Here is a 57,671-nt window from a genome sequence, read left to right as displayed (position 1 = left end):
CCAGGATGGGGTGCTGCCAGCGGATCAGCGCTTCGACCCCGATGCAGGCACCATCCTGTAACCTGACCTTGGGCTGGTAATACAGGCTCAGTTCGCCCGGTGTGTTGAAAGCCACCGGCAAAGCCGACAGTACCCAGAAGGCATAGCGCTGGTTTTCTGCATGAGCCGGCTCGAAGATGCGCGGCGAGACGCCTTCCTCGCGACTCACGTCGATCACCGTCAGCAATGCACGCACCACGTCGCCGCCATCAAGTTCATCGACCTGTGGCAGTATGCCGACGGCGATGTCGAGCTGGTGCGGAATGCCATGGATCTCCAGCGCATGGGCAAAATGACGCTGCAGCGACGCCTGCCGCTGTTGGCGCTGCTGCGCATCACCATCATCCAGGTAGACGAAGGTGGTGGTCGCCACCCGGTACACCTGGGTGGTTCCCAATGCGCGCTGCAGCGTGCGACAGACCTCGACCAGAAAAGCCTCGGCATAATCCCAGCCGAGTGCCTTGACCATGTCGAACAAATATTCACGTGGACAGATATCCACCGCCAGCGCTGCACACGAGCGGCTCACCGGGCCGCTCTCCTGTGCACGCGAACGCAGCACTTCCATGAGCCTGGCGCGATTGGGCAAACCCGTCACATGATCGGTGTAGCCGCTGTTGCGTAACTGCTCCAGGCGCTCCATGACGATGGCCGCCAGTTGCTCCAGTTGCGCCTGTTCGGCCTGGCTGAAATGACTGCGCGCCTGTGAATCGATGATGCACAGCGTTCCCAGCGGCTGTCCCTGGGGCGTGACCAGCGGCACGCCGGCGTAGAAGCGAATGAATGGCGCACCGGTCACCAGCACGTTGTCGGCGAAACGCTCATCTTGCCGGGCATCCAGCACCACCATGCTGCCGCTGGAGTAGATGGCGTGCGCGCAGAAGGAATCCGCACGCGGCATCTCACGCACCTCCAGTCCGATGCGCGACTTGAACCACTGGCGATGTTCATCGATCAAGGACACCAGCGCGATCTCCACCCCGAACATCGACCTGGCCAGTTGCGTGACCTGGTCGCACAGCATGTCGGGCAAGGTATCGAGCACACAGTAGGACTGCAACTCGGCCAGCCGGGCGTCTTCACACGGCACCGTGAGCGGATACTCTGCTGTTTGCAAACTCTGCACCAGCGCCCCCCTATCCCGGCACGGCCGCCGTCGGCGCGACCTTGAAGGTGGATACCAGGCGCGCCAGCGACCCTGCCTGCGAAGTCAGCGCCTGGGCAGCAGCAGCGGCCTGTTCCACCAGTGCCGAATTCTGCTGGGTAGCTTCATCCATGTGGGTGATGGCGTCATTGACCTGCTCGATGCCCGCGCTCTGCTCACGGCTGGAAACGGTGATGTCGGCGATCACGCCAGTCACCTTGCGCACGCTGGCCACGATCTCTTCCATGGTCACGCCTGCACCCTTGACCAGACTGCTACCGGCCTCGACCTTGGTCACCGAAGCGCTGATCAATTCTTTGATCTCCTTGGCCGCGGCGGCGCTGCGCTGGGCCAGCGTGCGCACCTCGCTCGCCACCACAGCAAAGCCACGTCCGCCCTCGCCCGCCCGTGCTGCTTCGACTGCCGCGTTCAGGGCCAGGATATTGGTCTGGAAGGCGATGCCATCGATCACGCTGATGATATCCACCACCTTGATGGACGACTGGTTGATATCATCCATCGTCGCCACCACCTCGCCCATCAACTGACCGCCCTTGACCGCGATGACCGAGGCCGATTCGGCCAGTTCGCTGGCCTGGGCCGCATTCTCTGCATTGTGGCGCACCGCCGAGGTAATCTCTTCCATGGCGCTGGCGGTTTCCTCCAGAGAACTGGCCTGGCGTTCAGTGCGTGCCGACAGGTCGACGTTGCCGCTGGCGATCTCGGTGGAAGCACGCTCGATCGAATCGGTCCCCTGCCGCACCTGGCCGACGATGGCCGCCAGGCTGTCGCGCATCATCCTGATGGCGTACAGCAGGCTGCTGCGATCATCGGCGCGCATACTCACCTCCACGGCCAGGTCGCCATGCGCGATCTGCTGGGCGATGGCCATCGCATAGGCAGGCTCGCCGCCGAGCTGGCGCAGCAGGCCGCGAGTGATGATAAAAGCCACTGTCACCGCCAGCAGGGTCACCACCACGGCCAGCAAGGAAATCAGGTGCAAGGCATCCTTGGCCGCACTCTCGCTGGCAGCGCCGGCAGCCTTGCTCTGGCCGGCGATCTCGGCGATGAGCTGGTTGATGTCCTCGACGATCTTGCGCCGCAAGGGGCTGCATCGATTGACCAGGAAATCGCGATAGGCCTCCATCGCCCCGCTTTGGCGATATTGGCGCGGGAGCCGGAGCTCATCGGCCATCTGCAGCAGGCCGCCGCGCACGGCGCTGAAATTGGGATTGTCAGCCAGCAAGGGCTCCAACTTCTGCAGCTCGGCCAAGTAGATCGCCTTTTGTTCGTCGACGATCTTCAATTCCTTCCGGGCGTCGACATCCTCCAGGAACACGTAGGCATTGCGCGCCGCGATCCCGGTCTGGTCCAGGGCTTCGCGCGCCGCATAGAGCGGCTCCAGCTTTTCATTTTGCACATCATTGGCGCGCTCGATAGAGCTACGCAGGGAATTGATCCCCAGGATCGCCACCGCCACCAGCGCCAGCGTCATCAACAACAGGCTGGCAAAGCCCAGACTCAACTTCATGCCAATTCTCATTTCCGCCCAACCCTTCATCTGCTTTCCCCGTGAATACGAACCGCATAAAAATAAGAAATATGCAGAAAGTGCACGGCCGTACTGGTCGTTCATTCACATTTTTTACATATCGACAGGTATTTACGCACACAAAGGTCTTACCAGCAAAGGAATCTTGGCATATTGTCGTTTATGCATCACATCACAATCGCATTCATTTTCTGGTCACAATTCCGCATTGCCTAAAACCATGCAAAAGCCACCTCGAAAGGTGGCTTGGCACGCCCAACGGGCAGGCAAAAAGCGACTCAGGCGACGTCCTGTTTCTGTCACGCCGTCAGGACCACCTTACGACACTCCTCCTGCTTTTCATTGAAGATGCGATACCCCCGTGCCGCCTCTTCCAGCGGCAAGCGGTGGGTAATGATGGCTTCCGGGCGTAGCCAGCCATCCTCGATGCTGGCCAGCAGTTCGGGCATGTAATGTTGCACGTGGGTCTGGCCGGTCTTGACGGTGAGCCCCTTCTCGAAGATGTCACCGAACAGGAAGCCGTGGATGAAACCGGCATACACCCCCGGCACGCTCAGGGTACCGCCGCGCCGCACCGAGGCGATGCAGTGACGCAGCGCCTGACCGCTGCTGCCTTCGAGCTTGAGGTTGGTCATCGCCGTCTCCAGCGCGCTGCCCTTGGCTTCGAAACCGACCGCATCGATCACCGCATCCACTCCGCGGCCGGCGGTATTGGCGATGATGTATTCGGCCGGATCGACCTGATCGAAGTTCACCGGCAGCACGTCATACTGCTCCACCGCGAAGCGCAGCCGGTAATCATGGTGGTCCACCATGAAGATTTTTTCCGCCCCCAGCATCCGCGCGCAAGCAGCCGCCATCTGGCCCACCGGCCCGGCGCCGTAGATGGCCACGCTGCTGCCTTCGCCCACGCCGGCATTCTTCACCGCCTGGTAACCGGTGGGCAGGATATCGCTCAGGAATAGCACCTGCTCATCGGCCAGCGCCGAGTCGATGCGGATCGGTCCCACGTCGGCCTTGGGCACCCGCACGTACTGCGCCTGACCGCCCGGCATTCCGCCATACAGATGGCTGTAGCCGAACATGGCTGCGCCGGAACGGATACCCTTGCCATTGATGATGGCGCCACGGTCGGGATTGGTGGTTTCGCAGGCCGCGTAAAGATGTTGGTCGCAGAAGAAGCACTGGCCGCAGGCGATGACGAAGGGGACCACCACCCGGTCGCCTTTCTTGAGGCGCTTGACGGCCGGCCCGGCTTCCACCACGCCCCCCATGAATTCATGCCCGAGGATGTCACCGGCCTGGGTGGCGGGGATCTTGCCGCGATACAAGTGCAGGTCGGAACCGCAGATGGCGGTGGCGCTGACCTTGAGGATGATGTCGTCGGCTTCCTGAATGATGGGGTCGGGGACGGATTCGACCCGCACGTCGTGGGCCGAATGATAGAGCAGTGCACGCATGGTATCTCCTGGCCCCCTGGCGACAGTGATCAGTACGGCTCGCGCAACAAGCCGCAAGGCGACAATTATTCCGATCAGGACATGCGGGAAAACAGTCCGCAGCTCTAGCGCTGATTCCTGAGCGACCACTCCATCTCTGCAGCAGATCGATCGCACACGATTGATCTGCTTTAGAGCTCACTCCTCCCGGCCGAATTCAGCCAATATCATTTCCACCTGCAGGCACTGCAATTTCAATTCCTTGATTGCCCGTCGATAACGACGAAAGTCGCGGCGCTCGGGCAGGTTGCTGCCGCCTTTGCTGACCCGCACCACGTCGTGCACGATGGCTTGCAGGATGCCGGCGGCCTGTTCATGCGAGGCCTTGAGCCGGTTCACGGATTCAATCAGCGCTTCTTTCTTCTTCATTATGCTGTCCCTGTTGTGCTCGCTAGCTATGCCGGTCACGCTGGCGTGACGGTGAACAAGCCATTGAGTGCCTGGCCGCCGATTCGTTCCGTCGCGCTCAGGCTCTTCTTCACGGATGCTGGCATCGCTGACAGCACGTCTCACCTCCTCGTTGAGCGCTACGCTGATATCGCTAACATGCGGCCCTCCCTAAGATGAGGACTCGTAGGGCAGATCAAGCCCTGCGCAATTGTTCACCTTCAAAAGGAGATACACCATGGCAAACCAGAACCAAGGCTCGACCAGCAACCGCGGCTTCGCTTCGATGGATGAAAACAAGCAGCGCGAAATCGCCAGCCAGGGCGGCAAGGCCGCTCACGAAAAGGGCACGGCCCACGAGTTCACGTCCGAAGAAGCCCGTGAAGCCGGCCGCAAGGGCGGGCAGAACAGCCATGGCGGCAACCAGGGCAATAGCGGCAACAACCGCTAATACCTGGCACCCCGTGTGTTGGCAGAGGGCCCTGCGGGGCCCTTTTTGATTGCCTGCCGCCGCAACCTTCGCCACTGCCTAGAACTCATTTCATTTCCAGGAGATCAGCATGACCGTCAAGACCTTGAAAGACCTCTTCATCCATAGCCTCTCCGACGTCTACAGCGCCGAAAAGCAGCTCACCCGCGCCCTGCCGCGACTGGCCCGCGCGGCTCCCATCGGACTAACACTGAATCTCTACCCTGTCGTCGTCCGACGGTCACGGCCATTGCGCACAGTGCACGCCTTGTCGCGCTAAGGATGTCCGACACGCTTGAGCGTCACCGATCACCGCGCAATTTCCGCTGCTGCCGATGGTATGGCAGAGCACTTCCCTCCTAGCATGAAACTTCAGTTGATCGCACCAAGCCCACGTGGCGCAGCTCGTGCGCCGGGCATGGCTTGCCTTTTCCTTCACTTCACCCGCCCCCACAAGGAGACCGATATGTTTGCCCACAACAAACGCCTGCAATACACGGTACGCGTCGCCGGCCCCAATCCCGGGCTGGCCAACCTGATGCTGGAACAGTTCGGCGGCCCGCAAGGCGAACTGGCCGCCGCTTGTCGCTACTTCACCCAAGCCATTGCCGAGGATGATCCCGGGCGCAAGGACATGCTCTTCGATATCGCCACCGAAGAATTGAGCCACCTGGAAGTGATCGGCAATATCGTGGTCATGCTCAACAAGGGCGCCAAGGGCAAGCTGGCCGAAGGCGTGGAAGAAGAAGGCCTGCTCTACAAGGAAATCACCGGTGCCGGCAACGACAGCCACGTCACGCAAGTGCTCTACGGCGCCGGCGCACCGCTGGTCAATTCGGCCGGCGTTCCCTGGAGCGCAGCCTACGTCGACACCATCGGCGAACCCACCGCCGACCTGCGCTCCAACATCGCCGCCGAAGCCCGCGCCAAGATCGTCTATGAACGCCTCATCAACCTCACCGACGACCCCGGGGTGAAGGAAGCGCTGGGCTTCCTGATGACGCGCGAGATCGCGCACCAGAAGTCGTTCGAGAAGGCGCTCTATGCGATCCGCCCCAATTTCCCGCCGGGAAAGCTGCCTGGCGATCCGCACTTCTCCAAGGTCTACGTCAATCTCTCGCAAGGCGTGGGCGAACAGACCGGCCCCTGGAATGACGGCCAGCAATGGGAACGCCTGGATGGCGCCGATGCCCTCACTCCGGTCGATGGCGGCGATGGCCAGGCCAGCGTGGAACTGAGCGCCGATGAGCAGGCCGTGCTGGACCAGATGGCCGCCCGCACCGCCTCGGCCCAAGATGGCGAACCGCTGACCGGGGCCGAGATCGGCTCGGCCGATCCCGAGATGAACCTCAAGGCCAAGCAACCCTGAGGTCGACCCTGCCTTCCCTGGCCCCGCGTAGCCCTACGTGACGGGCCAGGCCTCTACCAGAATCACAAGGAGAATCGCATGACTACCGACGTCAACGAAAACCTGCTGGCCTGGCTCAAGGATGCCCATGCCATGGAACAGCAAGCCGAACAGATGCTCAAGGCGCAAGCCAACCGCATCGATCACTATCCCGAACTGAAAGCGCGCCTGGAATCGCACCTGCAGGAGACCCTGGGCCAGCAGCAACAGGTGGAAGCCTGCATCAAGCGTTTGAATGGCAGCGCCTCCCTGCTCAAGGACATGGCGGCGCGCATGACGGCCTTTGCCCAGGCTGCGGGCGGCATGACCCAGCACGATGAAGTGGTCAAGGGTGCCATCGCCGGCTATGTGTTCGAGAACCTGGAGATCGCCTGCTACACCTCGCTCATCGCCGCCGCTCGAGAAGCCGGCGACAGCGAAACCGAACGCATCTGCAGCGCCATCCTGGAACAGGAAAAAGCCATGAGCAGCTGGATGCTCAACCACCTGCCCACCGTCACGCGCGACTTCCTGGTGCGCTCGGCTACGCCCGGTCAAGCGGCCAAGGTGTGATGATGAATGGGATGAATGGGACCAATGGGACAAAAAGTGGAATGGAAAATACGCCGCAGCCGGCGGTAGCGGCCTACCCCTTCCCCACCCTGGTGGCCGCCCAGCAAGCCTACGATGCCCTGCGCGAGCGGGGCCTGGCAGCCGAGCAACTGGAGTTGCGGGTGATGGATGATGAGGCCGGCCCCTCCAGCGGCATGGACTTCAATGCCGCGCGCCATGGGCGCAAGGCCTAGGCAGTAAGGCCCATACAGCCGCACTGACCCTGGCGCTCCAGCCAGGACTGGACCTGCTCGGCGGCCAGCGGCACCGAGAACAGATAGCCCTGACCGTAGACCGCCCCCAGTTCGCGCAGGCTTTGCAGATGCTGGGGCGTTTCCACCCCTTCCACCACACAGGCCAGTTGCATGTCATGGCTCAGGGCCAGCAGGGACTTGATGATCTTGTGGCTCACGGCATCATGTTCGATGTCGGCCACGAAGCTCTTGTCGATCTTGATGCGGGTCAGCGGCAGCGCGTGCAGATGGCTCAAGCTGGCATAGCCGGTGCCGAAGTCGTCGAGCGTGATGCCACAGCCGAGCTGGCGCAGGGAGGTGACCAACTGGCGTGATTTTTCCAGATCCTGCAGCACCGCCGTTTCGGTGATTTCCAGATCCAGGCGCGAAGCACAGAAACCCGAGCCGGTGATGACCTTGACGATCTCGCTCATGCCTTCACTGGTGTTGATGTCATTGGCCGAAAGATTGAAGGATAGGCGCATGTCGGGGGGCCAGGCGGCTGCGGCCTGCAGCGCCTTCTTCAACAGCGTCACGCTCAACTGGTTGATGATGCCCATGCGTTCGGCAGCCGGGATGAATTCCATCGGCGCCACCACGCCCTTGGTGGCACTGTGCCAGCGCGCCAAGGCTTCGAAGGCGACCGGCTGGCAGTCGTCCAGACGCACGATGGGCTGGAAGACCACCGATAATTCACGCTCGAAGTCAGCCCGTCGCAAGGCTTGTTCGACGTTGGCATTACGCTGGATCTGGGCCTTGTCCTGCGCGGAAAAGAGCGTGACGGTACCGCGCCGTTCGCGCTTGCCCTGGTACAGCGCATAGTCGGCGTGCTCATAGAGCGAACTGGCATCGACGGCCATGTCGGGAAAGGTGGCCACCCCCACCGAGGCCGCAATCTGCACCGTCGCCTTGTACAGCACGAAGGGCCGACGCAGGGCATCGCAGATGCGTGCGCCAAACTGCTGCAAGACATCGTCGCTCTGGCCGGCGTCGATGATGATGGCAAATTCATCGCCCCCCAGGCGCGCCAGGTGCAGGTACTCTTCGCCGCATAGCGCCGAGAGTCGCTGCCCCACTTCGACCAGCAACTGGTCGCCATGGGTATGCCCATAGAGATCGTTGACGGCCTTGAAGCCATCCAGGTCCAGGATGGCGACCGCAAAGCGCTGGCCGTTGGCGGTGGCGCGGCTGCAGATCTGGTCGAGCTGGGCGAAGAATTTGCGGCGGTTGGGAATCTGCGTCAGCGAATCCAGGTTGGCCAATCGCAGGTTCTCATTACCCAGGAGCGTGGTCTTGACCTGGGCATCGATGAGACGCCTGAAGTCGTTGTAATGACTATTGACGATGGCCAACATCCCCAGGGTCACCAACACCACGTTCATAGCCGCGGCCACGAAAGTTGGAATGTGGGTGGCCAGGAAAAACAGGGTAAAGATGCCATTGACGATCAGCGCCACCGACAAGGCCGCCGAGCGCAGGTACATCAGGCAGAAGATGCAGCAGATGACGGTGATGCCCATGTAGAACGCCACGTGGGCCTGGGCATAACTATCGCCGTAGGGAAACAGCAGTACCGACCATAGCGAGAAACTCAAGGCAATCGGTGGCGCCAACAGATTGGTGCGCTTCAAGGCGGCGGCGGCCATGCCGGGGGTAGGATCGACGTGGCGACCGCGCCACCAGAAACTGATGCGGATCACGCATAGCACCGTGAGCAGCACCGGGAAATACAGCCCCAGCCAGAGTGGGACCAGACCCAGGTAGGTATAGGCCAGACCCCAGGTATTGATGAGCAGGATCAGGTACATCATGGGCATCTTGCCGGCAAATGCCCGGTACTGCGCGATCAGCAATTCAGGCTGGTCGACGTTCACGCGCCAATAGCGGCGCACCATGCTCATCAATGCGGAAGGAGCCATCCTGTGCCCTGTACTTGTTCGGGAGTGCGCCATGCCAGCTCGGTCTTGCTGGGGTGGTGAGCCGCCATGGTGTGCTGGTAACCCGGCCTCATTATAGCGGTGCAGGAGCCTGGTCAAAGTCAGGAAAAGCCTGATGGAATGCCGCTTTCCGGCGCAAAACGATGCCGCCTGGCAAGGCTTGATGCGGGTCGCGGAAAACGCGGCAGACTTTTGATGCGTTTTGCGGGCCAACGCAGCAAGTCGGCTGCTTGTCCTACAGCCGCAGAGAAAAGGCTCATCTACAATCTGGCGTAACCAGCAATCAAGGTGCGCCATGTCCAAGCTTTCTCCCAGCGCCCCGCCCATGCGACCATTCGCCGGGCCGGGTAGCGCCGTCGCCTTGCCGGCGGCTTTCCTCGCTCTCGATGCGCAATGGCGCCTGCTCTACCTGGATGAGGTAGCCCAGGTGCTGCTACAGGCCAGCCACGCAGCAGCGGGCCAATCCGTGTGGCAAGCGTGCCCGGCGCTGGCCGGCAGCGCGCTGGAAGAATCCATGCGCGCCACCCTGGCCGATGGTCAAAGCCGGCAATGCCGCTACCTGCCCCCCGGTCAGCCCTACGCCTACGAGGTGATCTGCTATGCCAGCACCCAGGGGCTGTCGGTGAGCCTGCGGGCCGAGGTGGCGGGTCTCACGCGCGCCTCCGAGCAGCGCCGCCGCTTCTACGAAACCTTCCTCTCCACCACGCCCGACCTGGCCTACGCCTGGGATCTGCAACACCGCTTCACCTATGCCAACCGGGTGCTGCTGCAGATGTGGGGCAAGACCTGGGACGAAGCCATCGGCAAGACGTGCCTGGAGCTGGGCTACGAGCCCTGGCACGCCGAGATGCACAGTCGCGAGATCGAACAGGTGCGCGCCACCAAGCGGCCGGTGCGGGGCGACGTGCCCTTCAACGGCACCTTCGGCCGGCGCATCTATGACTACATCATCTTCCCGGTGCTCGGCCCCGATGGCGAAGTCGAGGCGGTCGCCGGCACCACCCGCGACGTGACCGAACGCAAGAACAGCGAAGCGCGACAGCACGCCCTGTTCCGCCTGGCCGAGGCGGTCCGTGCCGCTGAATCGCTGGAGGCCATCGCCACTGCGGCAGCCCACGTCATCGGCGAGGCCCTCACGGCGCGCTGGGTCAGCTACAAGACGCTGGGGCCGCAGCAACAGGTGGAGCAACTGGGACAGTGGAGCTTCCACGGCAGCCTCGATGCCGTAGCGGCTTACACCCCGCTGGACCTGCACGACCAACGGCGCCTGGCGCAGGCCGTGCGCAGCGGCAGCGTGGTGCTGGTGGGTGATGTGGCCAGCGACGCCCGCACGGCAGCGTTGCGGCAGCAACACCTGGCGCTGGGCGTGGCCTCCTTCATGGACGTGCCGCTCATCGACGAGGGAGAACTGGTTGGCATCGTCCACGTCAGCAGCAATGTGCCGCGCACCTGGACCGACAATGAACTGGCCATCGTGCGCGAAGTCAGCCAGCAAACCCGCGCGGCCTTCGAACGCATCCGCAACCAGCAGGCGCTGGCAGCCAGCGAAGCGCGGCTGCGCCAGATCAATGAATCGCTGGAAGCCGAAGTCAGCGCCCGCACCCGCGAATTGATGGCCACCGAAGAGGCGCTGCGCCATTCGCAGAAGATCGAAGCCATCGGTCAGTTGACCGGGGGCCTGGCGCATGACTTCAACAACCTGCTGGGCGGCATTTCCGGCAGCCTGGACCTGATGCGGGTGCGCCTGGTGCAGGGGCGGGCCGAGGAACTGTTGCGCTACATCGACCTGGCCGCACGCAGCACGCAACGCGCCGCTGCGCTCACGCAACGCTTGCTGGCCTTTGCGCGCCGGCAGACGCTGGCGCCGCGCCCGACCAACGTCAATACGCTCATCGGCGGCATGGAAGAGTTGATCCGTCGCACCATCGGCCCGGCCATCACGCTGGAAGTGATCAGTGCGGTCGGCCTGTGGCCGACCTTCGTGGATGGACCGCAACTGGAAAGCGCCCTCTTGAACCTGTGCATCAATGCCCGCGACGCCATGCCCGATGGCGGACGCCTGACCATCGAGACCACCAACAAGTGGCTGGACGACAAATGGGCCCAGGAACGCGACCTGCCGGTGGGCCAGTATGTCTGCATCGCCGTCACCGACAATGGCACCGGCATGACGCCCGAGGTCATGGCCCGCGCCTTCGATCCTTTCTTCACCACCAAGCCCATCGGCGAAGGTACCGGGCTGGGACTATCGATGGTCTATGGCTTTGCGCGCCAGTCGGGGGGACAGGTGCGGCTGTATTCGGAACTCGGCCAGGGCAGCACGGTATCGCTCTACCTGCCGCGCCATCAGCACGCTGCCCAGGCTGAAGAATGCGAACCCGCCCACCTGCCCTCCGCAGCCGGTCGCGGTGAAGTGGTGCTGGTGGTGGACGACGAAGCGTCCATCCGCCTGTTGCTGGTCGAAGTACTGAGCGAAGCCGGCTACACCACGCTGCAGGCCGAGGATGGGCCGGCGGCGCTACGCATCCTGCAATCGGCCACGCAGATCGACTTGCTCATCACCGATGTGGGCTTGCCGGGCGGGCTCAACGGTCGCCAGGTGGCCGATGCCGCCCGCACGGCGCGGCCCGAGCTGCAGGTCTTGTTCATTACCGGCTATGCGGAAAACGCGGCACTCGGCAATGGCCATCTGCAGCCCGGTATGCAGGTATTGACCAAGCCCTTCAAGATGGACACCCTGAGCCAGCGTGTACAGGCGATCCTGGACAGCCGTGGCAAGCGGGCTTGAGAGCGCTATGACGGATTATTCCGGGATGCCCGAGCCGGTGTCATCGAAAGCCCCCAGCCGCCACGACACCGTATGCGCTGCCGCGCGCAGCAATTGCGCCACGTCCCCCTCGTACCGAGGATCGTAACTGCCGCTGCTGCCCATGACCGCCATCACCAAGGCCAGTTGACCGGTGTGATTGAACACCGGCGCGGCCAACGTGTTGATGCCGGGCACCGGACGGCCCAGCGCCTGGTCCAGCCGTTGGGTGCGGACCTGCTCCAGCCGTTGCGCATAGTCGTGGCGCAGGCTGCCATCGGGATGACTGACGCTGTCGGGCTGCGCACCTTCCATGCGGATCGCATCCATGGCCAGGGCGCCGGCCAGCATGTCCGCGGGCAGGTAGGCGGCGCATACGCGACCGATGGCGGTGTGCACCATCGAGAGCACGGTGCCGATGCGCAGGCTCACGTGCTGCGGCCGCGAGGATTCTTCCAAGCGCACCACGGTCGGTCCCAGCGGACCGAACACCGCCAGCGCCACCGACAAGCCGGTGGCCTGGGCCAGCGTGGCCACCTCGGCCTCGGCTTCGCGCAGGGGCGACAGGCGCTGCAAGGCCGCCAGCCCCAGCTCCAGACTGAGCGGGCCGGGGAAGAAGTTGCCCTGGGCATCGCGTGCGAGCAGGCCGATCTTCTGCAGACTCACCAGATGCGGAAAGGCCTTGGCCGCCGGCATCCCGGCCAGCCGGGCCAGGTCGCCCAGCGGCAAGGGGCACGCCGCTTCCAGCAGGGCATCGAGCAAGGCGCCGCTGCTGTCGAGCGACTGGATGCCGCGCTGGCTGCGCGCGCCTTCTGGGTCCGCTGCCTCCGGCAGCGGCAGATCCTTGCAGGCTTTCATGTGCGGCACTCCTCGCGCTTAGTCGCCAGGGTGGTAGCGATGGCCTCGATGCACTCGCGCAACTGCCGCGCCAGCGACCCGCGCCAAGCCGGATCGATCACGCCGCTCGAACCGATCACCGTCACCAGCAGCAGCAATTGCTGCGTCTCTTCCAGCAGTGGCATACAGAGGCTGGTCACGCCCGGGCTGGGCAAGTCCACGGCGCGCTCCATGCCACGCTTGCGAATGGTCTCCAGTTCTTCATGGAAGGCTTTCAGGCGCGCCCTGGACTGGCCGGGATGCTGGGCTTCCCACAAGCCCTGCCAGGCGGCGGGGTCGGTATAGGCGCAATAGGTGCGTCCGGTGGCCGTCTCCGAGAGGGCCATCACCGTGCCCACGTGCAGGTTCACATGCAAGGGCTTGCCGGCATGGGCGTAATGCACGATGGTCGGGCCTTCCGGCGTGGGCAGCGTGAGCGCCACGCTCAAGCCCGTCTCCTGACTCAGTTGCTGCACCTGTGGCAGCGCCAGCCGATAGGCCGGCTCCTGGGCCAGGCGCGCCATGCCCAGGCGCAAGGCCAGCGGCCCGGCTTCGTAGCGGCCATCGCCGGGGGTGCGCTTGATCAGGCCCAGCCGCAGCAGGCTCACCAGATAGGTATGGGCCTGGGCCGAGGACAGCTCGGCGGCAGCCGCCAGCTCCACCAGCGGCAAGGGCTGGCGCGCCTGCGCCAGCGCCTGCAACAGGCGGCCAGCCACTTCCACGCTCTGGATTCCTCGTTGGGTCTTGGCAGGGGAGGCAGTCATCCTAGGGGTCCGTTGCTGATGCAAAACAATGCGATGCAATGATGTGCCACGCGGCACGAGAGCCTGGATTCTAATGCATGTGGCCTTCTTTCCGCCTCAAAACACACCATGGTGCAGAAAACGTCAATTAATGCATAACAAGCAGATTTGATATTGACTAATAAAAAGACGATGACTATGATGCCTTCACCCTGCTCATCCCAGGCAAGAACAAAACCAGTTGACCCGCATTGATCCATGACGGGTTGGACGGAGACATCCCCCCGATGGCGCAAGCCATGTCCAGCCACGTCCCACCCACTTCAACCAAGCAACGAGGAAGACATGGCCAAGGCTTTTGCATCCCAGGCGGATCTCGACGCCAAGAAAATCACCTTTGAACGCATCTCGGAAAACGCCTACGCGTACACCGCCGAGGGCGATCCCAATTCCGGCGTCATCATCGGCGACGATGGCGTGATGGTCATCGACACCACGGCCACCCCGGCCATGGCGCAAGACCTGATTGACCGCATCCGCAGCGTCACCGACCTGCCCATCAAGTACGTGGTACTGACCCACTACCACGCCGTGCGCGTGCTGGGCGCCTCGGCCTACTTCAAGGAAGGCGGCGAGCAGGTCATCGCCAGCCGTGGCACCTACGAGATGATCGTCGAGCGCGGCGAGGCCGACATGAAGTCCGAGATCGAACGCTTCCCGCGTCTGTTTGCGGGCGTGGAAACGGTACCCGGCCTGACCTGGCCGACCATGGTGTTCGAAAAAGAAATGACGATCTTCATGGGCAAGCTGGAAGTGAAGATCGCCCATCTGGGCGCCGGCCATACCAAGGGCGACACCGTGGTCTGGCTGCCCGGCCAGAAGGTCTTGTTCTCGGGCGACCTGGTCGAATACGACGCCGCCTGCTACTGCGGCGACGCCCAACTGGAGCAATGGCCGGGCACGCTGGACGCGCTCTCGGCGCTGCAACCCGAGGCCCTGGTGCCCGGTCGCGGCCCGGCCCTGCGCGGACCGCAAGAGGTCGCGCAGGGTATCGCCTATACCAAGGATTTCGTCTCCACCCTGCTGCGCGCCGGGCGCGAAGCGGTGGCCGCCAAGATGGGCCTGAAGGAAGCCATGGCGCATACCCGCCAATTGATGGACCCCAAGTTCGGCCAGGTCTTCATCTACGAACACTGCCTGCCCTTCGACGTCACCCGCGCTTATGACGAAGCCTCCGGCATCGTGCATCCACGCATCTGGACGGCCGAGCGCGACAAGGAAATGTGGGCGGCGCTGCAAGCCTGATCCACAGAAGAGCAAGGACAGCGAGGAGACAAGACATGAAGAGCATCCCAGCCATCGATTACCAGCAGCAGCGCTTTGGCTACCAACCCTGCGCCGAACAGACCCGGCCCGACCAGGCAGCGGTACATCCGGTGGTGGTCATCGGCGCCGGCCCGGTGGGGCTGGTCACCGCCATCGACCTGGCCCGCCAGGGCATTGCCGTGGTACTGGTGGACGACGACGATACGCTGTCGACCGGTTCGCGGGCGATCTGCTTTGCCAAGCGCACGCTGGATATCTTCGACCGCATCGGCTGCGGCCAGCGCATGGTCGACAAGGGCGTGGGCTGGAGTCGCGGCAAGGTATTCCTGCGCCAAGAAGCCGTCTACGAATTCGACCTGCTGCCCGAAAGCGGCCATGCCCGGCCCGCCTTCATCAACCTGCAGCAGTACTACGTCGAAGGCTATCTGCTGGAACAGGCCCGCCAGTTCGAGCACATCGAACTGCGCTGGAAGAGCAAGGTCAGCGCCATCACCCATCATGCCGACCATGAAGCACTGACGGTGGACACGCCCCAAGGCAGCTACACCTTGAAGGCGCAGTACGTGGTGGCCGCCGATGGATCGCGCAGTGCGCTGCGCAAGATGATGGGTCTGGAAAGCCTGGGCCACACCTTCCGCGACCGCTTCCTGATCGCCGACGTCAAGATGGATGCACCCTTCCCGGCCGAGCGCTGGTTCTGGTTCGATCCGCCCTTCCATCCCAACCAGTCGGTGCTGCTGCATCGCCAGCCTGACGATGTCTGGCGCATCGATTTCCAGCTCGGCTGGGAGGCCGACCCGGTGCTGGAAAAGAGCCCCGAACGGGTGATCCCACGGGTGCAGGCGCTGCTGGGCAAGGAGGTGCAATTTTCGCTGGAATGGGTCAGCGTCTATACCTTCTCCTGCGTGCGCATGGACCGCTTCCGCCATGGCCGGGTGCTGTTCGTGGGCGATGCCGCGCACTGCGTCTCGCCCTTCGGCGCCCGTGGCGCCAACAGCGGCGTGCAGGATGCCGAAAACCTGGCCTGGAAACTGGCCTACGTGCTGCAGGGCAAGGCGCCTGACAGCCTGCTGGACAGCTATGCCAGCGAGCGCGAATACGCGGCCGACGAAAACCTGCTCAACTCCACCCGCTCGACCGACTTCATCACGCCCAAGAGCCCGGTCAGCCGACGCTTGCGCGATGCGGTGCTGGGCCTGGCGCGGGACCATGCCTTCGCGCGGCGCCTGGTCAACAGCGGCCGCCTGTCGCTGCCGGCCACGCTGCACGGCTCGGTCTTGAACACCGAAGACAGCGCGCCCTTCCAGGGCGCCATGCAAGCCGGCGCACCCTGCACCGATGCCCCGGTGGTCAGCGACACCGGGGCCGACTGGCTGCTGCGGCAACTGGGCGAGCGCTTCGTGGCCATGATCTTTGCCGCCCCCGCCGCGCTGCCGGCGCAGCAGGTGCAGGCGCTGGCGCAATTGACGCAGGGCGCGCTGCCATTGCAGTTGCTGTTCGTCGGCCAGGCCGCCGCCACGCCCGAAGACCGTCACGTGCTGGCCCATCTGGGCCAGGCTGCGCGCTACGTGCAGGACATCGAAGCGCTGGCCGCGCAGCGCTACGACGCCGCGCACGCCAGCAGCCAGACCTGCTACCTGATCCGCCCCGACCAACACGTCTGTGCGCGCTGGCGCCGCGTCGATGCGCCAGCCATCGGCGCGGCGCTCTTGCGCGCCAGCGGCAACATCAGCAGCTCTACCAGCCAGGCCGCCACGCCCGTATTGGACGCGGCCTGAACCCCTGCCACCATCGACGACCGACGCCAACCAACATCAACAAGCTATCAAGGAGACCACCATGCAACTCAATACCGCGCCCAACCTGACACGCCCGGACGATTTCTACGAAGCCCTGATCGACATGCATCGCGGCCTGGACGATGCCACCAGCCAGGACGTCAATGCCCGCCTGATCCTGCTGCTGTGCAATCACATCGGCGGCCACGAAGTGCTGCTCGAGGCCATGCAGCGGGCACGCGCCGGGGTCGAACCGGCACTGGCCGCGGCGGCTTGACGCGTCCGTCGTCGCCGACACTGCCTGCTCGGAATCTTTCTTCACCCCTATCCACAAGAGCGCCGCCACAGGCGCCGTACCCAACGGAGACCTTCATATGATGACCCCATCCCCGGGCGCCACGACGCTGGCCGCCCCTCCCCACCTGGACCTGAGCGTGGCCGCCGAAGACGCGATCTATCGCAAGGTCTGGCTGCGTATCATCCCCTTCCTCTTCCTCTGCTACGTGGTCTCGTTCCTGGACCGCATCAACATCGGCTTTGCGCAATTGCAGATGAAGCAGGACCTGGGCTTCAGCGATGCCATGTACGGCCTGGGCGCGGCCGTGTTCTATGTCGGCTACGTGCTGTGCGAAGTGCCCAGCAACATGCTGCTGGCGCGCTTTGGCGCACGCCGCACCTTCTCGCGCATCATGGTGCTGTGGGGCCTGGCTTCGGTGGGCATGATGACCGTCACCGACGCCACCCACTTCTATGTCTTGCGTTTCCTGCTGGGCGTATTCGAGGCCGGCTTCTTCCCCGGCATCGTGCTGTACCTGAGCTACTGGTTCCCGGCGCGGCGGCGCGCGGCGGTGATGGCGATCTTCTTTGCCGGCGTGGCGGTGGCGGGTGTGCTGGGTGGTCTGGTCTCGGGCTGGATCATGCGCGACATGGCCGGCGTGATGGGCATGTATGGCTGGCAGTGGATGTTTGCCATCGAAGGCGCACCGGCCGTGGTGCTGGGCGTGCTGGTCATCTTCCTGCTGGCCGATGGCCCGGCCCAGGCCAGCTGGTTGAGCCAGCAGGAGCGCAGCTTCCTGCTGGCCCGGCACACCCAGGAAACGCAGCGCAGCCAGCATGTCAAAGCCCACTCGCTGACGGCACTGCGCCATGCCCTGAGCCACCGGCCCACTTACCTGTTCGCCTTCATCTACTTCGCCCTGACCTGCGGCTCGCTGACGCTGAACTTCTGGATGCCGCTGATGATCCGCGACTTCGGCATCAAGGACGTGGTGCAGGTTTCGCTCTATACGGTGATCCCCAACGCCATCGGCGCCATCGGCCTGATCCTGATCGCCCGCCGCTCCGACCGTCGCAACGAGCGCCACGGCCACTTCCTGTTCTGTACCACCGGTGGCGCGCTGGCCCTGGCGGCGCTGACGCTGCACCCGTCCAGCTTGGCGGTCTCGCTGGGGCTGCTGTCGCTGGCGGCAGTACTGATCTTCGCCGCCCTGCCCATCTTCTGGTCGCTGCCCCCGGGCCTGCTGCCGGCCCAGACGATTGCCCCCGGCATCGCCTTCATCTCCAGCGTGGGCATCACCAGCGGCATCGTCAGCCCCTGGCTGATCGGGCTGATCAAGACGCGCACCGGCAATATCGATATCGCCCTGTATATCCTGGCGGGGTTGTTGTTGCTCAGTGGGTTGACGATGTGGGGATTGATTCCGAGAAAAACGTCCGCTACCCACACTACCCAGGGAGCAGGCTGATCCTGGCTGACCGCGCGAACTGAGGAATTTGACTGCCACCGGCGCCGGGCTTGATTGCCCCGGCGCCGGTTGTCATTTGTGCAACATCCAGCAAGCTGGTCAACAAACTGTCAGAATTCCTTGATACAGTTGCGCCGCCAGTCTTTTGGGGACGCAAGATCGAAGTTGATCCTGCACGACCGGCATCCGCGCACCTGACCACTCCTTGCAGAGCTTTCCCGCCTCACCGACATGAAAATGAAGACCACCTCGCCGCAACTGACGGCCTATGAAGAAGTCAAGCCTGGCTTCGGCTGGATCGATGCGCTGGTGCTGGCGGTGCTGTTCGGGCTGTTATGGAGTGCCCTGCACTTCGGCAAGGGGATGCTGGTGCATTTCGATCCCTCCGACCAGCTGGAGGTCGATAGCTCGCCGGCCATGATCCCCTATTACGCCGGGCGCACGCTGTTGCGCATGTGGATTGCCTTCGCCTTCTCGTTATTCTTCGCCATCGGCACCGGCTATCTGGCTGCCAAGAACCGCCGCGCGCGCGCCCTGATCCTGCCGGCGCTGGATATCCTGCAGTCGGTGCCGGTGCTGGGCTTCCTCTCGGCTACCGTGACCGGCTTCATGGCCCTGTTCCCGGGTAGCCTGATGGGCGTGGAATGCGCAGCCATCTTCGCCATCTTCACCGGCCAGGTGTGGAACATGGCCTTCGGCTTCTATCACTCCATGGTCACCATCCCGACCGACATGCAGGAAGCCGCCACCACCTATCGCCTGACCGCCTGGCAGCGCTTCCGTACCGTGGAATTGCCGGCCTCGGCCCACAGCCTGATCTGGAACTCCATGATGTCCTTCGGTGGCGGCTGGTTCTTCGTGGCGCAAAGCGAAGCCATCAGCGTCATGAACAAGGATCTGAAGCTGCCCGGCCTGGGTTCCTACATGGCACAGGCCATCGACAAGGGCGACCATACGGCAGCGCTGTGGGCCGTCATCGCCATGCTGGCGCTGATCCTCATCAGCGATCAACTGGTCTGGCGGCCACTCCTGGCCTGGGCCGACAAGTTCAAGATCGAACTGACCGAATCGACCTCGCCGCCGACCTCCTGGGTCTATGACCTGCTGCGCGGCTCCTACGTCTTTACCTGGCTCGATGAAAAACTGTGGACCCCGCTGGGCAACTGGCTGGCGCGTCATCGCCCGGCCACCGCCGGCAACCTGACTCCGGCGCGGGTGGCGCGCCGGCGCTGGACCAATCGCCTGATCTCGGGCCTCATCTTCGGCCTGCTGATCTTCGAATCCCTGCGCGGCCTGGTGGCGGCCATCGATGCGCTGCACGGGGCCATGAGCTGGAGCCTGTTCGGCCACATCGTCTGGCTGGGCTTCCTGACTCTGCTGCGGGTGCTGGCCATGACGGTGATCGCTACCCTGATCTGGACTCCGGTGGGTGTATGGATCGGCTCCAAGCCGCATATCGCTCGCTTCGCCCAGCCGCTGGCGCAGATCGGTGCGTCCTTCCCGGTCAACATGACCTTCCCGCTGGTGGTGGGCTGGTTCGTGGCCGGCAACGTCAGCATGAACTGGGGCAGCATCCTGTTGATCGCCATGGGCACGCAGTGGTACATCCTCTTCAACGTCATCGCCGGCGCCATGGCCATCCCCAATGACTTGAAGGAAGCCGCCCGCATGTATGGCCTGTCGCGCTGGAACCTGTGGAAGACCCTGATCCTGCCGGCCATCTTCCCGTTCTGGGTGACCGGCGCCTGTACCGCTGCCGGCGGCGCCTGGAATGCCTCCATCGTGGCCGAACTGGCCAACTGGGGCGATGTGTCGCTCAAGGCCGATGGCCTGGGTGCCTATATTTCGGCCGTCACCAAGTCCGGTGATACGCCACTCATCATCGCCAGCATCGGCGTGATGTCGATGTTCGTCGTGATGATGAACAAGTTTGTCTGGCGTCGCCTGTATGCCTTCGCCGAACGCCGTTTCCGCCTCGATTGATCTTGAGCCCAGCCATGACTACCTCTCAACAACGCCCTGCCGTCGCCGAACTGTGCGCGGTCAGCAAATCCTATAACACTGCCGGCGGCCACGAGCTCAAGGTGCTGGACAACATCGACCTGGCCGTGCACGAAGGCGAACTGCTGGCGCTGCTGGGCCAATCCGGCTCGGGCAAATCCACCATCCTGCGCTGCCTGACCGGACTGGTCGAACCCAGTTCGGGCCACACCATGGCGGCCGGCAAGCAGCTCTATGGCGTCAACCGCGATGCCTCGGTGGTGTTCCAGACCTTCGCGCTCTATCCGTGGCTGACGGTGGAACAGAACGTGGCCGTGGGCCTGATGTCGCACAACCCGACCCGCGAAGAACGCGATGCGGCGGTAGACCGCGCCATCGAACTGATCGGCCTGGGCAACTACCACAGCGCCTATCCGCGTGAGCTCTCCGGCGGGATGCGCCAGCGTGTGGGCATTGCGCGCGCGCTGGTGTCCAAGCCCAAGCTGCTGTGCCTGGACGAAGCCTTCAGCGCCCTGGACGTGCTGACCGCAGAAAACCTGCGCCAGGAATTGATCAGCCTGTGGCGCGCCCCGGACAGTGGCCTGACCTCGATTTTCATGGTGACCCACAACATCGAGGAAGCGGTGGAAATGGCCACCCGCATCGTCGTGGTGTTCCCGCGTCCGGGCCGCCTGGGCCTGGTGCTGGACAATCCGCTGCCCTATCCGCGCGACTCCAAGAGCCCGGAATTCCAGCGCCTGGTCAACATCATCCACGAAGCCATTACCACCCTCTCGCTGCCCGACCTGCCGCCTGAAGCGCATGTGCCGGGCGAACCGATCTCGCGCGGTCGCAAGCGCATGGAGTCGATCCCGCTGATCCCGGTGGGCCAGATCCTGGGCTTGATGAGCCTGTTGCATGATGAGCCGGAACTGAACAACATCTACGACATTTCGGATGAAATCGGCAAGGAATTCGGTGAGACCATCGCCACCGTGAAGGCCGCGGAAATCCTGGAATTGGTGGATACCCCCAAGCAGGAGGTCTACCTGACCGACCTCGGGCGCCGCTTCGTGGCCGCCGACCGCAAGGGTCAGCGCGCCATCTTCGCCGAGCAGGTCTACAAGCTGCGCATCTTCCACATCATCCTGGCGGTGCTGGGCGAGGCCGAGGAAATCGAGGCCGAGCGCGTCTTGAAGGACATCGGCAGCGCCCTGCCCTACGACAACCCGGAAAAGACCTTCGAAACCATGATCGCCTGGGGCCGCTATGCCGGCCTGATGGATTACAACGCCAAGACCGGCATGGTGTTCGTGCCCAAGGACGAAGACGACGAAGACGGCGCCCAGGGCTGAGCGCCGGCGGTCATTTCACTGCAGGGCCGGCATCGGCGCGCCTTGCAATGCGCCAACATTGGCGTTGTTGCTGGCCGCAGCCATGGTGGAGGCATCGGTGCGGATCTTGAAGACCGATACCACCTTCAGCAAGCCGCTGGCCTGCTGCGACAAGGACTGCGCCGCCGCGCTGGCTTCTTCCACCAGTGCCGCATTCTGCTGGGTCACCTGATCCATCTGCACGATGGCGGTATTGATCTGTTCGATGCCGCTGCCTTGTTCCTGAGTAGCGGTGGCGATATTGTTCATGATCTCGCCGAAACGCTGCACCGAGGCCACGATCTCGCTCATCTGATGACCGGCATTGGCCACCAGTTCCGAACCCGCGCTCACGTGCGACATCGATTCACCGATCAAGTCCTTGATCTCCTTGGAGGCCACCGCACTGCGCTGGGCCAGCGAGCGCACTTCCGAGGCCACCACCGCAAAGCCGCGTCCCTGCTCGCCGGCGCGCGCCGCTTCCACCGCCGCATTCAAGGCCAGGATATTGGTCTGGAAGGCGATGCCTTCGATCACGCTGATGATATCGGCCATCTTGCCCGAGCTAGCCGAGATCTTGTCCATGGTCGAGACCACCCGATCGAAGGCTGCGCTCCCGCTGGTGGCGGTCTGCGCGGCCCCGCCCGAGAGGCGCAGCGCTTCGGCGGCGTGCTCGGTGTTCTGGCGCACGGTGGTGGTCAGCTCCTCCATGCTGGCAGCGGTTTCTTCCAGCGAGGCGGCTTGTTCCTCGGTGCGCTGGGAGAGATCGAAGTTGCCTTGCGCGATCTGGCCACTGGCCACCGAGATGGTTTCGGCGGCTGACTTGATGCCATAGGCGATCACGTTCAACTGGTAACGCATCTGCTCGATGGACGCCATCAGGCTGGAACCATCACCGGCACGCACGCGCACCGTGGCGGTCAGGTCGCCGCTGGCGATCTCGCGTGCAATGGACTGCGCCTCGGAGGGTTCGGCGCCCAGTTGGCGCAGGATGCTGCGCGCAATCGTCACCGCAGCCACGATGCCCACCAACAATGCCAGTGCGATGGAAGTCAGCATCAGGGTACGCAGCCATTCGTAGGTGCTGCGCGCGCTGACAGCGGCTTCGTCATTGAGCTGGTCTTCGAATTCGGAGAGTTCGGTGAGTGACGTGATCCAGGCCTGTTGCTTGGGGCGCACTTCGCTGATGAGCACCTTCACGGCCTCGGCCGGCTTGTTCTCCAACCCCAATTGCAAGGCCTTGGCCATGAGCGGGACGGTGGCGTTTTCATCGGCCTTGACCTGCGCCAACAGCTTGTGTTCACGCTCGGTGGTGCCGGCTTCGGTGGCAAACATCTTCTCCAGGGCGGTGTAGGCGTCGGCGTAGAGTTTTTCCTGGCGCGCCAGGGTCTGCGCTTCGACCTGCATGGAGGCCTCATCTTCCAGCAAGGCAATATTGCGAATGGCGATGGCGCGCTGGCTCAAGGCATTGCGCAAGGCACTGGCCAGCTTGATTTCGGCATTATTGACGCGAGTGATATCGGTGAGCGCATCATTGACGCGCGACATACCGTAGAAGCCCAATGCAGAGATACCCAGCAAAAACACCAGGATCAGGCCAAAGCCCAATGCCAGCCTGGTTACGACTTTCAACTTACCCATGATGATTTGACCCCCTATGTAATATCCCCTGACCGGTCTAGTAGCTGGCTGAGGGAAAGTTTGAAGGAGCTTGCGCGAAGATGAACTGCCGAGCCTGTCTGCTTGAATCGGGCGGACGGGGGATGGTCGCTATTATGGTTGTGATGAACATCCGTGGCAGTCGGCGCACCGGCAAGCAAAGGCCAGTCTAAGCGCTCACGGGAAAGCGCAAAGCGTGGATCAACGAGGATTTAACCGGTCTCTAAAAAAGTTACCTCACTACGTACATTTCAGTGTTGACCATCGCTGCAGAGCAGCGTGACGTTTTCTGCACCGTGGCCCGTAAAAGCTCATCAGGCGGGCGATTGCGCCTGGCGCCGCAGACGGCTGGCACTCACTGCGGTGGCCAGCGCGGTGGCTGCCGTGGCGACCCACAAGGCGACACGAATCGCCTCGCCATCCTCAAGCGCACTCATCTGCAAGCTACCTTGCTCCACGGCATGAGCAGTGTAGATCGCCAGGATCATGCCCAGCAGTGCCGCGCCCAGGCACTGGCCGAAAGTACGCATGATGGCCAACACGCCCGAAGCATTACCGCTGCGCTCGCGCGAGACATTGCCGAGCATCTCGCGATTGTTGGGACTCTGGAAGAAACCAAAACCCATGCCGCACACCAACGCACGCCAGCCGATGTCCCAGGCCTGGGCGTGCGCGGGCAGTAGCGCCAGTAAGGCCAGCCCGACCGTAAAGAGCGCCAGGCCCAGGCTGGACAGCAGCGCCGGCGAATGGCGGTCGGCCAGGCGGCCGGCATGGGGCGCTACCAGGACAATGCCCAGCGGCCACGGAGTAAACAATGCAGCCGATTCAAAGGCGCTGTAGCCATAGCCATTCTGGAACAGGAAGGGCAAGGCCACGAAGGCGATGCCCTGGCCCACGAAGGACACCAGCGAGGTCAGCGCAGCCAGCGAGAAGCGTGCATTGGCAAAGATGTCCAGCGGCAACAGGGGCTCGGGGGCGCGACGCTGCCCCCGCACGAAGGCCAGCGCGGCCAGTAGCGCCACCAAGGCATAGGCAGCGGCCTGCAGTGTCGCCTGGGTACCCTGGCCGGGTTCGGCCAGGCGCGCACAGGTATCGGCGGCCATGATGAGCGCTCCCATGGCCAGCGCCGACCAACAGGCGCCAGCGATGTCGAAGCGCGCACGGGCAGGCTTGCGAGTCTCGGGAATGGCACTCCACGCCAGCAGCACGCCCACCATACCCAAGGGCAGGTTGATCAGAAAGATCCACTCCCAGCTCAATGCGGCCAGCAAGGTGCCGCCCAGCACCGGCCCCACCGCCGTGCCGGCCGCCACCAGCACCGCGTTCAGGCCGAGGATGCGGCCCAGCAGGCGATTGGGAAAGACCGTGCGGTGGATGGCCGGGGCAATGCTGAGCATGGCCGCGCCACCCAGTCCCTGCAATACGCGCATGGCGATGAGCCACTCGACCGAGCGCGACAGTGCGCAACCCAGCGAGGCCAGCGTGAACACCGCCAGTCCGGCCGTGAATTGGGTACGAAAACCCAGCCGCGACGACAGTGCGGCAAACACCGCCAGCGTCATGGCGGTGGCCAACAGGTAGGCATTGGCCACCCACACCGAGGCGGCGGCCGAGGTATGCAGCGCCAAGCTGATCTGTGGCAGGGCGACGTTGATGATGGTGCCGTCAAACACCGCCATAGTGGTGGCCGTCATCACGGCCAGCATGGCGCGGCGACGCTGTTGGCCCGGCAAGCCTTCATCGCCGGGCAGGTCGGAAAAGAGTTCCATGGTGAGTGCAGAAGATGGGATCAGGACTTCACTATAGCCAGCCACAAGACAAGGCGGAAGACGCATGGCTTGCATTGGATCATTGCATACGACGCCATGTCTGACGACCCATGCTAGGATGCCGTCATGATCCCCACCGACCTCAACCTGCTTATCGCACTGGATGCCCTCATCGCCCAAGCCAGCGTGGCCGGTGCCGCGCGCCGCCTGGGCTTGAGTGCCTCGGCCATGAGCCGCACGCTGACCCGCTTGCGCCAGGCTACCGGCGACCCATTGCTGGTGCGGGCAGGCCGGCAGATGGTGCTCACACCCTGTGCCGAAGCGCTGCGCGAGCGAGTGCGCAATGTGGTGCATGAAGCCCGCTCGGTCTTGCGCCCGTCGGTTCCCGAACTGGACCTGGCACGACTGGAACGTGACTTCACTCTGCGCGCCAATGAAGGTTTCATCGAAGCCTGCGGTGCCGCCCTCATTGACGCCGTGACCACCGAAGCGCCGCTGGTGCGGCTGCGCTTCGCGCCCAAGGTGGAACGCAGCCCGCTGCCGTTGCGCGAAGGCAGTGCCGATCTGGAAATCGGCATGGCCAACGAGATGGGGCCCGAGGTGCGCTTGCAAACCCTGTTTCGCGACCGCTTCGTCGGCGCGGTGCGCATCGGTCATCCGCTGGCGTCGCTACGGCGCGTGACTGCCGAGCGCTACTGCGCCTGCCAACACGTCAGCGCCTCGCCGCGCGGCGACACCAGCAGCCCGCTCGATGCGGCGCTGGCCGAACGCGGCCTCACGCGCAAGGTGGTGGCGGTGGTGCCCAGCTATCCCGGCGCACTGGCCATCGTGCGCGCCTCCGATCTGGTGACCATCGTGCCTTCTTCCTTCCTGACCACGGCTGGCGCACCGCGCACCGATGGCAGTGCCTCCGGCATCCACCGGTTCGAACTGCCGGTGGTGACCGAACCCATCATCGTGTCGCTGATGTGGCACCCACGGGTCGAACTGGACCCGGCCCATCGCTGGCTGCGCGACAAGGTGCGCGCAGTCTGCGCCACCCTGGCGCGGCGCGGGGCCAAGGGCTGATCCACATGGCAATTCTCTGAAAGTCTCCCATGCAACTGCAAGGCACTCACCACGTCGCCATCATCTGTTCCGACTATGCCATCTCCAAGGCCTTCTACGTGGACCTGCTGGGCCTGCGCGTGATCGCCGAGCATTACCGTCAGGCGCGCGACTCCTGGAAGCTGGACCTGGGCTTGCCCGATGGCACCCAGATCGAACTGTTCTCCTTCCCCAACCCACCGGCTCGCCCCTCGCGCCCGGAAGCCTGCGGCCTGCGCCACCTGTCCTTCGCGGTGGCCGATGTGGCGGTCAGCAAGGCCGAACTGGAAGCGCAAGGCGTGGCCGTGGAAGAAATCCGCATCGATGAATACACCGGTCGGCGTTTCACCTTCTTTGCCGACCCGGATGGGCTTCCGCTGGAGTTATATGAAGTAATCCACTGAACCTGCCCGTGCACAAGCCGCGCCAGGCCTGCCCGACATTGCCATGGTGAAGAAAACCTCCAAGCAGGGCGAGCGCACTGCAGAGCCAACGGCTATACTCGCGCTGCATTCCCGCCGCTGCTGTCGTCTCTCCCATCCACACCATGCAAAACCTCAAGACTTCCGCTTTCTCGCGCCTGAGCTCCGCCACCTTGCTAGGGGCTGCCGTGGTGCTGGGCATGTTGTACTTCGGCCGCGAGATCCTGGCGCCGCTGGCGGTGGCTGGCATTGCCAGCCTGATCATCCTGCCCCTGGTCAGGAAACTCGATGCCCTGGGCTTGAACCGTGCCGCCGCGGCCATGGTCTCGGTGCTGTTGGTGGGCGGTTGCCTGGTGGCGCTGGCGGTGGTACTGACCTTCCAACTGGTCAGTGTGACCAGCGACCTGCCGCAATACCGCGATGCCATCCAGGAAAAAGTCGAGAGCGTGCGCGCCATGACCGAGCGTCCCTTCGCCCGGCTGGAAGCCCAACTGACGGCGGTGATCCCGCAGCCGATGGCGGAGCCCACGCGCAACGGCAAGAAAAATAGTCGTGCCGCCAGCGCTGCCGCACCCGCTGCGGCCACCCCGGAAGCAGATACCCGCATGTCGGTGCGCGGCGCCCTGCGACGCCTGTTCGCCCTGGCCTGGGGGCCGATCGGCCAAGCCGGCATCGTGCTGGTGCTGCTGGTGTTCATCCTGCTGGAACAGGAATCCCTGCGCGAACGGCTGATCCGGCTGGCGGGCTTGACCGAGATGAGCCGCACCATGCAGGCGCTGGGCGATGCCGCCGAAGGGGTATCGCGTTTCTTCTTTTCGCAGTTCGTGGTCAACCTGGTGTTCGGCCTGACCATGGGTATCGTGCTGGCTGCAGGCGGGGTGCCGCACGCGGTGCTGTGGGGGACGCTGGCCGGGGTGTTGCGCTTCGTACCCTACCTCGGCGCGCTGGCCTCGGGCTTGATGATTTCGGTGTTCATCGCCGCCATCGATCCGGGCTGGTGGCTGGCGCTATCCTTCCTGGCCTTCTATGTGGGGCTGGAAGTGATCGTCTCCAACTTCGTCGAGCCGCGCATCTATGGTCACAGCTCCGGCCTCTCGCCGCTGGCGGTGATCGTCTCGGCGCTGTTCTGGGGCAGCCTGTGGGGCCCGATCGGCCTGTTGCTGTCGACCCCGCTCACTCTGTGCCTGGTGGTGGCCGGACGTCACGTGGCGGCCTTGGAGCCGATTACCATCCTGCTGGGTGAAGCCCCCGACATGAGCCACGCCGAACGCTTCTACCAGCGCGCGCTGGCCGGCGAATCGGATGCCATCATTCGCCACGCCCGCGCCCACCTGCAAAAGCAGAGCTTCGCCAAGTATTGCGACCAGATTCTGCTGCCCGGCCTGGCCCTGGCCGCGCTGGACCTGCGCCATGGCCGCATTGAAGGGGCCCAACAGGAACGCTTGCTACGCTCGATCTCACAACTGACCGAAGTGCTCACGCAAAGCCCAGGCACGCCGCGCAGTCTGCGTCGCCGGCGCGAGGTGCCCTTGCTCAACAGCAGTATCGGCGCCCACCTGCGCCAGTTGCGCCTGGCCCGCCTGGGCCGCTGGCAAGGCTCGCTGGACGTGCCACAGGGCTCAGTGGTGCTGTGCGCCGGCTTAAGCGATGAGCGCGATGACCTGCTCTCGGAATTGCTGGTCCATTCCCTGCGCGTGAGCGGCATCGATGCGCGCGGCATCACGCTGGACCAGCCGGAAGCGGAGCAGCCCGACAACAGCAAGGCTGAACTGGTATCCATCGTGTTCCTGGTCTATCCGGTGCGCGAGCATCTGGTGACCTGGCTGGAGGGCGTCCGGCTGTTGCGCGAGAACCTGCCACAGGCTTTGCTGGTGACGATCCGACCATCGTTCTTCAATGAAGAGGTGGAAGCTGCTACCGTCAAGGAGCAGGTGGACATGGTGCTGTCGTCCTTCGAGGAAGGATTGGCGTTTGCTTCAACGCATATGCAGCCGGCGATCAAGGCCTGAGGATCAGATCTCGGCCATGAAAAACCGCCAGGCTTGCACCTGGCGGTTTTTTCTTTTACCGCACGAACGAGGATGATCAGCGCTTCAGTTGCGACAGATCACGCACCGCGCCCCGATCAGCCGAAGTGGTCAACGCCGCATAACCCTGCAATGCCTGCGACACCACGCGGGTGCGGTTGGCCGGCTTCCAGGCGGCATCGCCCAGGGCTTCCATGGCGGCGCGGCGCTGGGCCAGTTCTTCGGCCGTCACGCGCAGGTTGATGCTGCGGTTGGGGATGTCGATGTCGATCAGGTCACCTTCCTGCACCAGGCCGATGGCGCCACCTTCGGCGGCTTCCGGCGAGGCGTGGCCGATCACCAGGCCAGAGGAGCCACCGGAGAAGCGGCCATCGGTAAACAGCGCGCACGCCTTGCCCAGGCCCTTGGACTTGATGTAGGAGGTGGGATACAGCATTTCCTGCATACCGGGGCCGCCCTTGGGGCCTTCGTAGCGCACGATGACCACGTCGCCAGCCTTGACCTGGTCACCCAGGATACCTTCCACGGCGGCGTCCTGGCTTTCGAACACGCGCGCAGTACCGGAGAATTTCAGGATGCTTTCATCCACGCCCGCGGTCTTGACGATGCAACCCTTCTCGGCGATGTTGCCGTACAGGACGGCCAGGCCGCCATCTTGCGAGTAGGCGTGTTCGCGATCGCGGATGCAACCGTTGGCGCGGTCCAGGTCGCTGTCGGCAAAACGCTCCTGCTGGGAGAAGGCTACCTGGGTGGGCACGCCACCGGGGGCAGCGCGGAACAACTTGTGTACCTCGGCATCGCTGGTGACGCGGATGTCGTATTTCTCGATGGCTTCGCCCAGAGTCTTGCTGTGCACGGTGGGACGCGAAGTGTCGAGCAGACCGGCGCGCGCCAGTTCACCCAGGATGGCGATGATGCCGCCGGCGCGGTGCACGTCTTCGATGTGGTACTTGTTGGTCATCGGTGCGACCTTGCACAGGCAAGGTACCTTGCGCGAGATGCGGTCGATGTCGGCCATGGTGAATTCCACCTTGGCTTCGTGGGCTGCCGCCAGCAGGTGCAGCACGGTATTGGTGGAGCCGCCCATGGAGACGTCCAGGGTCATGGCGTTTTCCCAGGTTTCCTTGGTGGCGATGTTACGCGGCAGGATCGTGTAGTCATCCTCTTCGTAATGACGCTTGGCCAGTTCGACGATCAGGCGACCGGCGCGCAGGAACAGTTCCTTGCGGTCGGCGTGGGTGGCGACGATAGTGCCATTGCCCGGCAGCGACAGGCCCAGCACTTCGGTCAGGCAGTTCATCGAGTTGGCGGTAAACATGCCCGAGCAGGAACCGCAGGTGGGACAGGCCGAGCGCTCCACTTCGGCCACATCGGCGTCCGAGATATTCTGGTCACCGGCCTGGATCATGGCGTCCACCAGGTCCAGCTTGATGATCTTCTTGTCGGTGTTGACGGTCTTGATGACCTTGCCGGCTTCCATCGGACCACCGGAGACGAAGATGACGGGGATGTTCAGGCGCATGGCGGCCATCAACATGCCCGGGGTGATCTTGTCGCAGTTGGAGATGCACACCATGGCGTCGGCACAGTGGGCATTGACCATGTATTCCACCGAGTCGGCGATCAGGTCGCGCGAGGGCAGCGAGTACAACATGCCGTCGTGGCCCATGGCGATGCCATCGTCCACGGCGATGGTGTTGAATTCCTTGGCCACGCCACCGGCGGCCTCGATCTCGCGTGCCACCAGTTGGCCCAGGTCCTTCAGGTGGACGTGGCCGGGCACGAACTGGGTGAAGGAATTGACCACCGCAATGATGGGCTTGTTGAAGTCGCCATCCTTCATGCCAGTGGCGCGCCACAGTGCGCGTGCGCCGGCCATGTTGCGGCCCTGGGTGGTGGTGTGGGAACGATAGGTCGGCATGATGGGTGTCTCCTCAGGGCTGCTTAGGGAAAAAGGGAGCACAAGAGTGCCTTCGGGCGGACTGTTTGTCCAATATATAATTCGATACTTATTAATATCTAGAAGATATTAATAAAATCTGGCAGGCAAGCTCAGCCTGAGGCGCCACACTGGCGCGCCAGGCTGGGGTGGAACTTCGCAGATCAACCGCCGACGCGGGTCAGGTGTTCATACAGGATCGCCGCGCCCACGCCAATCAACACCACGCCACCGATGATCTCGGCACGCTTGCCGATGAGGTGGCCCAACACGCGTCCGACCATCACGCCAATGGTCACCATGGTGGTGGTGGCCAGACCGATCAACAGCGACGCTTCCAGGATATTCACGTCGATGAAGGCCAGGCCCACGCCCACGGCCATGGCATCGATGCTGGTGGCAACAGCCGTCAAGGCCAGCATCACCACCGATTGCTTGGGGGCGCCGGCTTCGGCGTCTTCTTCATCGTCGTCGCTGCAACCTTCATGGATCATGCGCGCACCCAGCACCAGCAACAGGGTGAAGGCGATCCAGTGATCCCATTGGGCGACCCACTTGGAGGCCACGGAACCGGCGAACCAGCCGATCAGAGGAGTAATGGCTTCGATCACGCCGAACAGCAGACCGATGCGCAAGGCTTGCAGCAAGCGCGGCTTCTGCATGGCAGCGCCCTTGCCGATGGCTGCCGCAAAGGCGTCAGTGGACATCGCAAGCGCGAGGAGAACGAGAGCGGGGAAATTCATGAACGGGGTTCCTTGGCCGGGCGAAGTCCATGGACGTGCCTGCACGCCCAGCCTGGCTGCAGGATACGTCTATGGTCTCGCCTACCTGGATGGCTACCCGCGCCACGGCAGATGCTGCCGAGAATGTTGACACGGGCTCTTCCGGATGACCCGGAAGCTGGCTACTCCCCAAAGAGAAGCCCGGATTTTAAACGAAGACGGTTGGGCTAGACAAGGTGTCGCACCAGCTTCGTCGGAATGACGATACACAACACTGTAGTTGCCCCCGCAATTCAGGACACTCAGACATCGTTAAGTTAGTGATGCTGCAGCCCGTCTGAACTCGCGAGGCGAGCGGTATTTCAGGGCCTTGTGCGGATGGTGCTCATTGTATTGCTCGAAGGCAGAGGCCAGATGTGTGAGCGCCGTGGGCACATCGGGCTTGTCCATGAAGGCGATGTAATCATGTTTCATCGTTTTTACGAACCGCTCCGCCATGCCGTTACTCTGTGGCGAGCGCACGGGCGTGGTCAAGGGCTCCAGTCCCAGCTCGCGCGCGAAGCTGCGTGTGCGATGGTCGATGTAGGCAGAGCCGTTGTCGCTGAGCCATTCAATCACCTCTGGAGTCTGCGTGCTCCCAAACCGCTGCTCTACGGCAGCCAGCATCACGTCGCGCACGACATCCCCGCTATGCCCACCGGTAGTGGCCGCCCAGCTGATGGCCTCACGGTCACAACAATCCAGCGCAAACGTCACTCGCAATGCAGACCCGTCATCGCAACGGAATTCGAAGCCGTCCGAACACCAGCGCGCATTACTTTGCTTGACCGCTACGCGACCATCGTGGCGTCGATTGTCACGTCTCACACCAGGGCGGCGCAGCAGCAACTCGTGCTCTCGCATGACGCGATAGACCCGCTTATGGTTCACGCACGCCTGGCCCAGAGATTCCCGGCTACGTCGCAGCAAAGCCCAGATGCGGCGATAGCCATAGCTCGGCAAGCTCGCAACATGCAGTTCAATCTCTTCGAGCAAGCCGCTGTCGTCGACTTTGCGAACACTGCGGCCATCTCGCCATTCCGGGCTCCGGGCTCGTTTTACTGCCACTGCAGAGCGCGCCACACCGAGAACGTCACAAACCACTTTCATTGGTCGTCCTCCGGCAGCAAGGGCGAGCGCGCAATCAGGTTTTTTGACCGGCCCCATTCGACGGCCTCGCGCAGAATCTCGTTCTCCATGCTCTTCTTGCCCAACAGCCGCTGCAGTTCTTTGATTTCCTTGATGGCCGCGGCCAGCTCCGAGGCCGGCACTACCGTCTCGCCAGCCTTGACGGCGGTCAGACTGCCTTCCTGGTACTGCTTGCGCCAACCAAACACCTGGTTCGCGTTCACCCCGTGTCGCCTGGCAACGGCTGATACGGAAGCTCCAGGAGCCAAGGTCTCCTGGACGATGGCTATTTTCTCTTGGGGCGTGCGTCTTCTGCGACGCTCCGGCTCGGTCAGAATCTCGATATGGTCCACGGTTTGCCTAGTCGTAAAACTGGTCATAAGACTGTCCTCTATTTTAAGAGAGTCTTCGTGTCCTGAGATTCAAGGGGCTATTCCAAACACAACGTCTTGCCATACAAACATAGTGCCGAAATACACAACACCGTGCTCACGGAAAAGCGCGGACCACCAACCCATGGAGGCATCAGTCCAACAGCGGAATGCGTGCGCGAAGCCAGTCAAAGCGGGAAGGCGGAATCTGGATGCGGATATCCTCTCCGAACGCATTGACGGCCATGACCGCATCCTTTTCGTATTGCAGGGGCTCATGGAAAGAGATACCAGCTTGCCAGTTGACCGAATAGTGGCGCCTCGCCAGCATTTCCCCATGCTCGTCCAGCACAGTAAGTTCCAGCCGATCGTTATCGCCATCTTGGGGACGCGGCGCAGAACCGCAGACCCGGATTTCGTAGACAACACCGTTGAAGTCCTTGCGACCAGCATTGAGGGTAGTGGGAGAGTTATAGAACTCGCAGCGGCCATATTGCGGGCCGAACAAGTTGGTGCCTGCGAGAATGAAGCCGCAACAGAGCAATAGCGTGTAAATCACCGTCACGCTCAGATAGCGGCGACGCTCACTTCCATATCCGACGCCGACGTGTCCCTTCATCATCCATATGAAGAAACCAAGCAGAGTGACCATCAAGATGACACTCTGAACGACAGCCATCAAATGCGATCCTGCATCTTCACTGATACGCCACATGAAAACAGGATTCGGATTGATGATTGAGGACGAAAAAAGCAAGAGCAAGATCAGCATCAACGGCGGCGCCAGCACCATCACGACGATCACGAGAAGCGTACCAACCAACAATTTTTTTACATAGGTTCGGGCGTTCGACATAAGGTATCCAGCTTAATTTTGATCGGTTGCTTCAGCTTCAGATATTTCGGTTTCGAATAGATCATGAAATCCCCCCCTGCTGGTGCTGCTCACGCCATTCGTTATACGTTCTATTAAAAACGGGAAAATAAATATCGCTTTCACGTTGTTTGCGAATCCATCCCTTTCTTGTATCAACCAATAACTCGAGTCCTTGATCCGTCAGGTAGGGTGTATGCAAGAGGCTCCGATCCTCGCTGACATTTCCCAGGTCCGTGTGCAAGTCCACTCCAAAAGTCGGTTTTACCGAGGCCATACCCGTCAGATAGCGTCCGTCAAGACGATCACTGAGAATGCCGCCCAAAGTGGCTATCACACCCGTCTTATTCCAATGGCCAAGATACTGGGATTTACCTTTCGCATCAGCATCAATGAAGGAATAGTTATCTTTGATATAGACGAACACATGGGTGATTTCCACAATGGGATCAATGCAATATGTCTTGGTCCTCGCCTTGTTGTCATAGCGATGGTATCTGTCTCCGTACACAGAGACCTGACCGACAGCGGCAAAGATATTGAAGTTCGCTAATGCACCAGTCAAATCCGACATCGCATTTCCGTTAGCCGTATCCCTGGTTGACACAGCGCAGAATTGGAATTGCCAGTCATTGGAAAATTGCCTCAGGTCGCTTGTCTGATTGCTCGTATTGAAGCTCAATCCGCCGGCATTATTCCCCTTAAAAAGCTTGCTGAGATGGCCACCGATCTTTTTACGGAGTACCTTCAGGCTATTGTCGTTATAGATTCCACTGGAAAGTAATTCGTCATAGCGTTGCTTAACTCTTCCGAACTGCAGTACCCAGTCCAAGGTGATCGTCGTATCGTCAATTGGCTGAACCGAAGCACTGTCATTGTTGTAGACGTGTTTTTCCCTGCTGAACCAGCTTCTCGCCAATGTCGCTGCCACAGGCCATCCTATTTTCTCCATGACGCTTGGGATGTCCTGCAAGTCAAACACTGGCGGATTCTCACATGTCTCAAGCATCGGCTCTTCTGACGCTGATAGCTCAGGCCGCTTCAGGGAGCGCTCTTCCTTTGTTTGGCGCTCATCCTTTTTAGCGCGGACCGCCTTAGTCTCTTCTGCTCCTGAGCCTTTTGGCTGGACGTCGTGAGAAGACGAAACCGAACGCGATTTCTCGCGACCTGGCGCAGGACGGTCCAAGCTGACACGAGAGGGGGACTCAAGCGGCACGCATCCACGCTCAGCCCGACGAAAACGCAACACGCTTCCTTTATAAGGACGCGAAGATCTCTCCAGCTGGTAGTAGGGTAGCTTTCTTGAAACCATGAAAATTCCTGGAAAAAGAGAATTTTCGATGGCATTTCTTGATAGATTGCCAATACAAGGTGGTTGAACGTCTTCAGAAGTGAACGTTTTGGCAGGGTATAAGCTGCCCGGAAGGGGGGAAACTCAAGGCAAGCAGCGCCTCAATGGCTGGGACGCGCAGAAAAAGGCAGTGATGAGGCCGCTGCCAACTCCCGATTAATGAGCCTCCACCGGATCCACATGCGTCATCACATCCAACACATGATGCGCATCCAGCACCCGTCTGCGGGCATCGGTGGCAATGGCGTGGCCTTGGGTGACGGTGATGGCGCCGTCGATTTCCAGATGCACGTCCACCAGCGTGAGGTCACCCATACGACGGGTGCGCAGATCATGCAGTCCATGCACGCCAGGGGTGGCCAGGATGGTGGCGCGGATGGCCTGGGCTTCTTCAGCCGAGACGGCACGATCCATCAGGTCGTGCAGGGCGCTCCAGAAAAAGCCCCAACCGGTGCGCACCACCATCAGGCCCACCACCGCCGCAGCCACCGGGTCGAGCAAGGTGAAACCGGCCAGGCTGCCGACGATGCCCAGCGCCACTACCAGTGAAGAAGCGGCATCCGAACGTGCGTGCCAGGCATTGGCGATCAACATGCTCGAGCGCACCCGTTGGGCGATGCGCAGCATGTAGCGAAACAGCAGCTCCTTGGCCAGCAAGGCCACCAGCGCCACCCACAGGGCCGCCACATGGACCGGCGGCGTGTGACCGTAATGCTGGATCTTTTGCGCAGCCGTCACCAACATGCCCAGGCCCACGGCCAACAGCAATGCACCCAGCGCCAGCGAGGCGGCGTTTTCGTAACGCTGGTGACCATATTGGTGATCGTCGTCGGCCTGCTTGCGGCTGTGATGGCCGGCCAGCAGCACCACGAAGTCCGAGATCAGATCAGACAGCGAATGGATGCCATCGGCAATCAGGGCCTGCGAGCCCGAGAGCACGCCGGCCGTGACCTGCAGCAGCACCAGGCCGATGTTGACCACGATGCTGACCAGGGTACTGACGCGCCCGGCACGATGTCGGGCATCGCTGAGGGCGTCATTGCGGGTGTCGTCGCCCTTGAAGTCTTCTATTTGGGTACTTAACATAAAACCAACGATAAGAGCCTAATCTAGAGCCAAAGTTGGCAAAACTTGTGCTATCCATCAAATTACAGGATCATCTTGCCACATTACAATGTCAGCAGTATTGCGCCAGAGAGGGGCAGCCGCATTTTTTGTCGGCGCGATGTACAGTGCGCAGATCCCGGCGCGCCCCGCCGCATCACACAATATCAAAGCGTTCCTGGCGTACTGCGCAGCCCTCTGCAGCAACCGCACGCAAAGGATCGTGACAGACCCGGTACCGCCTTTCATCGAGGAACAGCATGAACCAAGCAAACCCGCAACCGCTGTCGTTCGCGTTCGACAGGGCCAGCGGCGAACTGAGCGCAACGTTTGTCCCCATGCAGGGCTTTCCGCCGTTGACGCTGGCCTTCCTGAAACAGGCCATGAGCGATCACGGCCTGACCAAACTGTTTTTCCAAGACTCGGTCCTGAACGCGTTCGTGCGCAAGGCCGAGGATGCCAAGGACGCGGTCACGCAAGTCATTGCCGAGCGCCGTGACGGCGAGTTTTCGCTGGAGGTGGCCGATGACCTGATGACGGCTTCGCTGACCCTGGTGCCGCCCTATGGCGGACGCGCCAAGAGCGTGGAAGTGGTCAATGCCATCCGCGCCGCCGGTATCACCTACGGCATCCTGCACGAGCAATTGCGCGGCGCGCTGTCGGCCGGTTTCTGCAACAAGCTGGTGGTGGCCCAGGGCTTGATGCCTACTCCTGCCGAGCCGGCCCGTTTCGAGAGCCTGCTGGAAGAAAAGGAAGAAGAGCTGGCCGACATCGATGAAGATGCGGTGGTGTCCTATGCCGACATGGGTCACATCCTGCTGGTCAAGGTGGGCGACCCGCTGATGCGACGCATCCCGCCGATACCCGGCAAGGATGGCATCGATATTCGTGGCGGCAAGGTGCCGGCACGGCCGATTGCCGATACGCCCTTTGCCAAGGAATGCCTCGGGGCCGAGCCAAGCGAGGAAGATCCCAACCTGCTGGTGGCCATCGTGCCGGGCCAACCGACGGTGATCAAGAATGGTGTGAAGGTCAATCCGGTGCTGGACGTGGAAAACGTCGACCTGTCCACCGGCAACCTGACTTTCGAGGGTACGGTGCGCGTCTCCGGTGACGTGCTCACCGGCATGAAGCTGCACGTGGGCGGCGACGTGGTGGTCAACGGCACGGTGGAAGCGGCCGAGATCGTGGCCGGTGGCAACGTCACCGTCAAGGGTGGCGTGATCGGCCATAGCGAAGGCGTGACCGCCCAGGCCGGAACCACCGCGATTGCCTCGCGCATCAGCTCGCAAAAGTCGGTGCAGGTGATGTTTGCCGAAAGCGCCCACATCGAAGCGACCGAAGACATCCTGGTGCTGGGCAATGCGCGCCACTGCGAGCTGCTGGCCGGCAACGAGATCACGGTGGGCAAGGGCAATCCGCGCACCGGCCACATCATCGGCGGGCGGGTGGAAGCGACCAACATCATCCGCGCCAACGTGATCGGGGCTCCCACCACCACGCATACCCGCGTGCAGGTTGGGCTGGACCCTTATCTGGAAGAGAAGATCGCCATCAAGGAACAGGAATACACGCGCAAGGTGGCCGAGCTCGATCGCACCATCAAGCAACAGGGCTACTACAAGCTCAACCCCGAAAAGGCCACGCCGGAACTGCTGCATGAGACCAGCGACAAGCGCAAGGCGCTGGCCTACGAGGTCAAGGTGTTGCTGGAAGAAGTGGGCGAGATGAAGGCTGGCATGGTGGCGGCCGAAGATGCCCGCATCATCGTGGCCAAGGCGGTACATGAAGGCACCGAGCTGCGCATCGGGCACGAAGTGTGGCCGGTGCAATCCGATCTCGGCGGGGGGACGGCGCAACTGTTCGAGGGCGATATCCGCTACAACCCGAAGAAGTAGGCAGGGCATTCATTTTGCCCCACGGCCTGTGGATAAATTATTTATATTGTTATCCATTCCATCCATTTGAATTTATCCACAGGCTGGCAACCACCCTCTCCCATGCAAGATCTGCTGCCCTATCCTGACCTGGTGCAATTGCGCACCCTGGCCGTCCAGAGTGCCGCCATCACCCAAGTCTGCAATTGCCGCACGGCCGATAGCAGCGGCTGGATCAGCCTGCCGCTGTCGTTGCCGGAAACCCAGTTGGTCGACATCGCTACCTTGATCGTCGATCCCTACACCGAACCCACCTTCACCGAATACCATCCCGCCGGCACCCGCTACGCTTCCCCCGAGGCGCCCATCGCCCCCGCCTGGTATCCCTACAACCGCTGCAACATCGCGCGTTGCACGCAATGTGGACGTCACTACCTGCGCTACATGGAGGCCGGCGGCTACTTCGTGGATCGCCGCATCCGTTCGCTCGACCAGGCTGCACTGGTGGTGGAAACCGCCTGAATCGACCCGCGCCTGTTCAGCCACGACTGAGTCGGCTGGCCATCAGGATCTGGTACAGCGTATCGGCCGGGCGCGACAGGCGTCGTGCGGTCAGGGCCACATATTCCACATCGGGCAGACGCGGCAGGGCCGCGTGATTGAGCGGCACCACCAGGTCGCGTGAAGCCAGGTGCTGCGGTAATGCCGCCAGGCCCAGGCCGCCGCGTGCAGCGGCCATGCAACCGGCGTGGCTGCCGCTGGTACAGACGATGCGCCAGTGATGACCGGACTTGCCCAGCGCCTGCAAGGTCGCCGCGCGGGTGATGCTGGGTTCGGGCAAGAGGATCAGCGGCAGTGGCTCACTTAGGTCCACCAGCGTGTCCGGGCGGGTCAGCCACTGCATGGGGGTGGAAAACATGCTGTGTCCGCGCGACTCGCCGGCGCGGCGCTTGCCTACCAGCAAGTCCAGCTTGCCCTGCTCCAGTGCGGCATACAGATCGCTGGTGAGACCGATGGTGATTTCCAGTTCGACTTCCGGGTGCTGGCTGCGAAAGGCCGCCAGCATGTCCGGTAATGGCCCCATGGCGAGGTCGTCAGAGGTGCCGAACCGCACCCGGCCGCGCAGGCGCGGAGCACTGAATTGCGCCTCGGCGCGGGCGTGCGCCTGCAGGATCAGGCGGGCGTGCACCAGCAGGCTCTCGCCATCGGCGGTCAGGGCCAGGGAATGCGTGTCGCGCACGAAGAGGCGTCGCCCCAGGCTGTCTTCCAGGCGACGGATGTGGTCGCTGACGGTGGACTGGGTCAGGCCGAGTTGGCGCCCGGCCTCGGTAAAGCTGCTGGCGCTGGCGGCGGTGGCGAAGGTCTGGAGCCATACGGGATTGAGCATGAGGGCATTATCATCGGATTATCCGATGACAGTCAACGTGATCAGAGGGGTTCCCGATAGCCGAAGCTTTTCCTATCATGGGGGCAAACCCACTCTCCTCTCCTTACCCTTACGCGAGCGCGCCATGAACCGCTTTCTCCCCGATCGCTTCACCCAGTTGCTGATCAGCACCGTGCTCTTGGCCACGTTCTTCCCGGCCACCGGCAGCTTCGAGCATTTCATGCACATCGCCAGCAATGCCGCCATCTCGCTGCTGTTCTTCCTGCACGGCGCCAAGCTCTCGCGCGAGGCAGCGCTGTCGGGCCTGAAGCAGCCGCGCCTGCACCTGTTGACCCTGGGCTCGACCTTCCTCCTGTTCCCGCTGCTGGGCCTGGCCTTGAAGAGCATCGTGCCGGACCTGCTGACACCGCAGCTGTGGATGGGCGTGCTGTTTGTCTGCACCCTCTCTTCCACCGTGCAATCTTCGATCGGCTTTACCTCGATTGCCCGCGGCAACGTTCCGGCCGCCATCTGCGGCGCCACGGCCTCCAACCTGCTGGGCATCGTGATCACGCCGCTGCTGGTGACGCTACTGCTGCATCGTCATCACCAAGCCGATGGCTTCTCGCAGGTATTGAGCATCCTGCTGCAACTGCTGCTGCCCTTCGTGCTGGGCAACCTGCTGCGGCCCTGGATCGGCGACTGGATCAACCGCCACAAGGTGATCGTCAACGTGGTCGACCGCGGCGGCATCCTGCTTTCCGTCTACGCCGCCTTCAGCGTGGCGGTGGCGCAAGGCGTCTGGCACCTGTTCCCGCCTGGGCAACTGGCCTTGCTGGTGCTGGTCAATGCCGTGCTGCTGGGGACCGTGCTGCTGGTGACCACCTATGGCGCGCGCGCCCTGAAGATGCCGCGTGGCGATGAAATCGTGCTGGTCTTCTGCGGCTCCAAGAAGTCGCTGGCCTCGGGCATTCCCATCGCCGCGGTGCTATTTGCCGGCAGTGGTGCGGCCGTGGTGCTGTTGCCCATCATGCTGTTCCACCAGATGCAGTTGATGCTGTGTGCGGTGCTGGCACGGCGCTACGCCGCCCGCCATGAGGATGGTCATGACGATGAGGCCATCGGCCAGGAGCGCGTGCCGATGCCGGCTGCGCGCTGATTGCAGCCAGCATCTGGTGTTTTTTCTTTCGTGATACGAGGGCTACTGACAGAACGTTGTCAGTAGCCCTCGCGCATGATGCGTTCCATGCCAAGCGGCATGACAACCCATCCATTCACGAGAACAAGGAAGAACACCATGCAAACCCAAGTCAACTGGTTCGAGATCGCCACCCGTGATCTGCAACGCGCCACCCGTTTCTATGAAGCGGTCTTTGCCACCACACTGCGTCAGGAGCAATTCTCCGACGAAGGTCCGATGGCCATCTTCGTGCGTGACGATGGCCAATCCATCGGTTGCCTGACCGGTCCCGGCTGGCTGGAACCCACGCGCCAGGGCACGCTGATCTACCTGGATGCCGGCCCCAGCATCCAGGCCGTGCTGGACCGGGTCAAGACTGCCGGTGGTGAAGTCACCATGGAGCGCTTCCAGCTCCCCAACGATATCGGGTACATCGCGCAATTCATCGATAGCGAAGGCAATCGTCTGGCCCTCCATGCGATGAACTGAATCCATCGGCCCGGCCTGGTGCTCGCCATGGCAGCATCTTGCATAGCAGCATCGAAGTCGATGGCGGGCAGGCATCATGCGTGCCAGAATGGCGCGCATCATTTTTCCGTCTGCCTGTCATGCGCCGAGCCGATCGCCTGTTCCAGATCACCCAGTACCTGCGGGGACGCCGTCTCACCACGGCGCGCCAGTTGGCGCAGTGGCTGTCGGTGTCGGAGCGCACGGTGTATCGCGACATCCGCGACCTGTCGCTGTCGGGCGTGCCGGTCGATGGCGAAGCCGGGGTCGGCTATCGCATCAAGCCCGGCTATGACCTGCCGCCGCTGATGTTCAACACCGACGAGATCGATGCACTGGTGATCGGAATGCGCATGGTGCAAGCCTGGGGCGGGCCGCAACTGGCCGCCTCGGCGGCCTCGGCCCTGGCCAAGGTGGTGCTGGCCCTGCCCAAGGAAAAGCGCGATTTCGTCGAGGCCACACCGCTGTTTGCACCGGCCATGCAGGACGATTGCGGCCAGGGCGAGCGGCTCGAAGCGATTCGTCAGGCCATCAGTAGCCGCCACAAGCTGCTGCTGCACTATACCGATGCCCAGCAGCGCAGCAGCCAGCGCGTGGTGTGGCCGCTGGGGCTGGCCTTCTTCGGTGGCACCTGGCTGCTGGCCGCCTGGTGCGAACGCCGCGAGGACTTCCGATCCTTCCGCCTGGACCGCGTGCAGCAAATGCGCGCGCAAAGCCATTACCCCGACCGCAATGGCCGCCGCCTGAACGATTTCGTGCGCGCCATGCAACGCCAGGCAAGGGCCGAGCAGGCCATCCAGCCGACCACCTGATCCGGCTGACCACGTCCCACGCAATCCCGGCAACACAAAGCGCATATGCTGCTGCGGATTGATTCGTTCGCAGCGCGCAACGCAAGGGTTAGGCTGGCACCGTCACTGACTTCCTGCGAGTCCTGCCATGCATACTGCTGCCACCGCTGCCCGCTCTTCCTCCGCCCACCCAGTCAGGCTCGATGATCGCTGTGTGCTCTGCGTGGGTGGTTTGACCGGCGCCCGCAATCACTACCGGACCGAGATCGAAACCCGCGCCGGGCGCTTCCTGCATCATGACGGTGGGCGCGAGGACAACCTGCATCGCTTGACGCCCATGCTGGCCGCGGCTGACATCGTCATCTGCGCCTCCGGCAACATCAGTCACAACGCCTATCACCTGGTCAAGAGCACCTGCAAGAAACTGGGCAAGCCCTGCGTGCTGGTCAAGGGCACCGGCATTGCCTCCTTCCTCGACGGCCTGGGTCATCTGGCCGCCAGCGAAGCGCCGCAGGAAGGCCGTTCGGCACGCGGCGACCGGGTCTTGCGCGGCAAGCGCTAGTTACCCGGATGAGCAGCCTGGACCGTTGGCCCCCTACGCTGCTTGGAAAAAATCGTAAAAGCCCCCTACAATCGGACTCCATGGCCCACCTTGCGTGGGCTACACCGCCAACCTGCCCTTGCGGCAATTTACGGGAGTCCGTTTGAAGATCGTACCTCGCCTGAACACCCGCTTGACTGCCCTGGTGCTGGCCTGCGCGGTCGCTGTGGCGCCCGTGGCGCAGGCCGCGCCGCAACCGCAACCCAGCTTCGGCATCGAGGTCGGCAATGCCCTGCTGTGCCTGAACCAGCTCAACAGCAAATATTTCTTTGATTACCTGGTGGCCGCCTTCGGACCGCCCTACAAGACCGAGGGCGGAGCCTATTGGTTCAAGGCCAGCAATATCTCGCTATGGGGGATGCAGGCCACCGACTTCCTGGTCAACGACAGCAATAGCCAGGCCGATTTCATCGGTGCCTATTTCAACACCACGCCGGTCAAGCTGACCGACGCCATCAAGGCCGCCATGGGCATCCGCTTTACGCCCGAGGATGACTCGGCCTACCCGGTACGGCAGTCACAGGCCGGCAGCAAGATCGTCTACAACGATACCAATGCCAAGATGTATTGCGCCAAGTCCAAGTTCCTGGTGCCGGGGCCGGAACAGCCCTGAACCTGCAGGCTCAAGAAAAATGCCGCGCGGTTGCGTGTGAACCGGGCGGCATTTTTCATTGGAGGCGGCACGTCCGCCTCCCGCTAGACGCTCAATGCGTCTGCTTCAGATCCTCGGTGGTGCGGATGCAATCGCGGCCAGAGGCCTTGGCCAGGGCCAGCGCCTGTTCCGATTCGCGCAGCACGGTGTCGGGTTCGTCCACCTGGCGCTGCGGCGCCACGGCGGCAATCCCGATGCTGATGGTCACGCGGCCGCTGGGGCTGGCGCTGTGTTCGATGTTGAGCTGCTCGATCGACTTGCGGATACGCTCGGCCACGATGAGTGCGCCTTCCAGCCGCGAGCCCGGCAACAGGACCGCGATTTCCTGGGCACCGAAGCGCGAGAGCAGGTCTTCCGGTCGCACGTTGGTATCGCGAATGGCACTGCCCACCCGGCGCAGCACCTTGTCACCGGCCATGCGGCCATAGGTGGCGTTGTACTCATCGAAGAAGTCGATGTCGATCATGATGATGGCCAGCGACAGATTGGTACGAGCAGCACGATTGAATTCTTCCAACAGGCCGCGCTCGAACTGGCGGCGGTTGGCCAGGCCCGTGAGTGCGTCTTCCAGACCTACCCGAGCCAGGGTCTTTTCCATTTCTTCCAGGTGCGAGCGGGCGTCGTCGCGTTGCTCCAGCATTTGCTGGTGTTGTTGCTGCATCTGCTGCAGATCGGTTTCCAGTGCGGCCAGCGGCTGCAGCAGTTGCCGCACCAGCAGCCAGCACGACAGCACCGACAACAAGACCAGCACCACGGCGGCCAAGACGATGCCTTGCGCACTGCCGCCCAGGACCAGGGCGCACAGCACGGCAGCAGTGAGGACCACGGCGGCGCTAGCGGCCAGGGTCAGGCGGATTTGAAGTGTGCGGGACAGGGACATAAGCAGAAAACCGACTTTCCTTAGTGAGAATTCCGGTGGCCGCACCCCGGGGCAGGCGCGGCAGTCATGGCCGGCAAGGCGGCCACGCGAGATGCTACAGGCTCGGCCACGACGACGCAACGCGCAGATGCAAGCGCATCAGATATCAGACCACCTGCAAGGCACGCAGCAAGGGCAAGCGCGTGCGTGCGAAAAGCCGCGCCTGTGCTGCCAGCTCGGCCAGGTTTTCCTGTTCCCCTTCGAGCCGCACACCCTCGCGCACCAGGCGCTTGCCCTGGGCAGAAATGTGGCGCCAGACCTCGGCCGGCCAGGCGTCGACGTCGTCGCCGCAGACGCTGCGCGCCAGCAACAGCAATTGCTCGACCTGGTCCACCTTGACCCCGCCACCGGTGACCGGACTGACCAGATGACTGATCTCTCCCTCCTGGCTGTCGGGCAGCACCAGGGTGGCACGCTGCAACAGGTAGGCATTGAGGTCTGCCGTGCGGCGCGCGATCTGGGCCTGGGTGGCGGCATCGACTTCGGCTGGCAAGGGCGCAGCATGACCGGTGCCGATCAGCATCAGGGCCGAATCGATCACCTGCGACAGGTTCAGGTTGCGATGCGCCAGCGAGGCCGCCAGGTCCACCAGGGTATGCGGCTGGTAGTCCGACAGCGCTTGCAGGATGGGTTCGTAGATGAGGCGATTGAGGGTGATCTCGGAGGCGACGTTCTGGATCGTCAACGGCACCTTGTCGGGTTCGGTCAGCAACACCACGCTTTGCAGCGCCAGTGCCTGCACCCGCTGGCGTTCGTCGAGCAACTGTCCGCCGCGCACCCAGTAATCGCGACGGAAGGTCTGGTTGACCATGAAGTCACGCGTGCTCTGGTAGAGCACCGGATCGTCGATCACTGACAGGCACTGGCGCTGGGCCGGCGTGAGGTTGGCCATGTCCAGGTGATCGATGTAGTGCGCCGGACAGGCGAACTGCAAGCCGGCCGGCGAGAAGCGACGATGGATCTCGGCAAAGGTTTCGGCGTGCCAGTCGCGATTGAAGTATTCATGCGCCAGGTAGCTCACTGGCTGCTGCTGCAGGATCTTCAAGCGGTCACGCATGAAGGGATTGGCCTGGGCATAGACCGGATCGGTCTCGAACATGCGCGCGGCAAAGGCCAGCGCGGCCTCGATGCGGGCCGACGTGGGCAAGCCCTGCTCCTGGTTGCCAGCCAGTTGCGTATGCTGCACCAGCAGCTCGCGCAAAGGCAGGAAAGCCGACCAGCCCGGCTGGGTGTTGTAGCTCAGGTAGAGCACGCCGCCTGGCTTGAGCTTGCGGTCGATGAAATCGAAGAGGATGTCGCGATTGTCCTGCGAGACCCAGCTCCAGATCCCGTGCAGGGCGATGAAGTCGAAGTCCGGCAAGTCGTCGCGACGGCAGAAATGCGAGAAACTGGAATCCTCCAGTTGCGCGCCGCTGCCGCTGGCCGCGGCCAGCTCCTGGGCGAAGGCCGCCTGCATGGGATTGAAGTCATTGCCCCACCAGCGGGTGGTGGACGCCGCCGCATGGAAGTTGGTCGACAAGCCCTGGCCGAAACCCAGCTCGCAGGCAGTCTGGATGGCCGGCGCCTGCAGACCGTGGAAAGCGAAAGCCAGTGGCAGGCGCGCCGGATTCATGCCGGGGTAGTAGCCGTAGGTATAGGCGATATCAACAACGTAACCGTCGTTCCAGTTGTTCAAGGCAGGCTCCGGGGGCGGGTAGCGAGAGGATATGAAGAAAGCTGCAAGGAAGGTGCCAGCATCAGCCTTGCTGTGCGTCCGGTCGCGGCGCCGGGGCCAGGTCGCTGTACTTGCGCGCATTGCCGCGGGCCAGTTCGACCGGGTACTTGCGACCATTGAGTTCCATCTTTTCCAGCACCGCCTCATGCAGGTCCACGCCGATATGGTCGGCCAGCTGGATCAGGTAAACCAGCACATCGGCCATCTCATGGCGGATGCCTTGGCGGGCGGCGTCGTCCAGCTCATGGTCGGCGCCGGTAGGCAGCCACTGGAAATGCTCCATCAGCTCGGCCACCTCCACCGACAAGGCCATGACCAGATTCTTGGGCGTATGAAAACGTAGCCAGTCGCGTTCGCTGGAGAAGCGGCGGATGATGTCGCGCAATTGATGCAGGTCGGACGTGAGTGCGGATGAGGGAGGGAGATCAGAGGTCTGAGGAGTCATGGCGTGAGCGTCTGTGCTGGTTCCGTACTGGCCTGTATTGGACCTGTATTGGCCCTGTATTGGCGGTTTTCTGGTCTATTATCGGATTGGTACTTTATCACCAACCCACACAGGCGCAGCGCAGTGCTTGATCTGGGACAGGTTGCATGTCATCGTGTTGATGCACAATGTATGAAACACGCGACATTCCGACCATCATGCCGACACTCCTCCGCGCCCCGCTGCGTCTTTTGTCCTGCGCCCTGTTGACGGCCGCCGTATTGCTCAGCGGTTGCGACCGTCGCATCGATGGCGAACTGGCCGCGCACGAAGCTGCCCAGACCACGCTGGGGGTCACGCCCAAGCAGTTCGCGGCGCGCTTCAACAGCCGCCTGGCCGATGTGCTCAAGGACATGCAGGTGGAAGAGCCCGAGCACATGGCCCATCTCTACATGCTGGACGCTTCGCGCCTGCACCCCGGCCAATACGAATACGTGCTCGACACCAAGGTCGGCCCGGCCCAGACCACCCTCATCGGCACCCTCAACCAAGCCGGCCAACTGCGCAACGTGGGCGTGATGCTCACCAACCGCAGCCAGGGCGCGCGTGACGAATTTCTGATCTGTGCCGCCAGTGCCGCGCGCAGCTTCATTTCCGACGCAAAGGATCAGGCCAGGCTGCTGCCACTGATCACCCGCCTGACCACGGTGGCCCTGGACAATCCCGGCCAGCGCATGACCGAAGTCGTGGCCGACCAATTGCTTTCGGTAGAACTGGTACAGCAAGGTGTGTTGTTCCAGGTGCAACCTCGACAATAAGCCCGCGTCACGGCCATGGAATGATGCAGGAAAACAGTTCCCCACATCATTCCGCGCACCGCCTCCTAGCGCAGGAATGTCGCCGCCGTTGCCAATACAGCCGGGGAAATACCCGGCTTTTTAACGGATCAAAACACTAGCTCAGCGTTATGATGCGGAAGATCGTCGTTTCCCCTGCCTCTCCGATCATGCCGGCCACAGGCTGACAATGGGCATTCATTGCGGGAATGCACGAACCTCCCCTCCTCATGCACACGGTATTGGACGTCAGGCGGCTTATCGGCCTGGCATGAAAAACGGGACTGCGGCGTTTTGGGAAAGAAGCGCTAAGGTTTTCTAAAACAGCGGCAGGATCGCAGCCATCCTATGGTTGCGACCAAGGGCACGGGGGAAAAATGCGCACCAATCTACCTATCACCACCATCGAGCGCTTGCTGGAGGATGGCAAGTCCATCGTTTCCAAGACCGATCTGCAAGGCAACATCACCTACGTCAATCCTTACTTCGTAGAAATCAGCGGCTTCGAAGAAGTCGAACTGATCGGCGCACCGCAGAACATCGTGCGCCATCCCGAGATGCCGCGCGAAGCCTTCGCCGACATGTGGGCCACGCTCAAGGAAGGCCTGCCCTGGAACGGGCTGGTCAAGAACCGCTGCAAGAACGGCGATTATTACTGGGTCCAGGCCAACGTCACGCCGGTGCGCGAGAACGGTCGGGCCGTGGGCTATATGTCGGTGCGCACTCGCCCTTCGCGCGAGCAGGTACAGGCGGCCGAGAACGCCTACCGCCGCTTCGTCGCCGGTCAGGCACGCGGCCTGCGCATCCATCGTGGGGCCGTGGCCAGTACCGGCATCATGGGCTGGCTGCAAGGGCTGCGCGACCTGTCGATGGCCAAGCGGCTGGCATGGATGATGAGCATCCTCACGCTGCTGGTCATTACCGGCGGCCTGGCGGCCGGCAGTGCCGTGCAATCGGCCGGGGGCAGCCCTTATGCAATCTGGCTGGGCACCCTGGCGGGCACACTCTTGCTGCTGGGCTCGTGGGCCATCCTGCACGCCAGCATCGTAGCGCCGCTGCAACGGGCCATCAAGGCCGTGCATGGCCTGGCCGGCGGTGACCTCGACCTGCACATCGACACCACGGCCCACGGCGACATGGGCCTGCTGCTGCAGGCGTTGCAGCAACTGAACGTGAACCTGCGCGCCATCATCGGCGACGTGCGCCGCAACGTCGAATCGATGACCATTTCCACCGGCGAGATCGCCAGTGGCAATATGGATCTCTCCAGCCGCACCGAATCGCAAGCGTCGGCGCTGGAAGAAACTGCCTCCAGCGTCGAACAGTTCGCCGCCACCGTGCGCCAAAACGCCGACTCGGCCAGCAATGCCGACCGCCAGGCGCAGACCGCCTCGGCCATCGCCCAGCGCGGCAGCGCCTCGGTGCAACGCATGGGCAAGACCATGGATGAGATCGACGCCGCCTCGCACAAGATCGTGGACATCATCGGTCTGATCGATGGCATCTCGTTCCAGACCAACATCCTGGCCCTCAACGCCGCCGTGGAAGCAGCGCGCGCCGGCGAACAAGGCCGCGGCTTTGCCGTAGTGGCCTCCGAAGTGCGTACCCTGGCCCAGCGCTCGGCAGCGGCCGCCAAGGACATCAAGAGCCTCATCGATGACTCGCGCGCCAAGGTCGAAAGCGGCAACCTGCTGGTGCGCGAAACCGCGCAAGCCATGGGTGAACTGGGCGGTGCCGTGGAAAACATGGCGGTGACCATGGCCGAGATCACGGTGGCCAGCAACGAGCAGAGCGGCGGCATCGAACAATTGAACCAGGCCGTCAACGCCATCGATGAAACCACGCAGCAGAACGCAGCCTTGGTGGAACAGGCCGCAGCGGCTGCCGAAAACCTGCGCGACCAGTCTATCAAGCTGAGTCAGGCCGTGTCAGTTTTCAGGATCACCTATGTCAGTGCCGGCCCGACCACCACCGCAGCAAGCGCACCGGCACTGCGCCGCAAGGAAGGTACGCTGGCGTTGGCGCGATAAGTCAGCGATTACGCGCTGAGCGGGCCGCCGCCAACATCGCTTTACACGGCCTTGCATAGCTTTACCCATTGCCGGGCCGTGACCACCTTTGCAGGGCCCGCACGCTTGCCTATGATGGAACTCCTGCCCACGTCCTCCTTCAGCAGTGGGGATGCAGGCTACGATTTCATAACAAGGGAGTTTCAAATGAGCGTGTCTTCGGTTTCCTCCGGCAACAGCAGCTTCTACAACAGCGTCATCCAGCCCATCAAGAACGTCGCCTCCGAAGTCGGTGACGACATCGAGAGCGCCTACGACACCACGGTCGATGCCGTGTCCTCGGCAGCCCACTCGGTGGCCGACAGCGTCACTTCCGGGGTCAAGGCCATCGGTAACATCATCGATACCAAGGCCTGATCTGCGTTCGCTACCGCTGCGGTAGTCTTCACCCCAAAAAACGGCCACGGCGCAACAAGTCGCGGCCGGAGGTGATCTGCTTGCTGCAGTGGTTGCGTGAAGAAAATGGCAAATCACCTGCCTGAGCGGAACAGCATTCCCTCGCTATAAATCGAGGTTTTCTTTCCTCTTTCATCTTTGTCCTAGGACATAATATTTTTCGTCCTAGTCATAAGCTATACTGCGCAAATCGTTTATTCGACACGCTTGTACAGGATAGCCCGATCATGAAAACCGCGATTGCAATCCGCCATGTCCATTTCGAGGATCTCGGCATCCTCCATGAGGTATTGCGAGAACAGGCTTATGCACTGACCTATCTCGATGCCTGCATCGACGACCTGGATACGCCGCTGGTGCAGCAGGCCGATCTGCTGATCGTGCTGGGCGGTCCGATCGGCGCCTATGACGATGCCCGCTACCCCTTCCTGGCCAGCGAACTGGCAGCGATCACGCGCAGGCTCATGCGAGACGCCCCCACCCTGGGTATCTGCCTGGGCGCACAATTGATGGCTCGGGCCCTGGGGGCCGACGTCGCGCCCATGGGGGTGAAGGAAATCGGTTACGCGCCGCTGTCCTTGACCGAGGCGGGCCGGCATTCGCCGCTGGCCGCACTGGAAGACGTCCCAGTGCTGCATTGGCATGGCGACCACTTCGAAATTCCCGCACAGGCCACGCACCTGGCCGGTTCGGCGCTCTGTGCGCAGCAGGCCTTTGCCGTGGGCAGGCAGGTGCTGGCACTGCAGTTCCATCTGGAAGCCGACCCTAAGCGCATCGAACAATGGCTGGTAGGCCACGCCTGCGAGCTGGACCATGCCGGCATCGATCCGCGACACCTGCGCGATGCCGCCCAGCGCCTGGGCGGCACGCTGCAGCAGGCCGCTCGCCACGTGGTGACGCAATGGCTGGCCGGCTTGATTGAGGATGAACAAAAGGACTAGGGCCTGTTCACATTTAATCTGCGAGATGCGCAGATTAAATGTGAACAGGCCCTAGGTCAAACAAGTTTTCGCCTATGTCATAATCGGCTCCGTCTCCCGGGCGGCAGGCGGGATGGTCCTGCCGCTGGACGTTGGCAAGGACAGACCGATATGAAAATTCAAGGCAAGACAGCAGCAGACATCTTCGAATGCGTGCGCGCCCTGGTGCAGACCCAGCGCCTGCAAGCCGGCCAGGCGCTGCCGCCGGTGCGCGAGTTGGCCGAACAGCTGGGCCTCAATCGCAATACGGTGGCAGCGGCCTATCGGCGCCTGGCCACGGCCGGTATCGCCATCACCCAGGGCCGGCTGGGCACGGTCATCCGCGCGCCTGCGGCCCCCGGCGAAGAAGAAGGCAGCCAGGGCGACACGGCCCTGACCGACCTGGCCGATGGCAACCCCAACCCGGCATGGCTGCCGGACCTGGCGCAAACCTGGCGCAGCATCGCCTACCAGCCCAGGCTGTATGGCGCGCCAACCGTCAATGCGGGCCTGGCGCAATTCATGATGCAGTGGTGCCGCCCGGATTGTCCGCCCGAATTTGAACTGGACCTCACCCATGGCGCGGTCGACGCCATCGAACGCCTGCTGGCGGCCCATCTCCGCCATGGCGACAAGGTGGCGGTGGAAGATCCCTGCTTCCTGGCCAGCATCAATCTGCTGCGCAGTTCAGGCTGGCAGTCGGTCGGCGTGGGCATGGATGAGCAAGGCATGTTGCCCGAGGCCTTGCAGGCTGCGCTCAACCGCGGCGTGCAGGCGCTGATCCTGACCCCGCGCGCGCACAACCCCACCGGGGCCAGCCTGAGCCGGCGACGCGCCCGTGCACTGAGCGCCATCCTGGAAAAACACCCGCACGTACTGGTGATCGTCGATGACCACTTCGCGCTGCTCTCGGGCCAGCCTTATCACTCGGTGATCCCGCGCCAGGCCAGCCGCTGGGCGCTGGTGCGTTCGTTTTCCAAGGCGCTGGGGCCGGATGTGCGGGTGGCCGCTGTGGCCAGCGATGCGGCCACCTCGCGCCTGTTGCGCACGCGCCTGAGCGCAGGCAGCAACTGGGTCAGTCACTTCCTGCAGGACGCCATTGAGTTCATCATCACGCAGCCAGAGACGGCCGGCCTGATGCAGCGCGCGCGCTCGGCCTACGGCCAATGTCGCCAACATCTGGAGTCGGCCTTGGCGGCACAGGACATTGCCTGTTGGTCCCAGGGCGATGGCCTGAACCTGTGGCTGCCCTTGCCCTTGAGCATCGATGATCAGGCCGTGGCGCTGGCGATGGCGCGCCAGGGTTGGCTGGTGCGTCCGGGTTCGGTGTTCGCCGTGCAGCAGGCCGTCAGCGGGCTGCGCATCACCGTCTCCACCCTGGATGAAGACCTGTCACAGGCACTGGCGGCCGATCTGCGGCAATGCTTGGGATGAGCTGCGGTTCAGGCGGCTGCGGGGGTAGTCGGCCAATAATGTGAGTCCGGCACGTCACGCGCGCCGAAGATGGCCTGCCCCACCCGCACCACCGTGGCGCCTTCCTCGATGGCGATCTCGGCATCGCCCGACATGCCCATGGACAAATCCTGGAGCAAGGCGCCATCGGGCAACTCCTGGCGCAATCGTTCCCGCAACTGGCGCAAGCGCGCAAAGCAGGGCCTGACCCTTTCCGGCTCGGCCGACAAGACCGCCAGCGTCATCAAGCCACGCAGTCGCAGCGCCGGAAAGGCCCGCAATTGGCACAGGAAAGGCGCCACCTGATCCGGCTCCAGGCCATATTTGCTGGCCTCGCCGGAGGTGTTGACCTGCACCAGCACATCCAGTCCCCGTCCCTCGATCTGCAGGCGCCGCTCCAGCACCTCGGCCAAACGCAGGCTGTCCAGGGCCTGGAACTCGCTGGCAAAGCGGGCCACCAGCTTGGCCTTGTTGGTCTGCAGGTGGCCGATGACGGACCATTGCAGATCCGGCAGATCCTGGAGTGCCTGCCATTTCTGCCAGGCTTCCTGCGGCTTGTTCTCACCCAACATGCGGCATCCGGCGGCATAGGCCAGGCGGATGGCGGCCTGCGATTTGGTCTTGCTGACCGGCAGCAGACGCACGCTGGCCGGGTCGCGCCCCACACGCGCACAGGCAGCGACAATGCGCTGCTGCGTGGCCGCCAGGTTGTGCCGGAAATCCTCGACGGTTGTCGCCTGCGGCCAGCGGCCGTGCATGTCATGGCGGGTGTGGGTAGGGGTGTGGTCGGATGGGGCGTCAGGGGGAACAGGCATGAGGAACTCCGCGATCATCGCACTTTGTCATAGGACAAAATATAGCATGAACGCAGAGCTCGGCGGATGTGCTGTTGCTTCACTTCCAGATCACCGCCGAGGCGGTGGTGACCGAAGCGACGCGCCTGCTGACCAGCATCCCAGGCTGATCTGCAGCATCCTTCATATCGTCCCCAGAACGCAAAAAGCCCACCTGAATTCAGGTGGGCCGTTCATTGATTAACGCTGGATCGCCTGCAACCCATGCTATCTGCAAGGTGCCGCGGGCTTGACCTGCCCGGCCTATCTGGCCGGTGCGGTCGCGATCCAGGTGTTCGTCTGGTTGTCCTGGCGCCGCCGTTAGTGCGGCCCCTTCACTTCTCTACGAGCGATTAATTAACTATTTGCTACACGGGACAAACCCGTGATCGGCAGGCGCTAGTCCTGCTGCCCCATGCCCGCACCATCTGTACGGCCACATGCGACTGGCTGGCTTGCCCCGCCCAGCGCATCCCCTTCGCTCCAACCGTGATCGGCCCATGCTATCTGCACGGTGACGATCGTCGGAGAACCGTGGCTATCGCGACGGTGATGCTGCTGTTGCTGCCGCCCTGGCCAAGGCAGCGTATGGAATTGCGTTGGCGTTCAGGAACAGGCAGCGAGGATGTTCTCGGTTCGCTTAGGCGATGACCTTGATGTTGGTGGCCTTTTCACCCTTGGGGCCGACACCGCGGTCGAAGGACACGCGCTGGTTTTCCGACAGGCTACGGAAGCCGTTGGACTGGATGTCCTGGAAGTGCGCGAAGACGTCGGCGCCGCCGGCATCAGGAGTGATGAAGCCGAAGCCCTTGGCATCGTTGAACCATTTGACTACGCCGGTTTGAGTGCTCATGTTTGTTTCCTCTGGAAAGTTTGGGACGAATGAAGGCCTATGCCTGGAAGGCACTTGAAACCAAGAACTGAAACCGAAGGAAAGAAAACAGAACGACCGAGGAGGGAACGACAGTCAGGCGGAATTGGAACCAACAAGAATACAACTTGATGCAAGTACAGGTCACATTGTACACCAGATGCGCCAAGGTATCGGCTTCTGTTGATATTTGTGTGGTTTTTTGGTCGCCATCGGCGGCCCATGCCCAGCCCGGGCGACCCACGCCTGCTGCCGGATATCCCCAAGGTAGGGCCATGCAGCGCATTCGAAGACAAAATCAGAGGGCGGAAAAACCGTTTGAGCATTTTTTGCTCTGCAACGTAATTCCGGTATATTGGCGCGGTCCCTAAAAGGCCGTGTTCCGTTTGCGCTACAGGTCAGTGGCGCTCATGGAATCGCGGGTTCCGTTGCATGTCGCCCAGCCCTCTGCGTGCTCAATGCCTCTTCCCGAACACCCTTTGCTCGATCCCTCGGAGGATGACGCCACCGTCCCCGGCCTGCCGGTTCGCTTCGGCATTTCGGGGCTGGTGATGGCCGGCATGATCCTGCTGGCGGTGGTGCTGGTGTCGGTAGGCTGGTGGGGCGCGCGCCAGGTGCTGCTGGATATGGCCGAGCGTTCGGCTGAAGACGCCGGTCGCATCATGACCGAGCGTTCGCGCCGCATCATCGATCCGGCCGTGGCGACGCTGCGCCAGTTGTCCTTCGACCCCATCACGCAAGCCACCGACCTGGATGAGCGCCTCACGCGCATTGCCGCCTTTTCCATCGACCTGGTCGCCAATCCCCTGGTCTCGGCGGTCTACGTGGGCTATCCCAATGGCGACTTCCTGCTGGTGCGTTCGCTGCGCGGAGCCGAGCAGCGGGCGTTCTTCGTCGCCCCGCCCGAGGCCACCTTCCTGGTGCAGAGCATCGTGCGCGATGCAGCCGGCCAGCAGCACGGCCAATACCGCTTCTACAACGCCGAGCTGAAACTGCTGGACCTGCAAGAGCAACCCCAGTATCGCTTCGATCCACGCACCCGGCCCTGGTATGCCCGTGCCGACCGCTCGCTCACGCCGGCGATCTCGGCGCCCTACGTGTTCTTCACCACGCGCCAGATCGGCATCAGCCTCTCGCAGCGCGCCCGCAACAGCGATGCCGTGGTGGCCCTCGACATGACCCTGGACGACCTGGCCACCAGCCTGGGCAATCTGCGCCTGACGCCGCATAGCGAACTGGTGCTGGTGGACGATGCCGACAAGGTGATCGCCTATAGCGACATGGGCCGAGTTCTGGAACAGGAGGGCGACAATTTCCGTTTCCGTGGCTTGCAGGATCTGGACGTGCCCAGCCTATCGCTGCTGGCGCAACGAAGCAAGGCGGGCGATACACGCGCGCTCTACCAGGTCGAGGGGCGTGAATGGCTGGGTCTGTCGCTGCCCTTCAACGTGATCGACGGCCACGCCCTCAAGCTGCTCATCACCGCCCCCGGCGACGAACTGCTGGGACAACTGGACCGCAACCGCAAGACCATGGTGCTGGTGGCCTTCCTGCTGGTGCTGGCGTTCCTGCCGCTGGGCTGGTGGGCCGGACGCGCCATCGGCCTGAGCCTGGAGCGCCTGGCGCAAAAGGCCGCGCGCCTGTCACGCTTCGATTTCCGTACCCAGGGCCGAGGACGCAGCACCCTGCGCGAGGTCAACATGCTCACCGAAATGGTGGACCACGTCAGCCTGACGGTGGAAGCCTTCCTCGACATCAGTGCCATCCTCAGCACCGAAACCCATGTCGAGCAGATGCTGCAACAGGTGCTGGAAAAATTCGTGCAAGCCACCCGCTGCGACGGCGGTGCCGTCTATCTGTGGCAGCGCGAAGGCCAGCAGATGCAGCGCGCCGCAGCCTATGGCCAGCAATGCGGCTTGACCGACGGTATGTCCTATGACGAACACCAGGCCGCCGCTGGCCACGCCCATGAGACCGAGGATGGCCGCCTGCGTGTGGAACTGGACCTGCGTGGCCGCAATGGTTCGCTGGAAGGTCTGCTGGTACTGATGCACGCCCATGACAGCGCGCATGAAGATCCACGCTTTCTGGCCTTTGCGCGACGCCTGTCGGGAATGCTGGCGGTGGCCATCGAAACGCGCCAGTTGATTGCCGCGCAAAAGGCACTGCTGGAATCATTGATCCGCCTGATGGCCGACGCCATCGACGCCAAGAGCCCCTATACCGGCGGTCACTGCGAACGCGTACCGCATCTGGCCATCATGCTGGTGGAGCGCCTGGCACAGGAGCGCGAGGGACGCTACGCCGACTTCCAGCTCAACGAAGACCAGCGCTATGCCTTCCAGTTGGCCGCGCTGCTGCACGATTGCGGCAAGGTCACCAGCCCCGAGCACATCGTCGACAAGGCCACCAAGCTGGAAGTAATCCACAACCGCATCCACGAAGTGCGGATGCGCTTCGAAGTGCTGTGGCGCGATGCCGAACTGGAACTGCTGCGCGATTACTTCCCGGCCCTGCCCCCGGCACAGGCCGAAGCCTTGCGGCGGCGACTGGACCAACGGCGCGCGCAACTGCGCGAGGATTTTGCCTTCGTTGCCCAATGCAATGTGGGCGGCGAGACCATGTCCGATGAAGCCATCACCCGTTTGCACCAGATCGCCCGCCAGACCTGGCAGCGCCATTTCGACGACAACCTGGGCCTGGCCGACGAAGAAGCCCGACGCCTGGCGGCGAGCCGCGATGGACGACCGTCTCCAAGCCTGCCGCACACCGAGCAGTTGCTGGCCGACAGGCCCGAGCACAAGGTGGCATGGGATGACGGCCACCGCCCTGCCGTCGAACGCGGCGACCCGCGCAATACCCTGGGCTTCGACATGAAGCTGCCACACTATCGCCAGAACATGGGGGAGCTGCACAACCTGACGGTACGGCGCGGCACCTTGACCGAGGAAGACCGCTTCGCCATCAACAACCACATCGTGCAAACGCTGGTGATGCTGAAAAGCCTGCCCTGGCCGGACTCGCTCAAGAGCGTCCCCGACACCGCTGCCAACCATCACGAGAAGATGGATGGCAGCGGTTACCCGCGCCGCCTGCGCGCCAGCACCCTGCCGCTGCAGGACCGGGTGATGGCGCTGGCCGACGTGTTCGAAGCGCTCACTGCCGCCGACCGCCCCTACAAGCCGGCCAAGACCTTGTCGGAATCCTTGCGCATCATGGCAGCGATGTGCCGCGACCAGCATCTGGATACGGAACTGTTCCGTTACTTCCTGCGCAGCCGGCTATGGCAGGCTTATGCCGATGAATTGTTGCGACCGGCGCAGCGTGATGAGGTCGATATCGACGCCATCGAAGCATTGCTGGAAGAGCTGCCAAAGCAGGATTGAGTACGCACAGGAATGTACTATCAGAGGTGTAAGTGACTGGCCCCCATCGGCTGCCCCACCAGTCCACTCACGGCCTGCGCCAGCCGCAGGGTGCTGTCCTGGTCGAAGCCTTTCAGACGCAACATGCGAAATCCCAGAGCCATGCTGTATTGCCAATCCAGATCGAGGATGTAATAGCTGCGACCGGATTGGGGGTCAATCCATTGCACGGCCGGGTCTTCCCAGGCGGCGCCGATGAAATCGACATGCGAACCAAAAGGCGCCATCTCTTCCAGCGGTTCGTCACTGCCCGGCACGCAGGGCGGCTCCAGGTTCTCGCCGACATTGACCACGGGATTGGGGCCATCCGACGCCTCAAGGTCGATACTGAACATCTGCGGATCGTTCTCGTAGTCGGCTGTGCTATCTGCACTCAACAATGCCAAGGTGGCGGGGCCGGGGCGATACATGGGGCTGCGCCA

The 57,671-nt window shown here is 62.7% G+C and carries 48 protein-coding genes, 2 pseudogenes and 1 riboswitch (2 of these 51 cut by a window edge); of the genes and pseudogenes, 28 read left to right on the top strand and 22 right to left on the bottom strand.

Annotated features, from left to right (window positions below; all coding sequences use genetic code 11):
• The 4 genes from RC54_RS02835 to RC54_RS25665 all read right to left on the bottom strand — a co-directional run.
• Window positions 1-1,165: the 5' portion of a sensor domain-containing phosphodiesterase gene (locus RC54_RS02835; protein ID WP_244216435.1), read on the bottom strand. 626 nt of this gene lie to the left of the window's left edge; 1,165 of the gene's 1,791 nt are visible here — the first part of the coding sequence; the start codon lies at window positions 1,163-1,165; the stop codon falls past the left edge of the window.
• Between the two features lie 10 nt (window positions 1,166-1,175).
• Window positions 1,176-2,744: a methyl-accepting chemotaxis protein gene (locus RC54_RS02830; RefSeq protein ID WP_061789652.1), complete on the bottom strand. Its 1,569-nt coding sequence runs from the start codon at window positions 2,742-2,744 to the stop codon at window positions 1,176-1,178.
• Between the two features lie 290 nt (window positions 2,745-3,034).
• Window positions 3,035-4,195: a zinc-dependent alcohol dehydrogenase gene (locus RC54_RS02825; protein WP_061789651.1), complete on the bottom strand. Its 1,161-nt coding sequence runs from the start codon at window positions 4,193-4,195 to the stop codon at window positions 3,035-3,037.
• A gap of 177 nt (window positions 4,196-4,372) precedes the next feature.
• Window positions 4,373-4,747, bottom strand: coding sequence for a hypothetical protein (locus tag RC54_RS25665; protein WP_244216434.1), 375 nt, complete (start codon window positions 4,745-4,747; stop codon window positions 4,373-4,375).
• A 112-nt stretch (window positions 4,748-4,859) separates the two neighbouring features.
• On the opposite strand from RC54_RS25665, the gene RC54_RS02815 reads away from it, so the two are divergent.
• The 5 genes and pseudogenes from RC54_RS02815 (at window position 4,860) to RC54_RS02795 (ending at window position 7,283) form a co-directional block, all read left to right on the top strand.
• Window positions 4,860-5,072 (top strand): KGG domain-containing protein, encoded by a 213-nt coding sequence (locus tag RC54_RS02815; protein WP_017455303.1) that lies wholly within the window; start codon window positions 4,860-4,862, stop codon window positions 5,070-5,072.
• A 109-nt stretch (window positions 5,073-5,181) separates the two neighbouring features.
• A pseudogene (locus RC54_RS02810) lies at window positions 5,182-5,286 on the top strand (DUF892 family protein); the annotation flags it as partial.
• Between the two features lie 270 nt (window positions 5,287-5,556).
• Window positions 5,557-6,459 (top strand): manganese catalase family protein, encoded by a 903-nt coding sequence (locus tag RC54_RS02805; protein ID WP_058894175.1) that lies wholly within the window; start codon window positions 5,557-5,559, stop codon window positions 6,457-6,459.
• Between the two features lie 78 nt (window positions 6,460-6,537).
• On the top strand, window positions 6,538-7,050 hold the full coding sequence (locus tag RC54_RS02800) for a ferritin-like domain-containing protein (RefSeq protein WP_061789648.1): 513 nt from the start codon (window positions 6,538-6,540) through the stop codon (window positions 7,048-7,050).
• Between the two features lie 41 nt (window positions 7,051-7,091).
• Complete coding sequence (locus RC54_RS02795; protein ID WP_061789647.1) at window positions 7,092-7,283, top strand: hypothetical protein; 192 nt, start codon at window positions 7,092-7,094, stop codon at window positions 7,281-7,283.
• Here the strand turns inward: RC54_RS02795 and RC54_RS02790 are convergent.
• Window positions 7,280-9,241 carry a putative bifunctional diguanylate cyclase/phosphodiesterase gene (locus RC54_RS02790; RefSeq protein ID WP_061789646.1) on the bottom strand — a complete coding sequence of 654 codons (1,962 nt, stop codon included), beginning with the start codon at window positions 9,239-9,241 and terminating at the stop codon, window positions 7,280-7,282. The two genes, RC54_RS02795 and RC54_RS02790, sit on opposite strands and share 4 nt — an antisense overlap.
• A gap of 313 nt (window positions 9,242-9,554) precedes the next feature.
• Between RC54_RS02790 and RC54_RS02785 the strand changes: the two genes are divergently transcribed.
• Entirely contained in the window at window positions 9,555-12,047 is a 2,493-nt protein-coding gene (locus tag RC54_RS02785) for an ATP-binding protein (RefSeq protein ID WP_061789645.1), read from the top strand.
• Window positions 12,048-12,062: 15 nt separating this feature from the next.
• Here the strand turns inward: RC54_RS02785 and RC54_RS02780 are convergent, their stop codons facing one another.
• Entirely contained in the window at window positions 12,063-12,923 is an 861-nt protein-coding gene (locus tag RC54_RS02780; protein WP_058894171.1) for an IclR family transcriptional regulator, read from the bottom strand.
• Window positions 12,920-13,705 carry an IclR family transcriptional regulator gene (locus RC54_RS02775; protein WP_058894170.1) on the bottom strand — a complete coding sequence of 262 codons (786 nt, stop codon included), beginning with the start codon at window positions 13,703-13,705 and terminating at the stop codon, window positions 12,920-12,922. Before RC54_RS02775 ends, RC54_RS02780 begins: the two co-directional genes overlap by 4 nt.
• A gap of 324 nt (window positions 13,706-14,029) precedes the next feature.
• On the opposite strand from RC54_RS02775, the gene RC54_RS02770 reads away from it, so the two are divergent.
• The 6 genes from RC54_RS02770 to RC54_RS02745 all read left to right on the top strand — a co-directional run bounded on the left by RC54_RS02770 (window position 14,030) and on the right by RC54_RS02745 (window position 21,868).
• On the top strand, window positions 14,030-14,989 hold the full coding sequence (locus RC54_RS02770; protein ID WP_058894169.1) for an MBL fold metallo-hydrolase: 960 nt from the start codon (window positions 14,030-14,032) through the stop codon (window positions 14,987-14,989).
• 35 nt (window positions 14,990-15,024) lie between these two features.
• Window positions 15,025-16,788 carry an FAD-dependent oxidoreductase gene (locus tag RC54_RS02765; RefSeq protein WP_123020406.1) on the top strand — a complete coding sequence of 588 codons (1,764 nt, stop codon included), beginning with the start codon at window positions 15,025-15,027 and terminating at the stop codon, window positions 16,786-16,788.
• Window positions 16,789-16,849: 61 nt separating this feature from the next.
• Complete coding sequence (locus RC54_RS02760) at window positions 16,850-17,065, top strand: DUF2783 domain-containing protein (protein WP_044527727.1); 216 nt, start codon at window positions 16,850-16,852, stop codon at window positions 17,063-17,065.
• A 97-nt stretch (window positions 17,066-17,162) separates the two neighbouring features.
• Window positions 17,163-18,533 (top strand): MFS transporter, encoded by a 1,371-nt coding sequence (locus RC54_RS02755; RefSeq protein ID WP_123020405.1) that lies wholly within the window; start codon window positions 17,163-17,165, stop codon window positions 18,531-18,533.
• Window positions 18,534-18,770: 237 nt separating this feature from the next.
• Window positions 18,771-20,516 carry an ABC transporter permease gene (locus RC54_RS02750; RefSeq protein WP_058894167.1) on the top strand — a complete coding sequence of 582 codons (1,746 nt, stop codon included), beginning with the start codon at window positions 18,771-18,773 and terminating at the stop codon, window positions 20,514-20,516.
• 14 nt (window positions 20,517-20,530) lie between these two features.
• Entirely contained in the window at window positions 20,531-21,868 is a 1,338-nt protein-coding gene (locus RC54_RS02745) for an ABC transporter ATP-binding protein (RefSeq protein ID WP_058894166.1), read from the top strand.
• Window positions 21,869-21,883: 15 nt separating this feature from the next.
• Here the strand turns inward: RC54_RS02745 and RC54_RS02740 are convergent, their stop codons facing one another.
• A complete protein-coding gene (locus RC54_RS02740) occupies window positions 21,884-23,527 on the bottom strand; it encodes a methyl-accepting chemotaxis protein (RefSeq protein WP_061789644.1) in 1,644 nt (547 codons plus the stop codon).
• A 332-nt stretch (window positions 23,528-23,859) separates the two neighbouring features.
• Window positions 23,860-25,314: an MFS transporter gene (locus RC54_RS02735; protein WP_058894164.1), complete on the bottom strand. Its 1,455-nt coding sequence runs from the start codon at window positions 25,312-25,314 to the stop codon at window positions 23,860-23,862.
• Window positions 25,315-25,440: 126 nt separating this feature from the next.
• Between RC54_RS02735 and RC54_RS02730 the strand changes: the two genes are divergently transcribed.
• From RC54_RS02730 to RC54_RS02720, 3 genes are all read left to right on the top strand, one after another.
• Window positions 25,441-26,382, top strand: coding sequence for a LysR family transcriptional regulator (locus RC54_RS02730; RefSeq protein WP_058894163.1), 942 nt, complete (start codon window positions 25,441-25,443; stop codon window positions 26,380-26,382).
• Between the two features lie 29 nt (window positions 26,383-26,411).
• Window positions 26,412-26,804, top strand: coding sequence for an SMU1112c/YaeR family gloxylase I-like metalloprotein (gene gloA2, locus RC54_RS02725; protein WP_058894162.1), 393 nt, complete (start codon window positions 26,412-26,414; stop codon window positions 26,802-26,804).
• Window positions 26,805-26,947: 143 nt separating this feature from the next.
• Window positions 26,948-28,831, top strand: coding sequence for an AI-2E family transporter (locus RC54_RS02720; RefSeq protein WP_061789643.1), 1,884 nt, complete (start codon window positions 26,948-26,950; stop codon window positions 28,829-28,831).
• Between the two features lie 76 nt (window positions 28,832-28,907).
• Here the strand turns inward: RC54_RS02720 and ilvD are convergent, their stop codons facing one another.
• From ilvD to RC54_RS02690, 6 genes and pseudogenes are all read right to left on the bottom strand, one after another.
• On the bottom strand, window positions 28,908-30,770 hold the full coding sequence (ilvD, locus tag RC54_RS02715; protein WP_061789642.1) for a dihydroxy-acid dehydratase: 1,863 nt from the start codon (window positions 30,768-30,770) through the stop codon (window positions 28,908-28,910).
• Window positions 30,771-30,952: 182 nt separating this feature from the next.
• Window positions 30,953-31,531 carry a manganese efflux pump MntP gene (gene mntP, locus RC54_RS02710; RefSeq protein WP_017455328.1) on the bottom strand — a complete coding sequence of 193 codons (579 nt, stop codon included), beginning with the start codon at window positions 31,529-31,531 and terminating at the stop codon, window positions 30,953-30,955.
• A gap of 10 nt (window positions 31,532-31,541) precedes the next feature.
• Window positions 31,542-31,715: riboswitch (yybP-ykoY riboswitch) on the bottom strand.
• A 107-nt stretch (window positions 31,716-31,822) separates the two neighbouring features.
• Window positions 31,823-33,057 (bottom strand): IS3 family transposase gene (locus tag RC54_RS02705; protein WP_123020402.1). Its coding sequence is split into 2 segments (ribosomal slippage): window positions 31,823-32,697 and window positions 32,697-33,057, totalling 1,236 coding nucleotides; the frame shifts between segments, so codons are not numbered across the junction.
• A gap of 145 nt (window positions 33,058-33,202) precedes the next feature.
• Window positions 33,203-33,904, bottom strand: a complete 702-nt coding sequence (locus RC54_RS02700) for a hypothetical protein (RefSeq protein WP_061790435.1) — start codon at window positions 33,902-33,904, stop codon at window positions 33,203-33,205.
• Window positions 33,880-34,874 (bottom strand): annotated as a pseudogene (locus RC54_RS02695) (DUF6402 family protein). The gene RC54_RS02700 and the pseudogene RC54_RS02695 overlap by 25 nt, the downstream one beginning before the upstream one ends.
• A 555-nt stretch (window positions 34,875-35,429) precedes the next feature.
• Window positions 35,430-36,359 (bottom strand): cation diffusion facilitator family transporter, encoded by a 930-nt coding sequence (locus tag RC54_RS02690; protein WP_061790433.1) that lies wholly within the window; start codon window positions 36,357-36,359, stop codon window positions 35,430-35,432.
• A gap of 278 nt (window positions 36,360-36,637) precedes the next feature.
• Between RC54_RS02690 and RC54_RS02685 the strand changes: the two genes are divergently transcribed.
• Both RC54_RS02685 and RC54_RS02680 read left to right on the top strand, forming a co-directional pair.
• Entirely contained in the window at window positions 36,638-38,275 is a 1,638-nt protein-coding gene (locus tag RC54_RS02685) for a DUF342 domain-containing protein (protein ID WP_058894156.1), read from the top strand.
• A gap of 102 nt (window positions 38,276-38,377) precedes the next feature.
• Window positions 38,378-38,776 (top strand): hypothetical protein, encoded by a 399-nt coding sequence (locus tag RC54_RS02680; protein WP_058894155.1) that lies wholly within the window; start codon window positions 38,378-38,380, stop codon window positions 38,774-38,776.
• A gap of 16 nt (window positions 38,777-38,792) precedes the next feature.
• Here the strand turns inward: RC54_RS02680 and RC54_RS02675 are convergent, their stop codons facing one another.
• The gene (locus RC54_RS02675) at window positions 38,793-39,641 is read right to left on the bottom strand and encodes a LysR family transcriptional regulator (RefSeq protein ID WP_058894154.1); all 849 of its coding nucleotides are present in this window, start codon (window positions 39,639-39,641) and stop codon (window positions 38,793-38,795) included.
• 124 nt (window positions 39,642-39,765) lie between these two features.
• Here RC54_RS02675 and RC54_RS02670 point away from each other — a divergent pair, with 124 nt between their 5' ends.
• From RC54_RS02670 to RC54_RS02650, 5 genes are all read left to right on the top strand, one after another.
• The gene (locus tag RC54_RS02670; RefSeq protein WP_061790432.1) at window positions 39,766-40,779 is read left to right on the top strand and encodes a bile acid:sodium symporter family protein; all 1,014 of its coding nucleotides are present in this window, start codon (window positions 39,766-39,768) and stop codon (window positions 40,777-40,779) included.
• 138 nt (window positions 40,780-40,917) lie between these two features.
• Window positions 40,918-41,289: a VOC family protein gene (locus RC54_RS02665; RefSeq protein ID WP_061790431.1), complete on the top strand. Its 372-nt coding sequence runs from the start codon at window positions 40,918-40,920 to the stop codon at window positions 41,287-41,289.
• A gap of 119 nt (window positions 41,290-41,408) precedes the next feature.
• Complete coding sequence (locus tag RC54_RS02660) at window positions 41,409-42,119, top strand: helix-turn-helix transcriptional regulator (protein WP_058894151.1); 711 nt, start codon at window positions 41,409-41,411, stop codon at window positions 42,117-42,119.
• Window positions 42,120-42,246: 127 nt separating this feature from the next.
• Window positions 42,247-42,660, top strand: coding sequence for a DUF2325 domain-containing protein (locus tag RC54_RS02655; RefSeq protein WP_017455335.1), 414 nt, complete (start codon window positions 42,247-42,249; stop codon window positions 42,658-42,660).
• A 142-nt stretch (window positions 42,661-42,802) separates the two neighbouring features.
• Window positions 42,803-43,312: a hypothetical protein gene (locus RC54_RS02650; RefSeq protein ID WP_058894150.1), complete on the top strand. Its 510-nt coding sequence runs from the start codon at window positions 42,803-42,805 to the stop codon at window positions 43,310-43,312.
• A gap of 91 nt (window positions 43,313-43,403) precedes the next feature.
• Here the strand turns inward: RC54_RS02650 and RC54_RS02645 are convergent, their stop codons facing one another.
• The 3 genes from RC54_RS02645 to RC54_RS02635 all read right to left on the bottom strand — a co-directional run bounded on the left by RC54_RS02645 (window position 43,404) and on the right by RC54_RS02635 (window position 46,429).
• On the bottom strand, window positions 43,404-44,231 hold the full coding sequence (locus RC54_RS02645) for a GGDEF domain-containing protein (RefSeq protein WP_058894149.1): 828 nt from the start codon (window positions 44,229-44,231) through the stop codon (window positions 43,404-43,406).
• A gap of 145 nt (window positions 44,232-44,376) precedes the next feature.
• Entirely contained in the window at window positions 44,377-45,945 is a 1,569-nt protein-coding gene (locus RC54_RS02640) for a methyltransferase regulatory domain-containing protein (protein WP_061790430.1), read from the bottom strand.
• 61 nt (window positions 45,946-46,006) lie between these two features.
• Entirely contained in the window at window positions 46,007-46,429 is a 423-nt protein-coding gene (locus tag RC54_RS02635; protein WP_061790429.1) for a nucleotide pyrophosphohydrolase, read from the bottom strand.
• 197 nt (window positions 46,430-46,626) lie between these two features.
• On the opposite strand from RC54_RS02635, the gene RC54_RS02630 reads away from it, so the two are divergent.
• From RC54_RS02630 to ptsJ, 5 genes are all read left to right on the top strand, one after another.
• Window positions 46,627-47,226, top strand: coding sequence for an attG domain containing protein (locus RC54_RS02630; RefSeq protein ID WP_231738920.1), 600 nt, complete (start codon window positions 46,627-46,629; stop codon window positions 47,224-47,226).
• A 395-nt stretch (window positions 47,227-47,621) separates the two neighbouring features.
• On the top strand, window positions 47,622-49,274 hold the full coding sequence (locus RC54_RS02625) for a methyl-accepting chemotaxis protein (RefSeq protein WP_058894145.1): 1,653 nt from the start codon (window positions 47,622-47,624) through the stop codon (window positions 49,272-49,274).
• A gap of 186 nt (window positions 49,275-49,460) precedes the next feature.
• Window positions 49,461-49,670: a hypothetical protein gene (locus RC54_RS02620; protein WP_058894144.1), complete on the top strand. Its 210-nt coding sequence runs from the start codon at window positions 49,461-49,463 to the stop codon at window positions 49,668-49,670.
• Between the two features lie 266 nt (window positions 49,671-49,936).
• Window positions 49,937-50,650: a glutamine amidotransferase gene (locus RC54_RS02615; RefSeq protein ID WP_061790428.1), complete on the top strand. Its 714-nt coding sequence runs from the start codon at window positions 49,937-49,939 to the stop codon at window positions 50,648-50,650.
• Window positions 50,651-50,800: 150 nt separating this feature from the next.
• Window positions 50,801-52,102: a MocR-like B6 salvage transcription factor PtsJ gene (gene ptsJ, locus RC54_RS02610; protein WP_061790427.1), complete on the top strand. Its 1,302-nt coding sequence runs from the start codon at window positions 50,801-50,803 to the stop codon at window positions 52,100-52,102.
• Window positions 52,103-52,110: 8 nt separating this feature from the next.
• On the opposite strand, the gene RC54_RS02605 is transcribed toward ptsJ, so the two are convergent.
• On the bottom strand, window positions 52,111-52,935 hold the full coding sequence (locus RC54_RS02605; RefSeq protein WP_123020496.1) for a YggS family pyridoxal phosphate-dependent enzyme: 825 nt from the start codon (window positions 52,933-52,935) through the stop codon (window positions 52,111-52,113).
• Between the two features lie 658 nt (window positions 52,936-53,593).
• Window positions 53,594-53,806 (bottom strand): cold-shock protein, encoded by a 213-nt coding sequence (locus RC54_RS02600; RefSeq protein ID WP_017455351.1) that lies wholly within the window; start codon window positions 53,804-53,806, stop codon window positions 53,594-53,596.
• A gap of 476 nt (window positions 53,807-54,282) precedes the next feature.
• On the opposite strand from RC54_RS02600, the gene RC54_RS02595 reads away from it, so the two are divergent.
• Entirely contained in the window at window positions 54,283-57,210 is a 2,928-nt protein-coding gene (locus RC54_RS02595; protein ID WP_061790425.1) for an HD domain-containing phosphohydrolase, read from the top strand.
• Between the two features lie 20 nt (window positions 57,211-57,230).
• On the opposite strand, the gene RC54_RS02590 is transcribed toward RC54_RS02595, so the two are convergent.
• Window positions 57,231-57,671 carry the 3' portion of a hypothetical protein gene (locus tag RC54_RS02590; RefSeq protein WP_061790424.1) on the bottom strand. Its footprint extends 357 nt past the window's final position, so 441 of the gene's 798 nt are visible here — the last part of the coding sequence; its start codon lies off the right edge, out of view; the stop codon is at window positions 57,231-57,233.

This window comes from Herbaspirillum rubrisubalbicans (assembly GCF_003719195.1).
Taxonomy (GTDB): domain Bacteria; phylum Pseudomonadota; class Gammaproteobacteria; order Burkholderiales; family Burkholderiaceae_D; genus Herbaspirillum; species Herbaspirillum rubrisubalbicans.
This window is presented reverse-complemented; position numbering and strand designations above follow the sequence as displayed.

Excerpts from the sequence above, each read along its gene's own strand:
- RC54_RS02745 (WP_058894166.1), top strand. The coding sequence starts at position 20,531 with ATGACTACCTCTCAACAACGCCCTGCCGTCGCCGAACTGTGCGCGGTC.
- RC54_RS02635 (WP_061790429.1), bottom strand. The coding sequence starts at position 46,429 with ATGACTCCTCAGACCTCTGATCTCCCTCCCTCATCCGCACTCACGTCC.
- RC54_RS02735 (WP_058894164.1), bottom strand. The coding sequence starts at position 25,314 with ATGGAACTCTTTTCCGACCTGCCCGGCGATGAAGGCTTGCCGGGCCAA.
- RC54_RS02795 (WP_061789647.1), top strand. The coding sequence starts at position 7,092 with ATGGAAAATACGCCGCAGCCGGCGGTAGCGGCCTACCCCTTCCCCACC.
- RC54_RS02595 (WP_061790425.1), top strand. The coding sequence starts at position 54,283 with ATGCCTCTTCCCGAACACCCTTTGCTCGATCCCTCGGAGGATGACGCC.
- RC54_RS02750 (WP_058894167.1), top strand. The coding sequence starts at position 18,771 with ATGAAGACCACCTCGCCGCAACTGACGGCCTATGAAGAAGTCAAGCCT.
- RC54_RS02790 (WP_061789646.1), bottom strand. The coding sequence starts at position 9,241 with ATGGCTCCTTCCGCATTGATGAGCATGGTGCGCCGCTATTGGCGCGTG.
- RC54_RS02665 (WP_061790431.1), top strand. The coding sequence starts at position 40,918 with ATGCAAACCCAAGTCAACTGGTTCGAGATCGCCACCCGTGATCTGCAA.
- RC54_RS02815 (WP_017455303.1), top strand. The coding sequence starts at position 4,860 with ATGGCAAACCAGAACCAAGGCTCGACCAGCAACCGCGGCTTCGCTTCG.
- gloA2 (WP_058894162.1), top strand. The coding sequence starts at position 26,412 with ATGCAACTGCAAGGCACTCACCACGTCGCCATCATCTGTTCCGACTAT.
- mntP (WP_017455328.1), bottom strand. The coding sequence starts at position 31,531 with ATGAATTTCCCCGCTCTCGTTCTCCTCGCGCTTGCGATGTCCACTGAC.
- RC54_RS02780 (WP_058894171.1), bottom strand. The coding sequence starts at position 12,923 with ATGAAAGCCTGCAAGGATCTGCCGCTGCCGGAGGCAGCGGACCCAGAA.
- RC54_RS02740 (WP_061789644.1), bottom strand. The coding sequence starts at position 23,527 with ATGGGTAAGTTGAAAGTCGTAACCAGGCTGGCATTGGGCTTTGGCCTG.
- RC54_RS02625 (WP_058894145.1), top strand. The coding sequence starts at position 47,622 with ATGCGCACCAATCTACCTATCACCACCATCGAGCGCTTGCTGGAGGAT.
- RC54_RS02765 (WP_123020406.1), top strand. The coding sequence starts at position 15,025 with ATGAAGAGCATCCCAGCCATCGATTACCAGCAGCAGCGCTTTGGCTAC.
- RC54_RS02800 (WP_061789648.1), top strand. The coding sequence starts at position 6,538 with ATGACTACCGACGTCAACGAAAACCTGCTGGCCTGGCTCAAGGATGCC.
- RC54_RS02730 (WP_058894163.1), top strand. The coding sequence starts at position 25,441 with ATGATCCCCACCGACCTCAACCTGCTTATCGCACTGGATGCCCTCATC.
- RC54_RS02655 (WP_017455335.1), top strand. The coding sequence starts at position 42,247 with ATGCATACTGCTGCCACCGCTGCCCGCTCTTCCTCCGCCCACCCAGTC.
- RC54_RS02805 (WP_058894175.1), top strand. The coding sequence starts at position 5,557 with ATGTTTGCCCACAACAAACGCCTGCAATACACGGTACGCGTCGCCGGC.
- RC54_RS02775 (WP_058894170.1), bottom strand. The coding sequence starts at position 13,705 with ATGACTGCCTCCCCTGCCAAGACCCAACGAGGAATCCAGAGCGTGGAA.
- RC54_RS02770 (WP_058894169.1), top strand. The coding sequence starts at position 14,030 with ATGGCCAAGGCTTTTGCATCCCAGGCGGATCTCGACGCCAAGAAAATC.
- RC54_RS02620 (WP_058894144.1), top strand. The coding sequence starts at position 49,461 with ATGAGCGTGTCTTCGGTTTCCTCCGGCAACAGCAGCTTCTACAACAGC.
- RC54_RS02660 (WP_058894151.1), top strand. The coding sequence starts at position 41,409 with ATGCGCCGAGCCGATCGCCTGTTCCAGATCACCCAGTACCTGCGGGGA.
- RC54_RS02785 (WP_061789645.1), top strand. The coding sequence starts at position 9,555 with ATGTCCAAGCTTTCTCCCAGCGCCCCGCCCATGCGACCATTCGCCGGG.
- RC54_RS02600 (WP_017455351.1), bottom strand. The coding sequence starts at position 53,806 with ATGAGCACTCAAACCGGCGTAGTCAAATGGTTCAACGATGCCAAGGGC.
- RC54_RS02645 (WP_058894149.1), bottom strand. The coding sequence starts at position 44,231 with ATGTCCCTGTCCCGCACACTTCAAATCCGCCTGACCCTGGCCGCTAGC.
- RC54_RS02690 (WP_061790433.1), bottom strand. The coding sequence starts at position 36,359 with ATGTTAAGTACCCAAATAGAAGACTTCAAGGGCGACGACACCCGCAAT.
- RC54_RS02760 (WP_044527727.1), top strand. The coding sequence starts at position 16,850 with ATGCAACTCAATACCGCGCCCAACCTGACACGCCCGGACGATTTCTAC.
- RC54_RS02720 (WP_061789643.1), top strand. The coding sequence starts at position 26,948 with ATGCAAAACCTCAAGACTTCCGCTTTCTCGCGCCTGAGCTCCGCCACC.
- RC54_RS02700 (WP_061790435.1), bottom strand. The coding sequence starts at position 33,904 with ATGTCGAACGCCCGAACCTATGTAAAAAAATTGTTGGTTGGTACGCTT.
- RC54_RS02755 (WP_123020405.1), top strand. The coding sequence starts at position 17,163 with ATGATGACCCCATCCCCGGGCGCCACGACGCTGGCCGCCCCTCCCCAC.
- RC54_RS02670 (WP_061790432.1), top strand. The coding sequence starts at position 39,766 with ATGAACCGCTTTCTCCCCGATCGCTTCACCCAGTTGCTGATCAGCACC.
- RC54_RS02685 (WP_058894156.1), top strand. The coding sequence starts at position 36,638 with ATGAACCAAGCAAACCCGCAACCGCTGTCGTTCGCGTTCGACAGGGCC.
- RC54_RS02675 (WP_058894154.1), bottom strand. The coding sequence starts at position 39,641 with ATGCTCAATCCCGTATGGCTCCAGACCTTCGCCACCGCCGCCAGCGCC.
- ilvD (WP_061789642.1), bottom strand. The coding sequence starts at position 30,770 with ATGCCGACCTATCGTTCCCACACCACCACCCAGGGCCGCAACATGGCC.
- RC54_RS02615 (WP_061790428.1), top strand. The coding sequence starts at position 49,937 with ATGAAAACCGCGATTGCAATCCGCCATGTCCATTTCGAGGATCTCGGC.
- RC54_RS02680 (WP_058894155.1), top strand. The coding sequence starts at position 38,378 with ATGCAAGATCTGCTGCCCTATCCTGACCTGGTGCAATTGCGCACCCTG.
- ptsJ (WP_061790427.1), top strand. The coding sequence starts at position 50,801 with ATGAAAATTCAAGGCAAGACAGCAGCAGACATCTTCGAATGCGTGCGC.
- RC54_RS02825 (WP_061789651.1), bottom strand. The coding sequence starts at position 4,195 with ATGCGTGCACTGCTCTATCATTCGGCCCACGACGTGCGGGTCGAATCC.
- RC54_RS02830 (WP_061789652.1), bottom strand. The coding sequence starts at position 2,744 with ATGAAGGGTTGGGCGGAAATGAGAATTGGCATGAAGTTGAGTCTGGGC.
- RC54_RS02630 (WP_231738920.1), top strand. The coding sequence starts at position 46,627 with ATGCCGACACTCCTCCGCGCCCCGCTGCGTCTTTTGTCCTGCGCCCTG.
- RC54_RS02605 (WP_123020496.1), bottom strand. The coding sequence starts at position 52,935 with ATGCCTGTTCCCCCTGACGCCCCATCCGACCACACCCCTACCCACACC.